Source organism: Paenibacillus sp. PAMC 26794 (genome assembly GCF_000316035.1).
In the GTDB taxonomy this organism is placed as follows: Bacteria; Bacillota; Bacilli; order Paenibacillales; family Paenibacillaceae; genus Paenibacillus.
Window position 1 is genome coordinate 115344 of sequence record NZ_ANHX01000092.1, and the last position, 47984, is coordinate 163327.

The 47984-nt window shown below is 47.4% G+C and carries 43 protein-coding genes and 2 other annotated features (1 of these 45 only partly in view); all 43 genes read left to right on the forward strand.

Annotation, left to right across the window (positions count from 1 at the left end; translation table 11 throughout):
- On the forward strand, window positions 1–349 hold the 3' portion of the coding sequence (gene clpP / locus D829_RS0129890; RefSeq protein WP_017692589.1) for an ATP-dependent Clp endopeptidase proteolytic subunit ClpP. Its footprint begins 242 nt before the window's first position; only the last 349 of its 591 coding nucleotides appear in the window; its start codon lies beyond the left edge, outside the window; the stop codon is at window positions 347–349.
- A gap of 12 nt (window positions 350–361) precedes the next feature.
- Window positions 362–1615, forward strand: coding sequence for an ATP-dependent protease ATP-binding subunit ClpX (gene clpX / locus D829_RS0129895; protein ID WP_017692590.1), 1254 nt, complete (start codon window positions 362–364; stop codon window positions 1613–1615).
- Window positions 1616–1735: 120 nt separating this feature from the next.
- Window positions 1736–2833 carry a flavodoxin-dependent (E)-4-hydroxy-3-methylbut-2-enyl-diphosphate synthase gene (ispG, locus tag D829_RS0129900; protein ID WP_017692591.1) on the forward strand — a complete coding sequence of 366 codons (1098 nt, stop codon included), beginning with the start codon at window positions 1736–1738 and terminating at the stop codon, window positions 2831–2833.
- 167 nt (window positions 2834–3000) lie between these two features.
- A complete protein-coding gene (gene lonB, locus D829_RS0129905) occupies window positions 3001–4755 on the forward strand; it encodes an ATP-dependent protease LonB (protein ID WP_017692592.1) in 1755 nt (584 codons plus the stop codon).
- A gap of 86 nt (window positions 4756–4841) precedes the next feature.
- Window positions 4842–7208, forward strand: coding sequence for an endopeptidase La (gene lon / locus D829_RS32215; RefSeq protein WP_017692593.1), 2367 nt, complete (start codon window positions 4842–4844; stop codon window positions 7206–7208).
- Window positions 7209–7338: 130 nt separating this feature from the next.
- On the forward strand, window positions 7339–7995 hold the full coding sequence (yihA, locus tag D829_RS0129915; protein ID WP_017692594.1) for a ribosome biogenesis GTP-binding protein YihA/YsxC: 657 nt from the start codon (window positions 7339–7341) through the stop codon (window positions 7993–7995).
- A gap of 267 nt (window positions 7996–8262) precedes the next feature.
- Entirely contained in the window at window positions 8263–8850 is a 588-nt protein-coding gene (locus D829_RS0129920; RefSeq protein WP_017692595.1) for a hypothetical protein, read from the forward strand.
- Window positions 8851–9519: 669 nt separating this feature from the next.
- Window positions 9520–10905: a glutamyl-tRNA reductase gene (gene hemA / locus D829_RS0129925; RefSeq protein WP_017692596.1), complete on the forward strand. Its 1386-nt coding sequence runs from the start codon at window positions 9520–9522 to the stop codon at window positions 10903–10905.
- A 53-nt stretch (window positions 10906–10958) separates the two neighbouring features.
- Window positions 10959–11747, forward strand: a complete 789-nt coding sequence (ccsA, locus tag D829_RS0129930) for a cytochrome c biogenesis protein CcsA (protein ID WP_051154121.1) — start codon at window positions 10959–10961, stop codon at window positions 11745–11747.
- 5 nt (window positions 11748–11752) lie between these two features.
- Window positions 11753–12403, forward strand: coding sequence for a bifunctional precorrin-2 dehydrogenase/sirohydrochlorin ferrochelatase (locus tag D829_RS0129935; RefSeq protein ID WP_017692598.1), 651 nt, complete (start codon window positions 11753–11755; stop codon window positions 12401–12403).
- 2 nt (window positions 12404–12405) lie between these two features.
- A complete protein-coding gene (hemC, locus tag D829_RS0129940) occupies window positions 12406–13362 on the forward strand; it encodes a hydroxymethylbilane synthase (RefSeq protein WP_017692599.1) in 957 nt (318 codons plus the stop codon).
- Window positions 13363–13366: 4 nt separating this feature from the next.
- Entirely contained in the window at window positions 13367–14929 is a 1563-nt protein-coding gene (gene cobA / locus D829_RS0129945; protein WP_017692600.1) for a uroporphyrinogen-III C-methyltransferase, read from the forward strand.
- 106 nt (window positions 14930–15035) lie between these two features.
- Complete coding sequence (gene hemB, locus D829_RS0129950) at window positions 15036–16037, forward strand: porphobilinogen synthase (RefSeq protein ID WP_017692601.1); 1002 nt, start codon at window positions 15036–15038, stop codon at window positions 16035–16037.
- A gap of 26 nt (window positions 16038–16063) precedes the next feature.
- The gene (gene hemL / locus D829_RS0129955) at window positions 16064–17368 is read left to right on the forward strand and encodes a glutamate-1-semialdehyde 2,1-aminomutase (RefSeq protein ID WP_017692602.1); all 1305 of its coding nucleotides are present in this window, start codon (window positions 16064–16066) and stop codon (window positions 17366–17368) included.
- Window positions 17365–18270, forward strand: a complete 906-nt coding sequence (locus D829_RS0129960) for an RluA family pseudouridine synthase (protein WP_017692603.1) — start codon at window positions 17365–17367, stop codon at window positions 18268–18270. The genes hemL and D829_RS0129960 overlap by 4 nt, the downstream gene beginning before the upstream one ends.
- A 138-nt stretch (window positions 18271–18408) precedes the next feature.
- The gene (locus tag D829_RS0129965) at window positions 18409–19950 is read left to right on the forward strand and encodes a LysM peptidoglycan-binding domain-containing protein (protein WP_017692604.1); all 1542 of its coding nucleotides are present in this window, start codon (window positions 18409–18411) and stop codon (window positions 19948–19950) included.
- Between the two features lie 155 nt (window positions 19951–20105).
- Window positions 20106–20387: a binding site (T-box leader), on the forward strand.
- A 60-nt stretch (window positions 20388–20447) separates the two neighbouring features.
- Window positions 20448–23114 (forward strand): valine--tRNA ligase, encoded by a 2667-nt coding sequence (locus D829_RS0129970; RefSeq protein WP_017692605.1) that lies wholly within the window; start codon window positions 20448–20450, stop codon window positions 23112–23114.
- A gap of 78 nt (window positions 23115–23192) precedes the next feature.
- The gene (locus D829_RS0129975) at window positions 23193–24569 is read left to right on the forward strand and encodes a folylpolyglutamate synthase/dihydrofolate synthase family protein (RefSeq protein WP_026081501.1); all 1377 of its coding nucleotides are present in this window, start codon (window positions 23193–23195) and stop codon (window positions 24567–24569) included.
- Window positions 24570–24574: 5 nt separating this feature from the next.
- Window positions 24575–25945 carry a UDP-N-acetylmuramate--L-alanine ligase gene (gene murC / locus D829_RS0129980; protein ID WP_026081502.1) on the forward strand — a complete coding sequence of 457 codons (1371 nt, stop codon included), beginning with the start codon at window positions 24575–24577 and terminating at the stop codon, window positions 25943–25945.
- Between the two features lie 117 nt (window positions 25946–26062).
- The gene (locus D829_RS32220) at window positions 26063–27286 is read left to right on the forward strand and encodes an SPOR domain-containing protein (protein ID WP_017692608.1); all 1224 of its coding nucleotides are present in this window, start codon (window positions 26063–26065) and stop codon (window positions 27284–27286) included.
- Window positions 27287–27431: 145 nt separating this feature from the next.
- On the forward strand, window positions 27432–27674 hold the full coding sequence (locus D829_RS0129990; protein WP_017692609.1) for a DUF4321 domain-containing protein: 243 nt from the start codon (window positions 27432–27434) through the stop codon (window positions 27672–27674).
- Between the two features lie 94 nt (window positions 27675–27768).
- Window positions 27769–28380, forward strand: a complete 612-nt coding sequence (locus tag D829_RS0129995) for a Maf family protein (RefSeq protein WP_017692610.1) — start codon at window positions 27769–27771, stop codon at window positions 28378–28380.
- 37 nt (window positions 28381–28417) lie between these two features.
- Window positions 28418–29107 (forward strand): DNA repair protein RadC, encoded by a 690-nt coding sequence (gene radC, locus D829_RS0130000; protein ID WP_017692611.1) that lies wholly within the window; start codon window positions 28418–28420, stop codon window positions 29105–29107.
- Between the two features lie 183 nt (window positions 29108–29290).
- A complete protein-coding gene (locus tag D829_RS0130005) occupies window positions 29291–30325 on the forward strand; it encodes a rod shape-determining protein (protein WP_017692612.1) in 1035 nt (344 codons plus the stop codon).
- Between the two features lie 185 nt (window positions 30326–30510).
- Window positions 30511–31383, forward strand: a complete 873-nt coding sequence (mreC, locus tag D829_RS0130010; protein WP_017692613.1) for a rod shape-determining protein MreC — start codon at window positions 30511–30513, stop codon at window positions 31381–31383.
- Window positions 31383–31916 carry a rod shape-determining protein MreD gene (mreD, locus tag D829_RS0130015; RefSeq protein ID WP_017692614.1) on the forward strand — a complete coding sequence of 178 codons (534 nt, stop codon included), beginning with the start codon at window positions 31383–31385 and terminating at the stop codon, window positions 31914–31916. The genes mreC and mreD overlap by 1 nt, the downstream gene beginning before the upstream one ends.
- 74 nt (window positions 31917–31990) lie before the next feature.
- A complete protein-coding gene (gene minC, locus D829_RS0130020; RefSeq protein WP_017692615.1) occupies window positions 31991–32653 on the forward strand; it encodes a septum site-determining protein MinC in 663 nt (220 codons plus the stop codon).
- 3 nt (window positions 32654–32656) lie between these two features.
- Window positions 32657–33451, forward strand: a complete 795-nt coding sequence (gene minD, locus D829_RS0130025) for a septum site-determining protein MinD (RefSeq protein WP_017692616.1) — start codon at window positions 32657–32659, stop codon at window positions 33449–33451.
- A 149-nt stretch (window positions 33452–33600) separates the two neighbouring features.
- The gene (locus D829_RS0130030) at window positions 33601–34449 is read left to right on the forward strand and encodes a M23 family metallopeptidase (protein WP_017692617.1); all 849 of its coding nucleotides are present in this window, start codon (window positions 33601–33603) and stop codon (window positions 34447–34449) included.
- Window positions 34442–35302, forward strand: a complete 861-nt coding sequence (locus D829_RS0130035) for a M50 family metallopeptidase (protein ID WP_017692618.1) — start codon at window positions 34442–34444, stop codon at window positions 35300–35302. Before D829_RS0130030 ends, D829_RS0130035 begins: the two co-directional genes overlap by 8 nt.
- Window positions 35303–35408: 106 nt before the next feature.
- Window positions 35409–36659, forward strand: coding sequence for an Rne/Rng family ribonuclease (locus D829_RS32225; RefSeq protein WP_017692619.1), 1251 nt, complete (start codon window positions 35409–35411; stop codon window positions 36657–36659).
- Between the two features lie 56 nt (window positions 36660–36715).
- Window positions 36716–36800: a sequence feature (ribosomal protein L21 leader region), on the forward strand.
- Window positions 36801–36814: 14 nt separating this feature from the next.
- A complete protein-coding gene (gene rplU, locus D829_RS0130045) occupies window positions 36815–37126 on the forward strand; it encodes a 50S ribosomal protein L21 (RefSeq protein ID WP_017692620.1) in 312 nt (103 codons plus the stop codon).
- A gap of 14 nt (window positions 37127–37140) precedes the next feature.
- Window positions 37141–37470, forward strand: coding sequence for a ribosomal-processing cysteine protease Prp (locus tag D829_RS0130050; protein ID WP_017692621.1), 330 nt, complete (start codon window positions 37141–37143; stop codon window positions 37468–37470).
- A 23-nt stretch (window positions 37471–37493) separates the two neighbouring features.
- Window positions 37494–37805, forward strand: coding sequence for a 50S ribosomal protein L27 (gene rpmA, locus D829_RS0130055; RefSeq protein ID WP_017692622.1), 312 nt, complete (start codon window positions 37494–37496; stop codon window positions 37803–37805).
- 90 nt (window positions 37806–37895) lie between these two features.
- Window positions 37896–38693 carry a Spo0B domain-containing protein gene (locus tag D829_RS0130060; protein ID WP_017692623.1) on the forward strand — a complete coding sequence of 266 codons (798 nt, stop codon included), beginning with the start codon at window positions 37896–37898 and terminating at the stop codon, window positions 38691–38693.
- Window positions 38694–38710: 17 nt separating this feature from the next.
- Complete coding sequence (gene obgE / locus D829_RS0130065) at window positions 38711–40021, forward strand: GTPase ObgE (RefSeq protein ID WP_017692624.1); 1311 nt, start codon at window positions 38711–38713, stop codon at window positions 40019–40021.
- 229 nt (window positions 40022–40250) lie between these two features.
- Window positions 40251–40688 (forward strand): ACT domain-containing protein, encoded by a 438-nt coding sequence (locus tag D829_RS0130070; RefSeq protein ID WP_017692625.1) that lies wholly within the window; start codon window positions 40251–40253, stop codon window positions 40686–40688.
- A gap of 58 nt (window positions 40689–40746) precedes the next feature.
- Window positions 40747–42033, forward strand: a complete 1287-nt coding sequence (locus D829_RS0130075; protein WP_017692626.1) for a homoserine dehydrogenase — start codon at window positions 40747–40749, stop codon at window positions 42031–42033.
- Between the two features lie 117 nt (window positions 42034–42150).
- Entirely contained in the window at window positions 42151–43221 is a 1071-nt protein-coding gene (gene thrC / locus D829_RS0130080) for a threonine synthase (RefSeq protein WP_017692627.1), read from the forward strand.
- On the forward strand, window positions 43218–44186 hold the full coding sequence (gene thrB, locus D829_RS0130085) for a homoserine kinase (RefSeq protein WP_017692628.1): 969 nt from the start codon (window positions 43218–43220) through the stop codon (window positions 44184–44186). Before thrC ends, thrB begins: the two co-directional genes overlap by 4 nt.
- On the forward strand, window positions 44183–45055 hold the full coding sequence (pheA, locus tag D829_RS0130090; RefSeq protein ID WP_017692629.1) for a prephenate dehydratase: 873 nt from the start codon (window positions 44183–44185) through the stop codon (window positions 45053–45055). The genes thrB and pheA overlap by 4 nt, the downstream gene beginning before the upstream one ends.
- A 148-nt stretch (window positions 45056–45203) precedes the next feature.
- Window positions 45204–46088 (forward strand): branched-chain-amino-acid transaminase, encoded by an 885-nt coding sequence (gene ilvE / locus D829_RS0130095; RefSeq protein WP_017692630.1) that lies wholly within the window; start codon window positions 45204–45206, stop codon window positions 46086–46088.
- Between the two features lie 195 nt (window positions 46089–46283).
- Window positions 46284–47912: a LysM domain-containing protein gene (locus D829_RS33580; RefSeq protein WP_017692631.1), complete on the forward strand. Its 1629-nt coding sequence runs from the start codon at window positions 46284–46286 to the stop codon at window positions 47910–47912.
- The last annotated feature ends 72 nt before the right edge of the window (window positions 47913–47984 follow it).

Consider the following 47984-nt stretch of genomic DNA (forward strand, 5'->3'; position numbering starts at 1 on the left):
GCAATTTATCAAGCCGGATGTATCTACCATTTGCGTAGGGATGGCAGCAAGCATGGGCTCGTTATTGCTGACAGCCGGTGCACCTGGCAAGAGATATGCGCTGACGAACAGCGAAGTCATGATTCATCAGCCGCTTGGCGGCATTCAAGGACAGGCTGCGGATATTAAGATACACGCAGAATGGATTATTAAAACACGTCAGAAATTGAATCAAATATACGTCGATCGTACGGGTCAGTCTCTTGAGAAAATTGAGCGGGATACTGACCGCGACTTCTTCATGAGCGCTGACGAAGCTAAGACGTACGGCATTATTGACCAGGTGCTCAGTAGACCGATCAATTCCTAAAGGGGTGGTTTCATGTTTAAATTTAACGATGAGAAAGGGCAACTGAAATGCTCTTTTTGCGGTAAATCTCAGGAACAGGTACGTAAGCTGGTCGCTGGACCAGGCGTGTACATTTGTGATGAATGTATCGAACTTTGCACCGAAATCGTTGAGGAAGAGCTCGGTCATGACGAAGAAGTAGACCTCAAGGATATTCCAAAACCGAAAGAAATTCGTAATATTCTGGATCAATATGTTATTGGACAGGATCAGGCGAAGAAGTCATTGTCTGTTGCAGTGTACAATCACTACAAACGGATCAACACACAAAGCAAGATTGAAGATGTTGAATTGTCAAAGAGTAACATTTTGCTGTTAGGACCTACGGGTTCCGGTAAAACGTTGCTTGCGCAAACGATGGCAAAAATTCTGAATGTACCTTTTGCTATTGCTGATGCTACGTCATTAACAGAAGCAGGTTATGTGGGTGAGGATGTAGAGAACATCCTGCTCAAGTTGATTCAAGCTGCTGATTATGATGTGGAAAAAGCAGAGCGTGGCATTATTTATATCGATGAGATTGATAAAGTAGCGCGTAAATCCGAAAACCCATCCATTACTCGTGATGTATCGGGCGAAGGTGTGCAACAGGCTCTATTGAAAATTCTTGAAGGAACTGTGGCTTCTGTACCACCACAAGGTGGTCGTAAACATCCTCATCAAGAATTCATTCAGATCGATACAACGAATATCCTGTTCATTTGCGGCGGTGCCTTTGATGGTCTGGAGCAAATGATCAAACGCCGGATCGGTAAAAAAGTCATTGGCTTTAATACCGTTTCTGAGCAAAAAGATCTGAAACCAGGTGAATACCTGGGTATGGTATTGCCGGAAGATTTGCTGAAATTCGGTCTGATTCCGGAATTTGTAGGCCGTCTGCCAGTCATCTCCACTTTGGAGCCACTGGATGAAGATACGCTGGTACGGATTCTTTCCGAACCAAAAAACGCGCTTACCAAACAGTACCAAAAACTGCTTGAGCTGGATAATGTGAATCTGGTATTTGAACCAGCTGCATTGCTCGCGATTGCAAAAGAAGCAATTAAACGTAACACAGGTGCACGTGGATTGCGTGCCATCATTGAAGGTATCATGCTTGAAATCATGTATGAAGTGCCTTCACGTGAAGATGTTACGGACTGTGTCATTACCGAAGAAGTTGTTGAGAAAAGAGTCGTGCCTGAACTAAGCCAATCGAAGGACGATAAGCAGGAAGAAAGCGCCTAATGAAGGCCTGAATCCCGTTGAACTCTGAAATATAGACTTGTCAGTTCTCCACTTTGGCAGAAGGCGAATTCATGTCTCTGTCAGGGTGGAGCTTTGACGTTGTGGGGAGAGAAATCACTCATGTATTTAAGACAGGATACACGTCCCGTGAAAGTGGGAAACGTAACGATCGGTGGCAGTAACGAAGTCATTATCCAAAGTATGTGTACAACCAAAACGGCAGACGTTGAAGCAACGGTTGCAGAGATTCTGCGACTGGAAGAAGCGGGTTGTCAAGTGGTACGTGTAACGGTGAATAATGAGGAAGCTGCCGCAGCCATCAAGGAAATCAAAAAACGCATTAATATACCGCTCGTAGCGGACATTCATTTCAACTATAAGCTGGCTTTACTTGCGATTGAGAACGGCATCGATAAAGTTCGGATTAATCCAGGTAACATCGGTAAACGTGCAAAAGTGGAAGAAGTGGTTAAGGCTTGTAAAGACCGCGGCATTCCGATTCGGATTGGAGTAAATGCAGGGTCTTTGGAAAACCATCTCCTTGAGAAGTATGGGTATCCTACGGCAGATGCTATGGTAGAAAGTGCATTGTATCACATTGGTATTTTGGAAGAGCTTGATTTCCATGATATCATCGTTTCCCTCAAAGCATCGGATGTGCCGATGGCAATTGAGGCGTATACCAAAGCAGCTCAAATCATTCCGTATCCGTTGCATCTTGGGATTACCGAAGCGGGTACATTGTTCTCTGGTACGATCAAAAGCTCCGCAGGTATGGGAGCCTTATTGTCCATGGGTATTGGTTCTACGATGCGGATCTCACTGAGTGCGGACCCGGTAGAAGAAATCAAGGTTGCTCGTGATCTGCTCAAAACATTTGGACTCATTACAAATGCAGCTACATTGATCTCCTGCCCAACGTGTGGACGTTTGGACATCGACCTGTTCTCCATTGCCAACGAAGTGGAAGAGTATATCTCCAAACTGAAGGTGCCGATTAAAGTATCGGTGTTGGGTTGTGCGGTTAATGGTCCAGGTGAGGCCAAAGAAGCGGATATCGGGATTGCCGGTGCTCGTGGAGAAGGTCTCTTGTTCCGCCACGGCAAGATGATCCGTAAAGTGCCTGAAGAAATCATGGTTGAGGAATTAAAAAAAGAGATCGATAAAATCGTCGAAGCCTACGAAGAGACAGGTGTTATTCCTGGTCGTTCGCACTGATTGATTCATATCTTGTTACAACAAAAGCTCGCCAGCGATGGCGGGCTTTTTATTTTCTCGCATACAAATTCCGCATCGCCCGTTTACGTCGCGTTGAAAAGGCTATACTACCAAGTATTAGCATGATCTCATATGAGAATAGCGACAAAATAGGAGGATGTGAAGACATGGAATTTGGTATGGTCATCATGTTGATTCAGTTATTTTTTGGAGTGGTGATTGGTTTGTATTTCTGGAACCTGCTGCGTGGCCAGAAAACGAACCGCAGTGCCGTTGAGCGTGAATCTCGCAAGGAACTGGAGAAGCTGCGCAAGTTGCGTTCGATCTCACTCACCAAGCCGCTGTCGGAGAAGACGCGTCCAGCTACCATTAACGATATTGTTGGGCAAAAAGATGGGCTCCGTGCCCTTAAGGCTGCATTATGCAGTGCGAATCCACAACATGTTATTATTTATGGTCCTCCCGGAGTCGGGAAGACAGCCGCCGCAAGGGTTGTAATGGAAGAGGCCAAGAAGAATCCATCTTCTCCCTTCAAGCCGGATGCTAAATTCACAGAGCTGGATGCAACGACAGCCCGTTTTGATGAACGTGGTATTGCGGACCCCTTAATTGGTTCGGTCCATGATCCGATATATCAAGGAGCAGGAGCCATGGGCGTTGCAGGTATTCCACAACCCAAACCGGGTGCCGTGACGAAAGCGCATGGGGGAATGCTTTTTATTGATGAAATTGGTGAATTGCATTCCATCCAGATGAATAAGCTGTTGAAAGTACTGGAGGATCGCAAGGTGTTTTTGGAGAGTGCGTACTATAACTCGGAAGACACGCATACTCCTGCTTATATCCACGATATTTTTCAAAACGGCCTGCCGGCCGATTTCCGCCTTGTCGGAGCGACGACCCGTTCGTCTCATGAGCTGCCACCAGCTTTGCGTTCACGGTGCATGGAAGTCTATTTCCGTCCTTTATTACCTGAGGAGATTGGACGAATTGCAGAAGACGCTGTACAAAAAATAGGGTTTAGCCCATGTCCGGATGCCGTTGATGTGGTCAAGCGATATGCAACCAATGGCCGCGAAGCGGTTAATATCATTCAGCTGGCAGCAGGACTTGCGCTGACAGAGAAACGTGAGACGCTCCAGGCGTCCGATGTGGAGTGGGTAGCTAGTAGCAGCCAGATTCAGCCAAGGCCAGATCGCAAGGTACCTTCGCAGCCACAGGTGGGGTTTGTGAATGGTTTGGCGGTATACGGCCCGAATATGGGAACTATTTTGGAGATCGAAGTGTCTGCTGTTCCGGCTCTCAAAAACCAAGGCCGAATCAACATTACAGGTGTTGTGGATGAAGAAGAGATTGGAGGCGGTTCGCGTACACTCCGGCGAAAAAGTATGGCCAAAGGCTCGGTTGAAAATGTGTTAACCGTATTAAAAGCCATGGGTATTCGTCCGAATGATTACGATTTACACGTGAATTTCCCAGGTGGGACGCCTATTGATGGTCCCTCCGCCGGGATTGCCATGGCGACTGCCATTACATCAGCCATTCAGGGGCGCCCTGTGGATCATGAGACAGCGATGACTGGCGAGATCAGTATTCATGGTCGGGTTAAGCCTATTGGTGGCGTGCTGGCCAAGGTGGAGGCTGCCTTTCAGGCAGGAGCGAAGACCGTTATTATTCCCGCGGAGAACTGGCAGTCCATTTTTGAGAATCTGGATGGCTTGCGCGTTATCCCGGTAGATACGGTACAGGACGTATTCCGTGAAGTGTTCGCCTGGGTTCCGGAATCACAACAGATGGAACAAACGAAGCTTGCAGAGGAGACCGTTGCACCTGCACCGGAGATTTTTCCGCCGGCGTCCGCTTCCTATTTGCGTGCGGACGTGCCTCGTCCAGGACAGGTTACAGATTCGGGAAGCTGCTAAGCGCTTCCCTTCATTGGTTTTTTATGTGAACATTTGATAGAATAATGAATGACTACAACCTGAGAGCCATTGGAGGTGTGAAAGCGATGGGACCGAGCAAAGCGAAAGGTCGTCGTTTTCCTTTACTGCCTTTAAGAGGACTTCTCGTCTACCCGAGTATGGTACTGCATCTCGATGTGGGCCGGGAGAAATCGGTCAAGGCTTTAGAAAAAGCGATGGTAGAAGAACATCTGATTCTCCTATGTTCCCAAGCCGAAGTAAATATTGAAGAACCAACACAAGAGGACATTTTCAAAATCGGAACCGTGGCCAAGGTCAGACAGATGCTGAAGCTTCCGAACGGTACGATTCGTGTACTCGTGGAAGGCTTGGAACGGGCTGAAATTATTGAATATACGGACAACGAGGAATATTATGAAGTACTGGCAAAAGAGCTGCCTGAAGAGGAGAATACCCATCCGGAGACGGATGCCTTGATGCGTACTGTTCTGAACCAGTTCGAGAATTATATTAATCTGTCCAAAAAAGTGACACCCGAGACACTTGCGGCTGTGTCTGATATTGAAGAACCGGGGCGATTGGCCGATGTCATCACGAGTCACCTGTCCCTGAAGATCAAGGATAAACAGGAAATTCTGGAGACCATCGACGTTCGGGCACGTCTGGAGAAATTGCTGGACATCCTGAATAACGAACGCGAAGTGCTGGAGCTTGAACGCAAAATCAGCCAACGTGTGAAGAAACAGATGGAAAAAACGCAGAAGGAATATTATTTGCGCGAGCAGATGAAAGCGATCCAGAAAGAACTGGGTGAAAAAGAAGGCCGTGCAGGTGAGGTCGAGGAACTTCGCACTCAGATGGAAGAACTCGGCTTGCCGGACAAGGTGAAAGAAAAGGTCGAGAAAGAAATTGATCGACTGGAGAAAATGCCTGCAAGTTCAGCTGAGGGCGGAGTCATTCGCAACTACGTGGATTGGCTGCTTGGCCTTCCTTGGAGTCAGATGACAGCAGATGATCTGGATATCCAAAAAGCCGAAGATGTGCTCAATGCAGATCATTACGGACTGGAAAAGCCCAAAGAGCGTGTGCTTGAATATCTGGCTGTCCAGAAGCTCGTCAAGAAGCTCAAAGGGCCAATTCTCTGTCTGGTTGGACCTCCAGGGGTCGGTAAAACATCACTTGCCCGTTCGATCGCCAGATCGCTGGGTCGGGAGTTTGTAAGAATCTCTCTTGGCGGCGTGCGGGATGAAGCAGAGATTCGTGGGCATCGACGTACCTATGTAGGAGCTATGCCTGGGCGTATCATCCAGGGGATGAAGACGGCAGGTTCACTGAATCCGGTATTCCTGCTGGACGAGATTGATAAGATGGCTTCAGATTTCCGCGGAGATCCTTCCGCAGCGTTACTTGAGGTACTTGATCCGGAACAGAATAATACGTTTAGTGATCATTTTGTAGAATTGCCGTTTGACTTATCCAACGTTATGTTTATAACAACTGCCAACACGGTACACAACATTCCGCGTCCACTACTGGATCGGATGGAAATGCTCAATATTCCTGGTTACACGGAGCTGGAGAAGCAACAAATTGCGAAAAACTATTTGCTGCCCAAACAGAAACAGGACCATGGTTTGCAAGAAGAACAACTGGAAATCCCGGATGACGCGCTGTTGCGTGTGATTCGCGAATATACACGGGAGTCGGGTGTGCGTAATCTGGAACAGCAGATGGCTTCGTTGTGCCGGAAAGCTGCCAAGAACATCGTATCTGGTGTGGAAGGTCAGATCAATATCACATCAGATGAGATCAAAGACTACCTTGGGCCTGGCAAGTTCCGTTATGGCATGGCCGAACTGGAAGATCAGATTGGTACCGTAACAGGTCTTGCTTGGACTGAAGTGGGTGGAGATACCCTTATCATTGAAGTGACGGTCGTGCCTGGAACAGGTAAATTGACTCTCACAGGTAAACTGGGTGATGTCATGAAGGAATCGGCTCAAGCCGCATTCAGTTACACCCGTTCCAAAGCTACACAGCTCGGGATTGCACCTGACTTCCATGAGAAGAACGATATCCACATTCACGTTCCTGAAGGAGCCATTCCGAAGGATGGTCCGTCTGCCGGAATTACGATGGCAACAGCATTAATCTCAGCTTTGACGAACAAACATGTGTCCAAAGATATCGCGATGACTGGTGAAATAACACTGCGTGGACGTGTGCTGCCGATTGGTGGTCTGAAAGAGAAATCACTGGCAGCCCATCGTGCCGGCTATAAAAAAATATTATTACCCAAAGATAACGAACGGGACCTGCGTGACATTCCAGACAGCATCAAGGAAGATGTGGAATTTGTTCCTGTAGCCCATATGGATCAGGTATTGCAGCATGCACTTGTTGAGCAGACAGGAATTTCACCTGTAATCCACGTATCTGAAAGGTTCGTATGAAGAGTAGACCGTTCTGCGGAGGCTTCGGCGTCCGCTGGAACGGTTTTTTTGGTATGATAGAACAATCCATGGCATAATACCATCAACAGGTTATGCTTAGCACAGGCGTGCAAGAGAGGAAAGATACAATATGAAAGTAAATCAATCTGAATTTATTATCAGTGCCGTTCGGCCTGAACAATACCCTGAGGACGGTCTGCCAGAGATTGCTTTGGCGGGACGCTCCAATGTGGGGAAATCTTCCCTGATCAACCGTTTGATCAATCGTAAAAATCTGGCTCGGACAAGTTCAACACCGGGTAAGACACAGCAACTGAACTACTATAAAATTAATCAGGATCTCTACTTCGTCGATTTCCCGGGGTATGGCTATGCCAAAGTTTCGAAAGAGCAGCGTTTTGCCTGGGGCAAAATGATGGAGAAATATTTGTTGGGACGCGAAGAATTGAAACTGGTCATGCAGATGGTGGATATGAGACATGAACCGTCCAAAGAGGACAAGATGATGAACGAATGGCTTCGTCATAATGGACTGCCTTTGGTTGTCGTAGCAACCAAGATGGACAAGATTCCAAAAACCCGCAGAGCCAAATATATCAAAGTCATTAAGGAATCACTGGGTCTACGTTCAGGGGATCTGTTTGTACCTTTTTCATCCGAAGAAGGATTGGGGAAGGAAGAGTTATGGGACATCATCACCCGCCATGCCCGCATCGATAAGTATGCACCAGTGCTGGAAGCAGAGGGTGCTTCTGATGAGGAAGAAACCAACGAAATTAACGGATAACCGAGGTAGTATACCGTTTTAGTGCAGGAAAGTGAGCATGCTAAGTGAATTTTTGATGAGATTCAGATTAATCCGGTTTTTTAAGGGATTTCGTGACAATTCATCATCTGGGTCTGGAGAAAAATAACGTTAGGGTAGTGTATAATGAGCATAGGTGCATATTGCCAACAGTACCAAAATTACCGGCCATGCCGGCCTGAAGAATTTTGAGATGACTGCTACATGTGCAGGAAGGCAAAACAATCGGGAAAGAATTGAGGGATTTGTATGGCTCAGCGGTTAGCCACAGAGTACGTTAAGGCCACTATGAAATTGTCAGAACCCCAGTTGCATCAGTTTTTGCGCATGACAGAAGACGGCAGGCTTCATCACCGGGTTAAGGTGTTGGACAATGGTTGTCAGGAGGTTGTGCTGGGGGATGTAAGTGGAGAAGAAGTGCATTTCCCTTTTGACCGCATAGAAGGATTTTATATCTGTGAGTTATCTTGCCGCCTGGTGAATCTGCATCTGACCAACGTTGTCCGGAAGCTCTTTGTGACTTTTAAGGGTGACGGGGTCGTTCATCGGATCTATAAAGGGTTCACCATGACGTATGTTTATGCTCAAGGCACTGTCCGCAAAATTGTGGAGAAGACCGGGGAGAACACCCGAGTGATCTATGAATACAAAAATACGTTGCTTGAATTGCAACATCTGTTCCAGGCCAGAGATGTAGAACGCGAAATCAACCGTGTGTATGCCGAGATCGATTCACTGCTGGACACTAGAAAAGATGCGACTGCTGATCAGCTCCATCAGATTGATGAGACCCTTGCTCGTCATCAAAAACGGTTGTTTGAGCTTGAAGCTTATTAGCTTAAAATTGTATGTTTATAAACGTATATGTATATAATGAATTCCCTTGTATCTTCCGAGCAGTGGCACTCGCCAATGTGGAGGTTTCAGGGGGATTTTTTGATGTGAGATCGAATATTCCGAATTGAAAATATTTATTTTACAATCTTCTGGAAAAGGGTTGATTTCACTTTGATTCAATGTTATTTTTAATCTCGTTGAAAACAATATAGGAACCAGGATTCACTCAGGACATTATATGTTGCGAGAGATTTTTCCCTCGGGAAGTGAATGACGTAGGTCCTAGTTGAAACACCAGAGATGAACAACCAGATTGAACGGGTTTAAATAAAAAGTATATTGCATACACAATGTTCACATATCGGGATGGACACATAACCTCCCAAACTCTAATAGTCATGGAATAATTCCATGGCTATTTGTTTTAATATGCGTATCGTTATGAATATTCATAATCGACACTTTTTAACGCATAACGGTGAACTTTGGTGAGACACTACAATAAATGACAGTGCATATGATGATGAACATGGTGATTTCATAAACATTTCATAAAAATGACCCGGTCACGGCTATGATGTGTGATATAATTAACCATGTCAATCATAAATGGATAGACATATGCAGTAAGCACTTTGATTGGAAATTTATTAGGCAGGTGAACTTGCAATGCACATCGTTGTCGTTGGTTTGAATTATCGCACGGCGCCTGTAGAGGTTAGGGAACGATTCACATTTGCAGAAAAGGACTTGTCTGAAGCGCTGCAGCAGCTCAAGCTGACCAAGAGTGTATTGGAAGGTGTAATCGTAGCCACATGTAACCGTACCGAGTTGTATGTTGTGGTGGACCGTCTTCACATGTGTGGTTATTTTATTCGAACATTCATGGAACAATGGTTTAATGTACCACGGGAAGAATTTACGCAACACTTATATATATATGAAGATGATCAAGCCATGCGCCATTTGTTCCGTGTCATCTGCGGACTAGATTCCATGGTCATTGGTGAGACTCAGATTCTTGGACAGGTGAAACAGGCTTTTCTTAAAGCACAGGAAGAGAAATCAACAGGTACCTGGTTTAATAAGTTATTTAAGCAGGCAGTTACATTGGGTAAACGGGCACATTCGGAGACTTCCATCGGGGAGAGCGCCGTATCTGTCAGTTATGCTGCTGTTGAACTCGGTAAGAGAATATTTGGCATGTTCACAGACAAGAAGGTGCTCATTTTGGGTGCCGGCAAGATGAGTGAACTAACCGTGAAACATCTCTATGCCAACGGGGCATCCGAGGTCATCGTGGCGAATCGCACGCTCGCAAGAGCTGAAGAATTGGCAGCCAAGTTCCGGGGTACACCTTGTACGATGGAACAGGCATTAGATCGACTTAATGAAGTTGATATTGTGATTAGTTCCACTGGAGCTGAACGTTATGTCATGGATGCAGCAGTGGTACGAGAGAGTATGAAGCGTCGTCAATCTCGTCCATTGTTCCTGATTGATATTGCGGTTCCACGCGATATTGATCCGGCGATTGGTGAATTATCCAATGTATTTCTCTATGACATTGATGATCTGGAAGGAATCGTGGAGAGCAACCTGGAGATGCGTAAGGTGGAAGCTGCCAAGATTGAGAGAATGATTGAGCTTGAGATGGAGGATTATTACCATTGGCTCAAAACGTTAGGTGTTCGTCCCGTTATTCGTGCTTTGCAGGAAAAAGGTGTCTCCATTCATGAAGAAACGATGGATAGCCTGTTTAATAAACTTCCTGAGCTGGATGAACATCAACGTAAAGTCATTCGTCGTTTGACCAAGAGTATTGTGAACCAAATGACGACAGATCCGATTAATCGGATTAAGGAAATGGCAGGCACGAAGCAAGGTGATGAAGCTCTACGCATGTTTACTCAGATTTTCGCTCTGGAAGATGCAGTAGAGATGGCCGCTGAAAAAGTGAGTCAGAGTGATGCCACAGCTCTGGCGAAACCAGCCGCTCACCTTAACGAAAACCGGCAAGACCCCGTGCCGGCTTATGCTCCGGCAGGCGTATAAGGCGGGTGGGCAGCTTGACCCTTGCTGAACAAGTTTATGAAGCTCTAATCTATATGTATGCCCTGAGCCTACTGTTCTATTTCTCGGACTGCATTCGACGCAATGCGGGGGCGAAGCGGACAGGCACAGGGTTTCTTGTCGTTGTTTGGGGATTGCAGGTAACGCATGTCATATTGCGCATGTGGACTGAAGGTCATTTCCCCATCTATACCACCTTTGATTTTTTGTTTATATTTTCATTCAGTATTGTGCTGATGTCTCTCGTCATGACTCGCATCCAGCGTTCCGAATTTGTGATTTTGTTGCTGAATGTTGTAGGTTTTTCCGTTACGGTATTAAACCGACTGTGGTTTACGGCCGGAGAGATATCACTGCATAACTGGCAAACGGTACATGGATTACTTATCATGCATATTACCTTGGCGAATCTTGGTTTTGCGGCGTTAACCGTTGCTACGGTATTTGCCTTGTTATATCTGTTCCTGCACCGTAAGTTGAAGAAAAAAAAGTGGAATGATACGATGCGACGGCTGCCAAGCCTGGAAGTGATCGGTAAGTATATGGATGGTGCTACGTTGATAGGAACACCACTCCTTGGTATTTCTGTGATGCTTGCCGTATTATCCATTGTGGCGGAAAGACGCTGGATTCTACTCTTGGATCTCAAAGTTATTTCGACAGGTCTTGCTATAGCCATCTATGTGGGTTACTTCGTATCCAAGAGAAGGAAACAGTTCTCTACAATTATCATGGCAAGATGGACACTGATCGGGTACGGATTTGTCATTATAAGTTTTTTATCCAATGCGTATTCAGCGTTTCATCGTTGGACGGGAGAGTGAAGGGGATGGACCGTTACACGCCGATATTTGTGAATACTTCAGGCAAGAAGTGCTGCGTGGTTGGCGGTGGACGTGTTGCCGAACGTAAAATTAAGGGATTACTGCATGCCGAGGCACAGATTACGGTCATTAGTCCGGAGCTTACCCCCGTATTAAAACAACTGCATCATGAATCCCGAATTCAATGGATAGACCGGTCCTACCGCAATGGAGATTTGCGGGGGGCCTTTCTCGTATATGCAGCGACTGACCGTTCAGAGGTCAATTCAACTGTGGTTCGGGATGCGGAGGCTGTGGACATATTGGTGAATGACGCGATGTCTTCGAAGCACAGCAGCTTTATTACGCCAAGTGTTGTCCGACGTGGGAGATTAACAATAGCGATATCCACAGCAGGAGCGGGACCGGCAGCAGCTGCTGAGATACGTGCCACACTCGAACGACAGTTCGGTGATGAGTATGAGACGTACCTTGAGTTTTTGCACCAGATGAGGACCGAGGTGAAGTCACGCGTATCTTCATCAAGTCTCAGAAGTACGTTGCTTCGGCAGTTAACTGAAATGAACATATTAGAAGATATTCGTACAGGCCATTTTCGGTGGTGGACCGAAGAAGAAATCGGGGACTGGATATCCCGTAATCAGGAGGAAGTGTAGATATGCGTACAATTAAAGTTGGAAGTAGACAGAGCGCGCTTGCGCTAACCCAGACAGGCCATGTCATTCAGGATTTACGCGATATTTGTGAGCGGGAAGGATTAGCTTTTGACTTTGAAGTACATAAGATTGTTACCAAGGGAGATCTCATTCTGGATGTAACGTTGTCAAAAGTGGGAGGCAAAGGTTTGTTTGTCAAAGAGATTGAACAAGCGATGCTTGATCGTACGATTGATATGGCTGTGCATAGCATGAAGGATATGCCCTCCGAATTACCCGAAGGATTAATCAATGGTGCTATTCCTCGTCGTGCAGATCCACGGGATGCGCTGATCTCCAATGGTGGACTTACTCTGGATCAACTGCCAGAAGGAGCTAGAGTCGGAACAAGCAGTCTGCGCCGGTCGAGTCAATTAAAGGCCTATCGTCCAGATTTGCAATTGGAATCGATTCGCGGCAATATTGATTCCCGTCTGCGGAAGCTGGAGACCGAAGGATTCGATGCGATTATTCTGGCAGCTGCAGGATTGTACCGTATGGGCTGGGAAGACCGGATTACCGAGTACTTGACGGAAACAGCTTGCCTTCCTGCTGTGGGCCAGGGTGCACTTGGTATCGAATGTCGTGAAGACGATGAGGAACTATTGCACTTGCTGCAGCTGTATAACGATCCCGAGACAGCATTTCCTGTACAGGCGGAACGCCGTTTTCTCAGTGTATTGAATGGGGGCTGTCAGGTTCCGATCGGTGCTCATGCGGTATGGGTGCCTCAGCAAGATGCAGATTCCCTGAATGGTAAAAACACGTTACAATTAACAGGTATGGTCGGCACGCCGGATGGTGGACTGATACTTAAGGAAGCTCTGATCGGCAAGGACCCGGTTCGTCTGGGTGAAGAAGTGGCTTGGAGATTGATCGAACGGGGAGCAGAGCAGATACTGGCAGAAGTTAGGGGATGAAGACATGGTGGGAAAGGTCTTTTTGGTAGGGGCAGGTCCTGGGGATGCAAAGCTGATTACGGTAAAAGGGTGGGAATCCATCGGGAAAGCCGATGCTGTAGTCTATGATCGTTTGGCAAGTCCGAGATTGTTGAAACAAATGAAACCCGGCGCAGTCAAGATTTACGTGGGCAAGCGCCCGGATCGGCATACGATGAAACAGGAAGAGATCAATCAACTGTTGGTCGATCTGGCTCTTGAAGGCAAGGTTGTGGTTCGGCTTAAAGGCGGCGATCCAACTATCTTTGGACGTGTGGGCGAAGAGGCGGGTTTGCTGCACAAAAACGGAATTCCGTTTGAGATTGTACCTGGGGTTACCGCTGCAATAAGTGTACCTGCGTATGCCGGAATTCCTGTGACTCACCGTGACTATGCATCTTCCATCTCTATTATTACGGGGCACGAGAGTCCGGACAAGCTTGATCGCAGTATCCATTGGGATAAAGTGACGAATGCAACGGGCACACTTGTATTTATGATGGGGGTTGCCAAAATTGGATATATCAGCGAACAATTGATTCGTCATGGTCGTCCAGCGCAAACACCGGTAGCTCTGATTCGTTGGGGAACACGAGCGGAACAGGATACCCTTACAGGTACCCTTGAAGATATAGAAGCGAAAGTGATCGCAGCCAATTTCCAACCACCAGCTGTTATTGTGGTGGGAGATGTCGTCAATCAGCGGGAACAGTTGAAATGGGCAGAAGCGCTGCCGCTGTTTGGCAAACGAATTCTGGTAACCCGTGCTCGCAGTCAGGCGAGTGAACTGGTGAATCGCATTGAGGAACTCGGCGGCGAACCGTATGAGTTTCCAGTTATTGAGACGGTCATGCCGTCCAGTGAATCTGCCAAGCAAAGTGTCAAAGACGCCTTCAGTGCTTTAAATACCTATGACTGGGTGTTTTTCACAAGTGTGAACGGCGTGGAGTTTTTCTTCCGCCATCTGGAACAGGAAGGCAAGGATATTCGCTCGATTCATCAAGCGAGAATTGCTGCCGTAGGACCTTCCACAGCAGATGCTTTGCGCAAACATGGCATCGTTGCAGAGGTTGTCAAAGGTCCTTTCCAGGCCGAAGGCATGCTTGAGGCTTTTGAAAGTGAGCTGAAGGAAGGCCAGAGAGTATTGCTTCCGCACGGTGATCTTGCACGTACATGGTTACGTGACCAGTTGAGAGAACGAGGAATTCAGGTCACCGAAGCCATCACCTACGATACGATCCTCGCTGGTGAGGATGATGACGAACTACTCAAGCTACTTGAAGAAGGTGGTATTCATGCGGTGACCTTTACAAGTTCATCGACGGTTACGAATTTCATGAGTATGTTGAAACGTATGGGGTTGCAAGATCCACTGCCTTTATTGAAAGATGTGGAGGTTGCGTGTATCGGACCTGTTACAGCCAAGACGGCAGAAGCCGCTGGACTAAAGGTTACACTGATGGCAGAGGAAGCAACGATGGATAGCTTGATCACCGTGCTATGCGACTGGAAACGGACAGGCACCAAAGAAGGCGCTCTTCGAAATTAATACACATGTAATCATGTTGACATATGAAGCGTGCTGAATTCGATAGGATACCAGCGCGCTTCCCTTTTTGCTCTATTTAACTTTTTTTCAAGGAGGTTTTACACGTATGAGTTTTCCAATTGTACGGCATCGCCGTTTACGCCAATCCACAGGTATTCGTAATATGGTCAGAGAGACCCATCTAACTGTAGATGATTTTATTCAACCAATCTATGTGACGTATGGAGAAAATGTAAAATCTGAAATTAAATCCATGCCTGGCGTATTCCGCTTCTCGCTGGATCGTCTTCAAGAGGAAGTAACGGAAATTGCCGAGCTGGGGATTCCAGCTGTGCTATTATTCGGTATTCCGGAGACTAAGGACAGTGTGGGTTCATCTGGCTTCGCTGAAGATGGCATTGTGCAGGAAGCGACGAGATTGATCAAATCCTGGTACCCGGAACTGTTGGTTGTTGCGGACACTTGTCTGTGTGAATTCACGGATCACGGTCACTGCGGTATGGTACACACCGTGGAGATTGACGGTCACATCTGCGGAGATGTATTAAATGATGAATCACTGGATCTACTCGTGCAAACGGCAGTGTCTCAAGCCAAAGCAGGAGCGGACATTATTGCACCATCCAACATGATGGATGGATTTGTACAAGCGATCCGTGCAGGGCTGGATGAGAATGGATTCAGTCACATTCCGATTATGTCTTACTCTGTTAAATATGCATCCGCATTTTATGGTCCATTCCGTGAAGCAGCGGATTCCACACCACAATTCGGAGATCGCAAGTCGTATCAGATGGACCCGGCCAATGCACGTGAAGCTTTGCGTGAAGCCGAAACGGATGTGCTGGAAGGAGCGGACATGCTGATGGTAAAACCATCCCTTTCCTATCTGGATGTTATGCGCACCATCAAGGATCAATTTGATCTTCCGCTTGTTGCCTATAATGTAAGTGGCGAGTATGCCATGGTTAAGGCGGCAGCGATTCAAGGCTGGATCGATGAGAAAAAAGTTGCCATGGAAATCCTGCTCAGCATGAAACGCGCAGGTGCAGATATGATCATTACCTACTACGGAAAAGACGCTTCACGCTGGTTGGCTGAGAAATAAAATAAATTATATTAAGGAGGATATTCATGACTGCACAACAAGGTAATCGTCGTAATGATGAGCGCTCTCGCAGCGCGTTTGAGGAAGCGAAGCAGTACATACCCGGGGGGGTGAACAGCCCTGTGCGCGCATTCAAATCGGTGGGACTTACTCCGATCTATGCAGAGCGCGGCGAAGGGTCCAAAATCTACGATATTGATGGCAATGTTTTTATTGACTATGTGGGATCGTGGGGTCCGCTCATCATGGGACATGCACACCCTGACGTTGTAGAAGCTTTGCGTGAGACAGCCCTTAAAGGAACAAGCTTTGGTGCACCTACTTTGCTGGAGACCGAGATGGCAAAGCTGGTCTGTGAGCGTGTACCTTCCATCGATATCGTGCGGATGGTTAATTCCGGTACGGAAGCCACGATGAGTGCCATTCGACTGGCACGCGGGGTAACCGGACGCAGTAAAATTCTGAAGTTTGAAGGTTCATATCACGGACACTCAGACAGCCTGCTGATCAAGGCTGGATCGGGTGTAGCAACGCTGGGACTACCGGATAGCCCAGGTGTACCTGAAGGTGTAGCGGTTAACACGATCACAGTTCCTTATAATGATCTGGAGTCTGTGAAGCTTGCTTTTGAACGTTATAGTGAAGAACTGGCCGCTGTTATTGTGGAACCCGTGGCGGGTAACATGGGGGTTGTACCTCCGGCTTCCGGTTTCCTTGAAGGCTTGCGCAGTTTGACGACCCAATATGGCAGCCTGCTTATTTTTGACGAAGTCATGACCGGTTTCCGCGTAGGGTTGAACTGTGCTCAGGGACGGTATGGGGTTACACCTGACCTGACTTGTCTGGGGAAAGTTATCGGTGGCGGACTCCCCGTTGGTGCTTATGGTGGTCGCCGGGATCTGATGGAACAGATTGCGCCTACGGGACCGATCTATCAGGCAGGTACATTAAGCGGGAATCCGCTGGCTATGGCAGCAGGGTATACAACGCTCAAATTGTTAACACCAGAGGTCTATGACCGTCTGGAGACATTGTCTGCACGTCTGCAAGCCGGATTCGAGAAAAATGCAGCGGAGACGGGTGTTGCGATAACTATTAACCGTGTGGGTTCCATGGTTTGTCCATTCTTCAGTGCCGTTCCAGTAACCAATTATGATCTTGCCAAAGAAAGCAATCTGGATCAATTCCGTCGTTATTTTGCGGCCATGATTGATCAAGGTGTGAGTGTTGCGCCTTCGCAATACGAAGGCATGTTTGTCTCTGGTGTGCACACGGAGCAGGATATTGACGATACGATCGAGGCAAATCGTAAGGCTCTTCAATCGCTATGACTATCAAAAGTTGGAAACGCCGCGGGGAATGGCTTGAACTGATGCCAGGGAAAGCCGTAACAGGCAGTTCGGACAAACAGATGGCCGCAGAGCAGTGGCTATTGTCTGAGCTTCAGTTTCCGGACAAACTGCTCCGTCAGCTGAAAGCAAACCAAGGAATACAACTTGCAGGGGACCGGCTTCGGCTGGCCCTTTTTGCGTCCCAGCCAATCGATGTTGAGCCACGCTGGGCTGATGTGGATGTATTGTATGAGGATGATTTCTGTCTGGTTATGCACAAACCGGCAGGCATGAAACTGCATCCAGATGGAAGCCGCGCTCATCAGGCCATCACGCTGGATCATGTGGTTGCCTCTTATTATGAAATGAACGGTATACAGGCGAGCGTACGCCATGTTCATCGACTGGATGAGGATACAACCGGACCAGTCCTGTATGCCAAAAATGCTTTTGCCCTCGCCAAACTGGATGAAGCGATGCGTCGCAAAGAGATTGGCCGCCATTATGTAGCCATTGCAGGTGGACAAATCCCCCTTGAACTCCATAAAATTGATGCTCCGATTGGCAAGGACAGACATCACAAACAGCGCAGACGTGTCTCGGAAGGTGGACAGGAAGCTGTTACTCATGTGGAGATCGTCGAAGTATGGGAACGAGCAACCCTTGTACGATTGAAGCTGGATACAGGACGAACACACCAAATTCGTGTACACCTGAGTTACGCGGGACACCCGCTTATTGGTGATGCGTTGTATGGAGGTAGAGCGGATGCCATTGGTAGGCAGGCGCTTCACGGAGAAGTGCTGAAGTTTAGCCACCCGTTAACTGGAGCGATAATTGAAGTGAACGACCCTTGGCCATCCGATTTCATACAATTGGCAGAACGTGAAAAGGTGAATTAATAAACTAGCAAGGTTTTTCAAAAGGTGGCATGCTCATCTCATTCAAGGCATATAGATGGGGTAACGAAGGATTTGGACCATGGATCAGTCCCATGAGAAGGATCATGGTGAACATATGCCGAAAGGAGGACGCCACCTTTGTTGAATCAACCTTATGGTTTGCGGTTCGATATTTATGAGCGCGTTCATTTGTCTGAGGGAGTCCCTGCGATTGAGGAATTGGAGGAGATTGAACTATACCCGCGCATTCAAGTCATAGGGCAGGATGATCATGCCACGTTAAGAGGACATCTTTTACTTACAGGTGTGTACAGAGGAGAAAATGAGGCTTCAGAGGAGCTCAAACATTTCATTCCCGTGGAGATCACAGTGCCGCTGAACCGGGTCAGATCGATTGAGGATATTTCCATTGAGATCGAAAATTTTGACGTGGATCTGTTATCCAATCGCAGTCTGAACATTACAGGCGTGTTGTCGCTGCGAGGCATCGAGGGCTTTCCTGTTGAAGAGCCACAAGTATGGTCAGCAGATGAGTTTACAGTTGTTCATTCACCTGATGCTCAGCAATCCAACCGTTCCGATGAAGAAGCTTACACAGGCAGCGACCCCAACATATTTGCACAAGAGTACCTGCTCCAGCGGAGTGAGGAAGAGAGAATTGCGAATGCAGCAGAACTTGCATATGGTGCTCCGGAATTCGCTGACCTGCAGGATTATGCGAATGCGTCATCGGCCGAGCCACTTCAATCTGAGGAGCAAAGTGCGGAGTATGCTCACGAAAACAGACAACCTGATGCAAACGAAGATCCCGCATCTCTGACAGCGAATGGAGATGAATTGGGATCTCATGAGCAATACAGCGAACCTTCTCCGATCTCGTCATTTATGGCTGAGACCGCAGATCGGTTAGCTTCTTACCCTGAGTCGGAACCATTGCTGCCTCTGGAAGATGAGTCTTCGGGTTGGTCCGAGCCTTCCATGGATGCATTGCCTGCGAACTCGAGAAGTGCAGATCAAGCAGTCTCAGAGCCTACTGCTCAATCATCTAATGAGTTGGCAGCACCGATTGTACCGGACGCACCAGAGGTATGGCACTTCGAATCAGCGAGATCTGTACCTCAGCAGGAGAATCAGGCAGTTGCCGATGTCCCGGGCGAATCACAGGCGGAGAACTGGCAAGGTGTATTTGCTTCGTCCGAACCAGGCAACGCTGAGGAAGACCGGCCGTCTTTTGAAGCAACTGGGGTAGACGAGTTCGTACAGAACGAAGCATTTGTTCCTGAACCTGTGGCTGAGACGGAAGACAAGCCGGAGCTGAAGGTTGCTTTTGGCAGCAAAAAAGAATCCGCACCACGGCAAGAAGAGGGCGTAGGTATCTCTTCCTTGTTATCCTCGGGCAGAGCGGCACGCGATGCTGAAGTGGAGCGAGGCGATGAGGTTCCTGCAGGTGTGGTACAGGAAGAAACGTATCCAGCTGATGATGTGGAATGGAAGAACCTGTTCCTGGGAACGATCGTGGACCAGACCCCATTCCGCAAGGTGAAACTGTGCATCGTTCAGCGAGAAGATACACTGGATGCCATTGCAGATCGATATCAATTGAGCACGAGGGAACTTCAGTTGTATAACCGATTATCTGAGCAGGTTGTGGAAGAAGGTCAGATATTGTACATCCCTTAATCGGTAGTTAAAGCCTTCGTTACGACCCGTGATCCTCTTTAGGATTGCGGGTTTTTGCATGATTTGTCCTAAACCTGCATTCCAGCGCTCTTTATCCGCTGTTGTCAGGTTGACTATCGCGCACGAGCAAGGTATGATGTGTGTAGGTTTTTTGAAGAACAACGTGGAACGGGAGTAGTAGACAGTATGACCTTTCAGAGAGTGGAATTGCAGCGCTGTGAGATTCCGCAGGAACCAACTGATCGAAGTCGCCCGGGAGTTGCCTGTTTGAATACAAGGGATGAATGAGATCTATCGTCATTTATTTCTGAGGTAGGATGGGCCGGTAGCAGCCGTTATCTGCTTGAAGTGTCACGTCATGTACAGAGGATGAAGTCTATCTTGCTGTAGGCGTGAAACAAAGGTGGTACCGCGAAAGCTAACCTTTCGTCCTTTGATGGATGAAAGGTTTTTTTGTTTTTTTTGGCGAAGATGATGAAGTAACGGAGGAATGACACATGTCTGAGGAAAAAAAATCAGCTGCAACAGAAATGCCGACCACTTACGATCCTAAGGCGGCAGAGGATAAATGGTACTCCACTTGGATGGAGCGTGGATATTTCAAAGCCGGTCAACGTAAAGATGCCGAGCCGTATACAATTGTAATTCCACCCCCAAATGTGACCGGGATGCTGCACATTGGGCATGCGCTTGATTTTACACTGCAGGATATTCTGATCCGCACCAAACGGATGCAAGGTTATGACGCACTGTGGCTTCCTGGTTCCGACCATGCAGGTATTGCTACCCAAACCAAAGTGGAGCAGAAGCTGCGTGAAGAAGGTCTGACTCGTTATGATCTGGGACGTGAGAAGTTTCTGGAGAAGGTATGGGACTGGAAAGATCAATATGCCACTACCATTCGTCAACAATGGGGCAAAATGGGATTGTCGCTTGATTACTCACGTGAACGTTTTACGCTGGATGAAGGTCTGTCCCAAGCTGTTCGTAAAGTATTTGTTCAACTGTATGAAAAAGGCCTTATTTACCGAGGCAAACGCATCATTAACTGGGACCCGGTGAACCGGACAGCTCTGTCCGACATTGAGGTTGAATATAAAGAGGTTCAGGGTCACTTGTACCATCTGCGTTACCCGCTCAAAGACGGAAGTGGCTACGTTACAGTGGCAACAACGCGTCCTGAAACGATGCTGGGTGATACAGCGGTTGCTGTTCATCCGAAGGATGAGCGTTATGCAGATATGATTGGTAAAGTACTTGTACTGCCTATCATTGGACGCGAAATTCCAATTATCGCTGATGATTATGTGGATAAAGAGTTCGGAAGTGGTGCAGTTAAAATCACGCCTGCGCATGATCCGAATGACTTTGAAGTAGGTCTTCGTCATGATCTGCCTCAAATTACGGTAATGGATGAGAGCGGCACAATGAATGCTGAGGCAGGCAAGTATCAGGGACTGGATCGCAGTGACTGCCGCAAGCAGATTGTTGCTGACTTGAAAGAGCAGGGCGTATTGATCAATATCGAGGATCACACGCATCAGGTTGGACACAGTGAACGTACCGGAGCTGTTGTTGAGCCGTATCTGTCTACACAGTGGTTCGTTGAGATGAAGCCACTTGCAGAAAGAGCGATTAAAAAACAACAGAGCGGCGAAGGGGTTAATTTTGTTCCAGATCGTTTTGAGAAAACCTATCTGAACTGGATCGAGAACATTCGTGACTGGTGTATTTCCCGTCAACTGTGGTGGGGACATCGTATTCCTGCTTGGTATGATGAGGAAACGGGTGAAATCATCGTATCTGCTGAAGATCCAACAACGCTGCCAGAGAATGCTGGACGCAAGCTCAGACAGGACGAAGACGTACTCGATACTTGGTTTAGCTCCGGCTTATGGCCATTCTCCACACTAGGCTGGCCGGAAGATACGGAAGACCTGCAACGTTATTATCCGACAAGTGTACTTGTGACAGGGTATGACATCATATATTTCTGGGTTGCACGTATGATTTTCACTGCATTGGAATTCACCGATGAGATTCCGTTCAAGGATGTACTGATGCATGGTCTTGTCCGTGATGCAGATGGACGTAAAATGTCCAAATCACTGGGCAACGGTGTAGATCCGCTGGATGTGATTGAGAAATACGGCGCAGATGCAATGCGTTATATGATCTCAACCAGCAGCACGCCAGGTCAGGATCTGCGTTTCCGTTGGGAACGGGTGGAGCAGGCTCGTAATTTCGCCAACAAGATCTGGAATGCTTCGCGCTTTGCATTGATGAATCTGGAAGGATTCACCTATGAGGAACGTGACATTAGCGGAGAGCTTGGCACAGCGGATTATTGGATTTTGCACCGTCTGAACGAAACTTCCCGCGATATTACGCGTCTAATCGAAGCGTATGAATTTGGGGAAACGGGTCGTGTGCTGTATAACTTTATCTGGGATGACCTGTGTGACTGGTACATTGAATTTGCTAAGCTGTCCTTCTATGGGGAAGATCCGGTTGCCAAGAAGAAAACACAATCCGTGCTTGCTTATGTGCTGGATCAGACCATGCGCCTGATTCATCCGTTTATGCCATACATCTCTGAAGAGATCTGGCAGCATCTGCCTCATGAAGGTGAGACGATTACGCTAGCATCATGGCCGGTATATGATCCTGCTCTTGAGAACCCAGAGGCTGTTGCCGAGATGAACCTGCTCATGGATACCATTCGTGCAGTTCGAAACATTCGTGCAGAAGTGAACGTGCCGATGAGCAAAAAGATCGAGTTGATGGTCAAAGCAAATAGTGCTGAGACATCCAGCATCATTGAGCGTAACAGTCACTACATCAAACGTTTCTGTAATACGTCCGAGTTCGATAGTGGGCTGGATTTAAACTCACCGGATAAGGCAATGACTGCGATCATTACGGGGGCAGAACTATACTTGCCGCTCGCTGGTCTTATTGATATCGAGCAGGAAGTGGCTCGTTTGGAGAAAGAGTTGGAGAACCTTGAGGGCGAAGTTCTCCGTGTAGAGAAAAAGCTGGCGAACGAAGGCTTTGTTGCCAAAGCTCCTGCCAAAGTTATTGAGGAAGAGCGCGCCAAGCAAGCAGATTATTCCGATAAACGGGATAAAGTGATTGCACGAATCAAGGAACTTAAAGGTTAATATATTTGGGTCGGATGGAGAGCCATTATGCCATCCGGCCGCTTTTTTCACTCAAACTCGGGACCGAAGGTGAATCAGATGACGGAATTAGACGGTACAGATGCAGCAGCTCCTTTACTTACGTATAACGAGGCCGTGGACTGGATCAATGGCCTTATTCCTTTTGGCATCCGACCTGGATTGGAACGAATCGAGAGTCTGATGTCCATGTTAGGCAACCCACACCAACGTCTCAAATTTATTCATGTCGCGGGAACGAACGGCAAAGGTTCGACTTGCGCTTTTTTGACGTCAGTGCTTCTTCAGGCTGGATATGATGTGGGTACCTTTACGTCGCCTTATATCACCAAGTTTACAAACCGTTTTCAATACAACGGTGAGGATATTCCTGAAGAAATCCTGCTTAAGCTCTCGAACCGATTACATCCACTAGTCATGGAAATGGCCTCCACTCCGCTTGGATCACCCACGATGTTTGAGGTGTCCACGGCTCTCGCGCTTCTGTACTATGCAGAGGAGTGCTACCCTGACGTTGTGGTATGGGAGACGGGGCTAGGGGGAAGGATGGACGTAACGAATATTGTCGCACCTGTTGTGTCCGTCATCACCAACATTGGTATGGATCATACGGATGTGCTTGGAGATACGATTGAGCAGATTGCTGGAGAAAAGGCAGGTATTATCAAGCCGGGAGTACCCGTTGTGACTTGCGCGACTCAACCCGAAGCTGTGAAGGTGATTCAGGAGAAAGCACAGCAGCTTCAATCAAGCGTGTATTTGGCTGGAGATCAATTCTCTTATCATAGACTGGACAGCAATGAGAACGGACAATCTTTTCATTTTACAGGCCCGTTTCGTGATCTGGACGTTCGCATACGCATGCAGGGCTCATATCAATGTGACAATGCAGCAGCCGCACTTATGGTGCTAGAATTGCTTAGACAATACATGGCATTTATGCTGGATGATAACGATATTGCACTTGGACTGGAGAATGCTTTCTGGGCAGGAAGATTCGAAAAAGTCGTCGATGAACCCCGAATTGTGCTCGATGGAGCACATAATCCGGAAGGGGCAGAGTCACTGGCCAAGAGCATTATAGATGTCTATCCGCACAACAAGTTAATTTTGATGATGGGTATGTTGGCAAATAAGCATCACGAAGCGTATTTGCAGCATATACTGCCACTAGTGGATACGCTGATCCTGACCGAGCCAGATTTCCGACGCAAAATGGATGCAGCCGAATTGCTGCAGATTGTCGAACGGGTACGTCCCGCCATTGCGAAGCAGGAACTGGAAATCATCGTCGAGCCCGAATGGGCAAAGGCACTTGATCTATTGAAGTCACGGACGGAAGCGGAAGATCTGGGGGTGGTCTCCGGCACACTGTACCTGATTGCGGATGTGCGGGCAGCCCTTTTGCATCAAACCGATTCTGAAAAAGGTTGGTGAAAGTTTTGTTAAATACATCGGAACACGTTCATTTTATAGGGATTGGCGGATATGGCATGAGTGCCATCGCAAGAGTTATGCTGGAAATGGGATACACCGTTACCGGATCGGATGTCGCTTCACAGGAGTTGACCGAGAAGTTGGCAGCCAAGGGAGCGAAAATATATATCGGACATACGGCAGAGCACGTCACTGGAGCAGATCTGGTTGTCTACTCTACGGCAGCGCCTGCTGATAATGTGGAACGGGTAGCAGCTGCAGAGCTGAACATTCCGATTCTGCATCGTTCCCAGATGCTTGCACGTTTGTTGAACGAACGTAAAGGTGTGGCTGTTGCTGGAGCTCACGGTAAAACAACCACCTCATCCATGATTGCACTTGTTATGGATAAATGTGATACGGACCCGACATATATCATTGGCGGAGAAATCATGAATGTGGGCACCAACGCGAAGGCAGGTCAGGGAGACTGGGTTGTCGCTGAGGCGGACGAGAGCGATGGTTCATTTTTGCAGTACCATCCATGGCTCGGTATTGTAACCAATATTGAGGCAGATCATCTGGAGAATTACAACAGTGATTTTGAAGAACTCAAAAGGGCTTATGTGCAGTTCCTGAGCCAGATTCGCCCGGAAGGAACAGCCATTGTGTGTTCTGACGACGAGAATGTTCAAGCGATTCTGCCAGAACTCAAGTCACGGATTACAACCTATGGTATTGATCGTGCTGCGGATTATACGGCAACGGATATTGTACTCGGTGATCGCCGTATCTCATTTACGATGAATCATCAGGGTGCTGCTATGGGCACGGTGGAATTATCGGTTCCGGGTAAGCATAACGTTTATAACGCGATGGCTACCGTGATTACCTGTCTGGAAGCAGGCATTTCATTTGAGAAGATTGTGGCAGCCATCATCCAGTTCCACGGAGCCAAACGTAGATTCCAGGTATTGGGCGAGGCGAATGATATGCTCATCATCGATGATTATGCTCATCACCCGACTGAGATTGAAGCTACCATTAGTGCAGCCAAAGCAACGGGCAAACGTATTATTGCGGTATTCCAGCCACAGCGTTATACACGGACGTTCTTCCTGCTGGATGCGTTCAGCCGTGCTTTCGCGGAAGCGGATGAGGTACTTATTACCGATATCTATTCCCCTGCGGGCGAAAAACAGATCGAAGGGGTAACCTCAGCCAGACTGGTTGAACTGATCGTTCAAAACAGTAATGCTTCTGCACGTTACCTCCCTACGAAAGAGGAAGTTGTGGCTGATCTACAGCATCGTCTGCAGCCAGGAGATCTTGTGATTACCATGGGTGCAGGTGATATTTGGAAAGTCGGCGATACACTTGCCAAAGGTTTGAAATAAATCAATTCAGAAACCGCCTGTCTTCGATATGAAGCAGGCGGTTTTTGCGTTTATATGGAATATCTTCTTCTGTCTCCGCATATAGCTGATATAAATGAGACAAAGGAGAGGGTACGGGTGAGCAATGCTAGAATGACGTTTCGCTTCGGGGATCATGAGTCGGACAAGCCTGAAAATAAGGGGATATCCGCGTCCAGTCCATTGGTAACATTGAGTGAAGAATTATCACACAATCAAACATTAACGCCTAAGCGTACGGATACAACTCCAGCCTGGACGCCAGAGGATATCTCCGGAGACTGGGGAGAAACGGTGCTGACAAGCTCTACTGTACCTGAACCTGACCAACGGGTGAGCCAAGATTCGAGCCTCGATGAGGTCCATTATCTTGGGAGCCGGTCCGGTTACGGTTATCATAATCACACAGATGATCCGGAGGAAGAGCGTCGCGATCTGTCCAATACACATGATGATCAAGGCCACGACTGGCTTGCAGATTCGGAGAACTATTCCTATAAACGCAATCGCCCTCCAAGGGGATGGAAAATGATTGGTTCTGTCACTGGGGCACTTGTTACTGGAGCGCTTTTCGGCATGGTTATTCTTTCATTTTTTAATAAAGAAGGAGCCGTCAAGCCAAGCGATCTTCTTCCCGCCAATCAGGCAGTTTCAACTGTGACGGGTCAGGAGGGGGCTGCAGGTACAGAACAGCAGGTTCAGACAGTGGCGACTGGCAGCACGTATTATGCACTTCAATACGGCGTGTTCAGTTCTCCTGAACGAGCTGAGCAGGCGAAGCTTGAGCTGGCTCAGGCAGGTATAGCCGCAGGTTCTGATCCTGAAGATGGCAATCGAGTATATGCAGGCATTTCGGCTGATCGTGAAGAGGCCAAGCTGCTTAGCTCCAGGCTAAAAGCCCAGGGAGTTGAACTGTACGTCAAGGAGATCGTGAACCCTGAGATCAATCCGGCTATATTCGGTGGCAAGCAAGAGGATGTGCAGCTTTTCTTCACAAACAGTTCTGCACTGGTTGAACAATTATCTACCTTGTCCATTCAGCAGCTGGGACAGTCTGCTCCGGCAGCAGTCTCTACAGAAACGATGACCGCGATTCAAAATAAGCACCAGTCATGGCTGACGGGATTGAATAGTCTTACACCTGGCCTGACCGCAGATGTACAACCTATTATTGGTGGAATGGAGAAATCAATGAACAATGCAATTACGGCTATCGCGGAGTACAACAAAAACCCGGATGATGTGCACATGTGGTCCGTGCAGTCCGATCTGATGGAATATGTACTGCAGCAGAAAAAATGGCTCGAAGCGATTAAGCAGTAACATGCTCTTTCCCATAACAACGCTTGGAAATACCCATCCGGCAAGGAACTGGAAATAGTTCCCCTTGCCGGATTTGTGTTTGTATTGACGTACAAAACCCCGTATAATAATGTGGGTGTCAAAAAATGGCGAGGGAAGATTACCGATGAAAAAAAACTTCGGCATGTTATTGCTGTTTCTGCTGCTCGGCTGGATGGCCGGAGCGTGGATCGCCAAGGCACTGCAGCCTGTAAAGGCAGTAGCCTTTCTTACGAAAGCCACGACCATACGTTGGTCGCCGCAGGCTGATCTGAATATTATCAGTTATGATATTTCACTTCAATTTCAAATGAGCCTTCTGAGTCTGATCGGTATGATTGCCGCTGTGTGGCTGTATCGCAGACTGTAGGAGAATGACGAGTTATGACGAAAAAAATTAAACCAGTGACATCTATTATCGTGATCCGGACAGGATGTTGCCGTGGCATAAGGAGCCGTTCATTTTGGATAACACACAACAGCGCCCTATTATTCTGGCCTCCACATCGCCTCGGCGCAAAGAACTGATCGCATCACTCCACCTAGCGTTTGATGTAATACCAAGTCATGCCAATGAAGATACACCACTAGAGTGGACACCTGAACAGACGGTACAGGAGCTTGCTTTGCGCAAGGCGCTTGCCGTGTATTGCGGGCTTGAAGGCCGCGAGCAGGAAGCCATTATTGTTGGTAGTGACACCGTTGTTGTTCTGGATGGTGAGATTCTAGGCAAACCCTTAGACGAAGCGGATGCTGAACGTATGTTATCCCGGCTGCAGGGCCGCGTACATCGGGTGTTTACGGGCGTCGCTTGTATTGATGCGGGCAATGGACAGTCGTTAGTTCATTACCGCCAGACCGATGTAACGATGAAAGAACTTTCGGATGCGACCATCCGTGCTTATGTGCAGACAGGTGAGCCTTCAGACAAGGCAGGATCATATGCCATTCAGGGCATTGGTGCTTCACTGATCGACCGCATTGAAGGATGTTATTTTAATGTGGTTGGCTTGCCGCTATCTTTGCTAAGTGATATGTTGGACGGGTTCGGCGTACATGTGTTGCCACGAACATGAATGAAGCCAAATGTTGTGAAATGAAAAGAGGGAACATATGGAGTCGCCTCAATACATGATGCGCGACATCCCCCAGGAAGAACGCCCGAGAGAACGCATGATGGAATACGGGGCGGGCGCCTTAAGCCATGCTGAATTGCTGGCAATTTTACTTCGAACAGGTACAAGACAGGAGTCCGCGGTGCATATGGCACAGCGGATTCTGGCCGAAACGGGTGGCATTCGCTCGTTGATGGATTTGAGTCTGGAAGAACTGACCGCGATGAAAGGGATCGGCAATGCCAAGGCTGTGCAATTGAAAGCTGGCATTGAGCTGGGTCATCGGATTGCCAAGAGCAGACTCACACAGTCGACTTCAATTCGTACACCGCGTGATGCTGCTGATATCCTGACCGAACAATTGCGTTACTTGCAGAAAGAGCATTTTGTGTGTCTCTTTCTTAATAGCAAAAATCATATTATTGCCCAGGAAACACTCTCCATGGGCAGCCTTAACGCTTCGATTGTACATCCACGTGAAGTGTTCCGGGCTGCCATCAAATGTAGCAGCGCATCGATTGTGTGCGCACACAACCATCCGAGTGGTGATCCTACGCCCAGTCCGGAGGATATCCAAATAACCAAGAGACTGATTGAAGCAGGCGCTATTGTTGGCATTGACGTGCTTGATCATATTATTATCGGAGATGGAACGTACGTAAGTTTGAAGGAGAAGGGCTTAGTATAATATAATGGTTGGCGTTGATGTTTTCCTATGAATGTTAACGGCGTTGTCCGTAAAAGATAGGTTCACTTTACAAATGCAAAAAAACAAATGCGAATATTAGCTCCACGTATTGCGTGGGAATAAAATTATTACGCTCTGGATCAGAATGGAGCGGCTATATGAGGCAGAAAAGGAGATTATGTTATGTTTGGTGGTTTTACGAAAGATTTGGGTATTGACTTGGGGACAGCAAATACGTTGGTATATGTACGAGGAAAAGGAATTGTGGTGCGAGAACCTTCGGTTGTCGCTATACGGACAGATACAAATAGCATCGAGGCAGTAGGTGAAGCCGCCAAAAAAATGATTGGACGTACACCAGGTAACATTCGTGCCATCCGTCCAATGAAAGATGGCGTTATTGCCGATTTCGATACAACGGCAACGATGATCAAATATTTCATCCGTGAGGCGCAGAAACAACGCTCTATGTTCCAGCGTCATCCAAACGTGATGGTATGTGTACCATCCGGGATCACGGCAGTAGAACAACGTGCGGTTGAAGATGCAACCAAACAGGCTGGAGCACGTGAAGCCTATACAATTGAAGAGCCTTTTGCTGCTGCAATCGGTGCAGATCTGCCTGTATGGGAACCAACGGGTAGTATGGTTGTCGATATTGGTGGCGGTACAACGGAAGTGGCTGTTATCTCTCTTGGTGGTATTGTAACGAGCCGTTCGGTTCGTGTAGCAGGTGACGAGATGGATGAATCCGTTATCCAGTATATCAAACGCCAATACAATCTCATGATCGGTGAGCGTACATCGGAGCAATTGAAGATGGACATCGGATCAGCTATGCCATTGGAACAAGTAGAAACGATGGAAATTCGTGGACGTGACCTTGTAACAGGTCTGCCGAAGACAATTACGATTACTTCGGACGAGATCAGTGAAGCGCTGGCTGATACCGTGAATGCAATTGTTGAAGCGGTAAAAGTAACACTGGAAAAATGCCCGCCTGAACTTGCTGCCGATATCATGGATCGGGGTATTGTTCTTACAGGTGGTGGGGCGTTGCTTCGCAACCTGGACAAGCTTCTCGCTGGTGAAACAGGAATGCCTGTCATTGTGGCTGAGAACCCGCTGGATTGTGTAGCAATCGGAACAGGTAAAGCGCTAGAGAATATTCATTTGTTCAAAAGCAGAAGCAGTTCGGCAGTTCGTTCCAAACGTTAATTGGTATTTGCCTAACTTGGCATAGCGACCAAGTGGCAAGATATCTTTATAGAGGACCCGGTTAACCCCGGGGATGAGCTATTACCCGCTTAACAGGGGAGGATCAGCTGATATTCTCGCAGGGACTACAGGTCTGACAGTCTCCCCGCCGGGCATGGCTCGGAAGAGAATATGGATGTTAGAGGGTGTTCGAACTGTTTAAACTGCTAGGCAACAAAAGACTTTTTGTTTTGCTGGTGGGCCTTGTTACATTTATCGCGTTAATGGGCTTTACGCTCAGTCCGCGAACCACTCTATCCTGGCCGGAGAAATTCCTGAAGGATTCAGTTGGATTTGTACAATACGTATTTTACAAGCCCGCTTCCTATGTAGCGGGCTTTTTCAAAGATGTAGCGAACATGCGTACGGTATATGAAGAGAATGAAGAGCTCCGCATCGCGATGGGTCACTATACCCGAGATCGGCTGAAGTACAATGATATGGAGCAAGTGAATGAGCAACTTCAGAAAGCGCTCAATTTCACAGAAGAACAGAAGAATCGCTATAATTACGGTTCACGAATTGCTCAGGTTATCAGTGCCAATTCGGATCCAAATAGCAGAACCATTAACATTGATATCGGTGAAAATGCGGGAATCAAGCCGGGGATGGCCGTTACCTCCCAGGAAGGGCTGGTCGGTGTGATCAGTCATGTCAGCTCATATACATCAACGGTTAATCTGTTAACGTCCATGGACGCCAATGATCCGACATCCAATGCAATTGCAGCAACGGCAGTAGGTAAAGATAAAGTGTTTGGTATGATTGAGAGTTATGATCCGAAGACGGGCATGCTCAAGATGACCAAAATCTCAGAGGATTCAAACATCCAAAAGGGTGATGAGATCATTTCCTCCGGAATCATCAATAACTTTCCGAAGTACATGCGGATTGGTGAAGTGAAAAGTGTCGAGAAAAGTGAGTATGGTTTAACAAAAACAGCTACAATTGATCCATATGCAAGCTTCCTTGACTGGAAAGAGCTGATTGTCATTATCCCGCCTGAGGTAAAAGAATAATGGTTACACGCAAGCAAGTCTTGTTCCTGTTGCTATTCTTTGTTTTCATTGCGGAAGGCACAATTTTGCCGCTGCTCATCCCTTCTGGCTGGCACATGCGTATTTCTGCCAATCTGGTCTATATCGTAATTTTGTTTATCGCTGTATATCATCATCGTCACACGGCATTAGTGCTTGGTATATTTTTTGGACTATTGCATGACGTTGTATTCTACGGCGAGATGATTGGACCTTATGGATTCTCGATGGGATTATCGGCATATATGATGGGACTCATTTTTCAAGCACCACGTGCACCACTGCCGGTTATGGTATCGGTTGTCATTTTGGGAAGTCTGCTTAATGACACCATGCTATTTTTCCTGTACAAGCTCTTCCAACTTAACCACGTGACCTTTGACTGGGCGTTGATTGAATACATGATTCCTAATTTGTTCATTCATTTTGTGTTTGCCTTGATCATTTATGTCCCCCTTCGGAAACAACTGGAGCGGATCGGAAAGAGACGGAGCAAGACAGAAGAAGCTTCCTAAATACATTTATGGAGCGCAAAGCAGGAACTTGGGGCCCCGGGCACGAAATGTAATGAGATGGGAGGGACAGGCTTATGACGGTAAAATCGAATCACGTAACGATTAAAGGCATCCGAGACGGCCTGGTTTTCCTGTTGGACGATCAATGTGAATTCGAGGAATTGCTCTATGAGCTCCGCTATAAGCTGGAACACAGCCATCAAAATATTTTGACCGGACCGATTGTTCATGTGGATATCAAGTTGGGTGCCCGCGAAGTGACAGAGGACCAGAAAGAAGCAATCCTCGATATATTGAAGCAAAAAGGGAATTTGCTTATTCGATCCATCGACTCACCTGCACTCCAACCGGAGGTTAAAGGACCACCGCCGATTGTAACCATGTGTGGTATGGTGCGTTCAGGTCAGGTGCTTCATCATGAAGGAAATCTCCTGTTTCTTGGGGATATCAATCCGGGGGGCACGGTGACGTGTACCGGAGATATATATGTGTTGGGTTCACTCAGAGGTATGGCTCATGCCGGAATTGGCGGGGACGAGGAAGCAATCATTGCCGCTTCGGTATTTGCACCGACGCAGCTACGGATTGCGGATATCATCAGTCGTCCTCCCGATGAATGGGAGAGCCGAGAGACCGGAATGGAATTTGCTTACTTACAGGACAATCAGATGCAGATAGACAAAATGAGCAATATCGTTCGGTTACGCCGAGATTTTAATGTGTTTAAAGGAGTGTAGCTCATGGGAGAGGCGATCGTGATCACTTCGGGTAAAGGCGGCGTGGGTAAAACAACCACCTCGGCAAACATCGGGACAGCGCTGGCGCTGCTTGGCAAAAAGGTTTGTCTGGTAGATACCGATATCGGCCTTCGTAATTTGGATGTCGTGATGGGACTCGAAAACCGTATTATTTACGATCTGTGCGACGTTGCGGACGGACGCTGCCGTCTGAATCAGGCTTTGGTCAAAGACAAGCGTTTCGAAGAATTATATATGCTGCCTGCGGCGCAGACGAGAGACAAAAACTCAGTGTCGCCAGAACAGGTCAAGGATATTATCCTTGAATTGAAAAAAGATTTTGAGTACGTCATTATTGATTGCCCAGCCGGTATAGAGCAGGGTTTCAAAAATGCGGTAGCAGGAGCAGATCAGGCCATCGTGGTCACTACACCGGAAAATGCTGCAGTACGTGATGCGGATCGTGTCATCGGCCTGCTGGAGAGTTCGCACATTCAATCACCAAAGCTGGTGGTGAATCGAATTCGCAATAATATGGTTAAATCGGGTGACATGTTAGATATCGATGGTATTTTACAAGTACTTAATATTGACCTGATTGGCATCGTGCCTGATGATGAACTGGTCATCAAAGCGGCCAATTCAGGAGAACCTACGGTCATGAATCCGGATTCACTTGCGGCGATTGCGTATCGCAACATTGCACGACGCATTCTGGGAGATACGGTCCCATTAATGCAGTTGGAGCAGAAAAAGGGCGCTTTCACTCGTTTCAAAAAGTTCCTCGGAATGGGTTAATTCATTTAAATGGACTTATTCATTATCTGATTACATGACAGCCGTGGCTTATAGCCCGGCTTTTTTTGTTACCTGCGGGCAGGCTTGTTCATATTATCAAGCACCTCTTCATAGGATGTAGTAAACAAGCCTCGGCGGGAGGACATTCCATGAACACGAAACTCAGAATCAAGCAGAGACGAGAAGAACGCATCCGGCGACTGATGGATGGTGCCACTGTGGAGGTCTTACAGGAGCAAAAAGTAGGTTCACTGTTGGACAAGAATGAGATCATACACCCGAAACCATTTACGCCTAGTGAGGGGATACAGGAAAGAGATCCGGAATGGTTGTGGAAAAAAGAGAATGGTCATTTCGTTCCAGGGGGGCATTCGAGATTCAACCTGTTCAAGTCACTTCTCAAACGGACGGTTATTAGCGCTTTGATATTTGGCGGAGTATGGGGTCTATTTCAGTTGGATACATCGTGGACGACATCACCCAAAACAGTAATTGCGGATGCACTCCATCGAGATATGGATTTTGCCTTAGCAGCGGCTTGGTATGAACGGCATTTTGGAGGAACGCCTTCGTTTCTTCCGGTCCTCGGACATACGACGGATGCCGTGAACGGATTGAAAGTAAGGCAGTTACTGGGCAAACCGATCTCAGGCACAGTGGTTCAGCCATTCGCGCTGAGCATGAAGGGAATTGAGATCGTTCCGGATGCCGCAGGTGCAGAACTTATACAGGTCGCCAGTTCTGATGCTGGGCGTGTCATGGAGGTTATCGGAGATGCAGCAAGCGGATTCACAGTTGTTATCCAGCATACAGGCAATGTGACGGCAATATACGGTCGGCTGAACGAAAGTGAAGTGAACGTGAATGATTGGGTGGAAGCGGGGAATCCAGTGGGGAGTCTCAAGGCTACGGGTGGTGAACAACCGGTCACGCTCTATTTTGCAGTCAAAGAGGGGGAGGAGTACGTAGACCCGGCGGAAGTTGTTGCCCTTGATTAGGGTGTGGGGAGTCCGTATTACGTTTCATCCGTTTTTTGTAATTATTATGATGGCCTCCCTTCTGACTGGACATTTTATTGAGCTTATTACGTTGTTTGCCATCGTATTCATTCATGAATGTGGACATGCTGCGGCGGCGGCCCTTTTGGGCTATCGTGTCTTGTCGATCCAGATGCTCCCTTTTGGAGGAGTAGCGGTTATCGAAGATGGAGGTACGATCACGGCCTACCGGGAAATCATGATTGCTCTGGCAGGTCCATTACAAAACATGCTGATGGTTGGTGTGGTTTTGCTGTTGCAGTATGGCAATCTTGGCGATCCGGTATTTCTCAACTATATCATTCAGGGGAACCTGCTCATTGCCCTATTTAATCTGCTGCCTGTACTTCCTCTGGACGGAGGTAAAATTGTTCAGGCACTTGTCAGTCTGTGGGCACCCTACTACACAACATTAATGTGGACTTACAGAATTAGCATTCTGTGTAGCGTAGGGGTTATTTTATATGCTATCAGCCGATGGTTTACTGGAGACTACGGCCTACCGCTCAACATTCTGTTAATCGGCCTTTTTTTGTTCTATTCCAACGTAACGGATTACCGAAATGTGCCCTATCGCTTTATTCGTTTTCTGATGAATCGAGAGGGTGCGTTCGCTCGTCACGCAGCTACTGGCAGTTTGGCTCAGCCAATAATCTCATTTCCGGCGAAACCTTTGGACACTATTTTGCGTCTATTAAAGAGAGAAAGATACCATATGGTATACGTGATGAACAGACAGGGTCGAATTATGGCCGTATTGCCTGAGCAACGGATTATCGGATCCTATTTTCAACAAAATGGTGATAAATTGTAGTGTTCTGGTGGACCTGTTCTGAAATGGGTTAATACATGTACAATGAGAATTGAAAAGATACTGAAATGGATGTGGATGATTTGAATTGTCTTCTAGAGGTGAAGCCATGAAACAAATGATAGTACATAATGAACATAACCTCATGCAAATGGCGCTTCTGGAAGAAGGCAAAGCTGTGGAATTTACGGCAGAGCGTACACGCGAGCGTGGACTGCTGGGTTCCTTTTTCAAGGGACGGGTCGTGAATGTGTTACCAGGTATGCAGGCTGCTTTTGTGGATATTGGTCAGAAAAAGAATGCGTTTCTCTATGTGGACGATGTGTTGCATCCCCATCTGGAGAAACAGCCCAAGGTGAAGCCTTCCATCTCGGAGTTGCTTCGTCCGGGTCAGGAAGTCATTGTTCAGGTTCTGAAAGAACCGGTAGGAGGCAAGGGAGCCCGGGTGACGACTCATTATTCACTTCCGGGCCGTTGGCTTGTCTACATGCCTGTTGCTGACTACGTAGCGGTATCCAAGAAAATTGCCCGTGAAGGGGATCGTTCCCGTCTTAAGGCACTTGGGGAGCAACTGAGGCGGGATGAAGAAGGACTTATTATTCGAACCGTATCTGGAGAAGAGCAGCATGAAGCCATTAAGTCGGACTTGGAAACATTACGCGCGCAGTGGTACCTGATTCGTGAAAAAGCGGACAGTTTGCCTTCACCAAGCCTCTTGCATCGGGATCATAGCATGGTACAGCGAATCATCAGAGATGTGTATACGCCAGGGAGTGACGAAGTCATCACTGATAGTGAAGGACAAGCCCGTGAGGTAAAAGCATTGCTGGAAGAGATTAGTCCTGGTCATCAACCCAAAGTTCAGGTGTATCGGGGAACAGAATCCATCTTTGCTGCCTATGGTGTGCAGGAACAGTTGAATAAGGATTTTGCCCGGAAAGTGTGGTTGCCCGGAGGCGGATACATTGTCATTGATCATACCGAAGCTCTGACTGTAGTGGATGTGAACACAGGTAAATATACGGGAGCTGGCGGTGACAGTCTGGAAGAGACTGTGACTGAGACCAACATGCAGGCTGCAGTAGAGATTGCCCGTCTGATGCGCTTGCGGGATATCGGTGGCATGATTATTGTCGACTTCATTGATATGGAGGAAGCTTCAAATCGGCATGAAGTGGCAGCGACCTTGGAGGGCGAGCTCAAGAAGGATCGGACCAAAGCGTTTGTGATGGGCTGGACCAAGCTGGGCTTGCTTGAACTGACACGCAAAAAAGTGCGGGAAGAGAGTACGTTGCCCTATGTGGAGCCGTGTTCTTCCTGTCATGGTACGGGAAAAAGATATATTTCACCTTTACATTGATTTTTGAAATATTGCGTGATATAATATTCAAGTATGTGTTTAGCCTAATGGTCTTGCACATGCTGTAACCGCACTGGCCGGGTATAAGAACAGTTCCGCAAGGACACTGTCACCTGAGAACGGGCGAGTCTGAGACATGAGGAGGTGCAAGGCAAATGTACGCAATTATTGAAACAGGCGGCAAACAGTACAAAGTCCAAGAGGGCGATGTTCTGTTCATCGAGAAATTGACTGCGAACGATGGCGAAAGCGTAACGTTCGACCGTGTCCTGGCTGTATCTAACGATCAAGGTTTGACAGCAGGTACACCATTGATTTCCGGAGCTACTGTAACGGCTAAAGTGGAGAAACATGGCAAAGGACAAAAGGTTATCGTATACAAATACAAACCTAAAAAGAACTACCATGTGAAGCAAGGTCACCGTCAACCGTACACTAAAGTAACTATCGAAACAATCAAAGCGTAAAGAAGGTGCGATAAGTGATTATCGTTCAAATCTTTCGTGATGAGGACGGGAACATCGAACGTTTTTCCATCGAAGGGCATGCTAATTTTGCCAAGCGGGGAGAAGACATCGTATGTGCCGGGGTATCCGCTGTTACAGTGGGTGCGGTGAACTCGATTGAAACATTGACCGGTGTCGAAATGGATACCAAGATGAAGAATGGCTTTTTAAGTGGTTCTTTACCTTTGTTAGAGAGAGGGGAAACTTGGTCCCAGGTACAATTGTTACTCGAATCCATGGTGGTTATGCTCTCTAATATTGCAGAGTCATACGGGAAGTATATTAAAATACAGCAATACAAATAAGCAAAGAAGGAGGACAACCAATCATGTTGAAATTAAATCTTCAGTTATTCGCATCGAAAAAAGGTGTAGGTTCCACGAAGAACGGACGTGACAGTAATGCTCAACGTCTGGGTGTTAAACGTGCTGATGGTCAAACTGTAACTGGTGGTAGCATTCTCGTTCGCCAACGCGGAACGAAAATTCACCCAGGAACTAACGTTGGCATCGGTAAAGATGACACTTTGTTCGCGAAAATCGACGGCGTTGTAAAATTCGAACGTTGGGGACGCGATCGCAAAAAAGTAAGCATCTACCCTGTTAATGTTGCTCCTGTAGCAGCAGCAGTAGAAGCGTAATATCGGCATTCCGCCTAAGGAGCCTTCGGCATTTTTGCCGAAGGTTTTTTGTATTCTACGGTTATTCGATAATGAACTGGCAGAAAAGACATGTTATACTTGGTTACGGTGGGTGTAGACCAACCGAGTTTTGTAGAACGGGGAGAAGCCATGAAATCCTGGAAAAGAGTGCCGTGGATTGCGGCATGTTCACTTCTGATTCCTTTGGTTTTCGTTATGTTGTATCCGGCGATGATCTCAAGCGTCGTGTGCGCATTGTGGTCCGTCGCAGTATTGCTCATTTCTGTGAATGCGATGAAGAAACAGGCGGAGGCGGAACGCAGAGCCATCATACAATCCATGGAAAAGACAGCAATTGCTTCATTAAATCATCATCGACACGACTGGATGAACGACCTTCAGGTGTTATATGGATATCTTCGGCTGGGCAAACTTGATAAATCCTTGCAATGTGTGGAAAGAATAAAAGAGCGGGTTACAGAAGAAAGCCGAATCTCCAGATTAGGTATTCCTTCCCTCGTATTTTATCTTCAGTCTTTTCGCGCCAGTGGAATCGCGCTGGAATTGCATGTGGAAATAGAAGATGAGTTGCAGCTTAGTGCTCTGGTCTCTCCCGAGGATGGCGAGTCACTTACCGGGGCGATTGCGGATGCAATCAGGGCCTATCAATATGGCGGCGGCCGGTCTTCTTGGGGAGAGGTTCGCAAACTGACCTTGAACTTCGGACAGGATCATGGAGATGTGGTTGTCCGACTGGATGGGGATCAAACACCCGATCCGGAAACACTGCGGCAGCTTACTGCCGTACTCAAAGGAAAAAAAGTCAGAACGGAGCAGTTTCCGTCTGAGGATACGTTTATACAATTCAGAATGCCGTGTGGAATATAGGAAGAAGGGGTTAACCAATGTTTGTAGATAAAGCGAAGATTTATGTGAAAGCCGGAGACGGAGGGGACGGAATTATTTCGTACCGTCGTGAGAAGTATGTACCAAACGGCGGACCTGCCGGGGGCGATGGAGGCAGAGGAGCGGACATCATTTTCCGCGTGGATGAAGGTTTGCGTACGTTGATGGATTTCCGTTACCAGCGTCACTTCAAAGCCCCACGTGGTGAGAAGGGACGTAATAAAAGTCAGCATGGTGCAAACGCGGAGAACATGATTGTACGCATTCCACCAGGAACTATCATTTTGGATGAAGACAGTGGAGAAGTACTGGCGGATATGACACGTCACGGTCAACAGGTTGTTATTGCACGTGGTGGTCGGGGCGGACGGGGGAACATCCGATTTGCCACGCCGAACAACCCAGCCCCTGAACTTGCTGAGAACGGTGAAGAGGGACAAGAGCGTTACATTGTACTCGAACTGAAAGTTATGGCAGATGTTGGTTTGGTTGGTTTCCCGAGTGTCGGTAAATCCACATTGCTTTCTGTCGTTTCGTCAGCCAAGCCAAAGATCGGTGCATACCATTTCACAACCATTACACCGAATCTGGGTGTAGTCGGTGTAGGAGAAGGCCGAAGTTTCGTCATGGCCGATTTGCCTGGACTGATTGAAGGTGCGCATGAAGGAGTCGGACTGGGACATGAGTTCCTGCGTCATGTCGAGCGTACTCGCATTATTGTTCACGTTGTAGATATGTCGGGTTCGGAAGGGCGCGATCCTTTTGAAGACTGGCAGAAAATCAATGACGAATTGAAGTTGTACAATCCGCTTCTCGCCGAGAGAACGCAAGTTGTAGCAGCTAACAAGATGGATATGCCAGACTCTGAAGCGAACCTGGAGCAATTTTTACAGCAAGTACGTGAAGTTCAACCTGATATTGAAGTGATGCCAATTTCATCCTTGACCCGGAAAGGGATTCAGGAACTTCTGTATCGTGCCGCTGATCTGTTGGATCAGGTTCCAGACGAGCGAGTGGTTGAAGAGGTAGCAGATGTATCTGAACGTAAAGTATACAGTCTGGACAAAAAAGAAGACGATGGTTTCAAAATTGTGCGTGAGAATGAAATGTTCGTTGTCGAAAGTGCCAAGATTGACCGCATGATGAAACGGATGCAACTGAACTCGCATGAAGCTATACTGAAACTCGCACGGACATTGCGTTATATGGGTGTGGACGCTGAGTTGCGTAAGCGCGGAGCTGTAGAAGGCACCATCGTGCGTATTGGAGACTTTGAATTCGAATTCGTGGAAGGCAGCAGTTACTATTAAGTAGCCGTCTTCCGTGGAGAGACAGATCGATATAGGAACGCAGAGAAGTGGGAAGTTGACCCGCAACTCTGCGTTTTTTTTGTTTTTTCCTGACATGGGAGAGGGATAAACTCGTATACTGTGAGGAACGTATTTCAAAAAATAGGCGTGTCATGTATTGCCCTTTTGTCATATATCCTATATAATGTCCACTATATGAATACATGAGTCTTTGAGGAGAGGACGTTCTGTGAACGAACGCTATTACTTAGTACGGGAAGATATTTTACCAGAGGCAGTGGTGAAGACTATGCAGGTGAAAGAACTACTGGCTTCTGGTGATGTTAAAACAGTGCATGAGGCAGTTGAACAGGTCGGATTAAGCCGGAGTGCCTTTTACAAGTACAAGGATGGAATTCATCTGATCAACCAGCTTGAGCGCGAGAGAATTGTAACGATCTCCATTGATCTGGAGCATCAGTCGGGTATCTTGTCTCGTGTGCTTGGACATGTAGCTGGTTATGGAGCTAATGTACTCACAATTAATCAGAGTATCCCGCTTCAGGGAAGAGCCAATGTTGTCATTTCGGTGGAAACAACACATCTTCATGGCGAAATCGGTGAAATGCTGGATCGAATGCAAGATATGCCTGGAGTAAGACGCACGCGTATTGTAGGCCAAGGGTAATTAGGCTTTAACATACAGGACTGACAGACAAGAATAGACATTAGGGGGTAGATCGTTAGTGAAACCAGTAAAAGTCGGATTGTTGGGTCTGGGAACTGTCGGAACGGGAGTCGTTCGCATTGTGGAAGGGAATCAGGAGGATCTGAGCAGTCAGGTTGGATCGCCGATTGTCATCGAGAAGATCGCAGTGAAAAATACAGAGAAAGAACGTGTTATTGCTGTAGACCGTGCCAAGCTTACGGAAGATCCTTGGGAAGTCATTCGTCATCCGGATATTGATGTCATCGTTGAAGTCATGGGCGGCATTGATCAGACGAAGGAGTATATTCTTGAAGCGTTGGAACGTGGGAAGCATATCGTAACAGCAAACAAAGATCTCATGGCACTGCATGGTACAGAGATATTGGCGAAGGCGCAGGAAAAACAATGTGACGTGTTCTATGAGGCGAGTGTTGCTGGAGGGATTCCGATCATTCGTACGCTGATTGAAGGTTTCTCTTCTGATCGGATTACCCGCATTATGGGGATTGTGAACGGAACAACGAACTTTATTCTGACCAAAATGAGTCAGGAAGGTGCATCCTATGAAGAAGTACTGGCTGAAGCACAGGCTCTGGGATACGCCGAATCCGATCCAACTTCCGATGTGGAGGGACTTGACGCAGCTCGCAAAATGGCGATCTTGAGTACACTCGGTTTCCGCACCAATGTGGAGCTGAAGGATGTAACCGTTAAAGGAATATCCTCCGTAACTCGTGAAGACATTATGTATGCCAAAAGACTGGGCTATGAGATGAAGTTACTTGGTATTGCGGACCGTATTGGCGATGAGATCACGATCAGCGTTCAGCCGACAATGGTTAGACAGAATCACCCGATTGCTTCAGTCAACGGTGTGTTCAACGCAGTATATGTACACGGTGAAGCTGTAGGTGAGACGATGTTCTACGGTGCGGGTGCGGGAGAACTCCCAACGGCAACTTCGGTTGTAGCTGACATTGTGGCGGTTACCAAAAACCTTAAACTTGGCGTGAACGGTCTCAAAGCCATTGTGCCTTATAAGATTAAGCGACTACAAAGCGACGAGCAGATCGTGTCGAAAAACTTTATTTTACTACATGTTGACGACAAAGCCGGTGTACTGGCACAAATCACACAAATTTTCGCAGAATATGATGTCAGTCTGGCGTCGGTTGTTCAACAGCCGAATGAGCACAACCCGGATGCCGAGATCATTATCGTTACACATAATGCAAGTAAGGCAAGCATGGATAAAGTGTTAAAACATTTTGAATCACTCAGCGTCATTCGCCGCATTAAGAGTGTCTACCGGGTCGAAGGATAATTATCCGTATCCCATACGGCATCTCAAAATTATTTCAGTTATAACGTGCAAGTTAATCATATCCGGTTCAACAGGTCATCATTTCTGATTATTAAAACATAAAGGAGTTTACCCACAATGAGATATCAAGGACTTTTGCAAACGTACAGAGAGCACCTTCCAGTTAATGAAAATACACCCCTGCTTACGCTTCAGGAAGGAAACACACCGTTGATTCATGCAGAGAATCTGTCTGAGGAACTTGGTTTGAACCTCTATTTCAAATACGAAGGCTTGAACCCTACGGGTTCTTTCAAAGACCGGGGTATGGTCATGGCTGTTGCCAAAGCACTGGAAGAGGGCAGCCGTACGATCATGTGTGCATCTACAGGTAATACGTCAGCAGCCGCAGCGGCTTATGCCGCACGTGGTGGCCTCAATTGTATCGTACTGATCCCGAATAACAACATTGCACTGGGTAAACTGGCCCAAGCCATGATCTATGGAGCTAAGGTAATCGCGATTAATGGTAACTTTGACCGTGCACTGGAGATTGTGCGTGAGATCACAGCCAAACATCCGATCACGCTTGTGAACTCCGTCAACCCTTACCGGATTGAAGGACAGAAGACAGCAGCGTTTGAAGTGATCGAACAACTTGGGGAAGCACCTGACGTTCTGGCTATTCCAGTCGGTAACGCGGGTAATATCTCGGCTTATTGGAAAGGTTTCAAGGAATATAAAGAGGCGGGTAAATCCAACACGCTTCCACGTATGGTTGGTTTCGAAGCAGAAGGTGCGATGGCCATTGTCAAAGGTGAGCCGATCCTTGAACCTGAAACAGTAGCAACAGCAATTCGAATCGGTAATCCGGCGAGCTGGAAAACGGCAGTAGCTGCAGCTGAGGAATCTGGTGGACAGATTAACTATGTAACGGATGAACAAATCCTGGCAGCGTATCGTACACTTGCTTCTCGGGAAGGAATTTTTGCTGAACCTGCTTCTGCGGCTTCCCTTGCCGGTGTATACAAACTGAAGAGTGAAGGGTACTTTAAAGGCGGAGAGACTGTAGTTTGTGTACTGACAGGTAATGGCCTGAAAGATCCTAACATTGCGATCAAAACAGTAGCGACTGAGCCACTTGTTGTTGAAGATACGGAAGAGGCAGTAATGGCGGCCATTGCACAACTGGAGCAGCAATCTGTATGAGTTTGCGTGAAAAGGTAACCGTAAAAATACCTGCAAGTACAGCCAATCTCGGTCCGGGGTTTGATACCCTGGGCATGGCATTGTCTTTGTATGCCTGGTTGGAAATGAAACCTGCCGAGCAGACAACATTTCATCTTCACGGCAATCATTTGACAGGCCTGCCTACAGACAAATCGAATTTGATTTACGAAGTGGCACAGATGGTATTCAATGAAGCTGGGGTGTCCGTACCTGAATTGGAGATTTCCATGTATTCCGATATTCCGCTCACGCGGGGGCTCGGGAGTAGTGCATCAGCCATCGTTGGGGCATTGGCAGCAGCGAATGCATTAATTGGTGCTCCTTTATCCGATGCGAAGCTTCTGGATATGGCCACATCCCTCGAGAAGCATCCTGATAATGTGGGAGCATCTCTGTATGGCGGTATTATTACGGCTGCATGGAATGGTCAACAGGTAGATCATATACGTATTGAACCACACCAGGATCTGCAGGCTTTGGTTATTGTACCTGAATTTCAGCTGTCTACTTCAAAAGCAAGGAATGTAATTCCAGAGCAATTTGGCATGTCTGATGTGGTGCATAACATTAGCCGATCCTCACTGCTCGTTGCCGCTTTGGCGAGTGGACGACTGGATATGATTCAGAAGGCGATGTCAGATCGAATTCACCAACCATATCGGGCATCATTGGTGCCAGGCATGGCTGAGATATTGGAACATGCCGTCGACCATGGAGCGTTGGGAGCTGCCCTGAGCGGAGCTGGACCGACCGTATTGACTTTGGTAGATCGTCATGACACCCGGAAATCGGGATTAGAACAATATTTGCTGGACACTATGGAGCGGGAGGGCATATCTGCTTCTGCACTGTGGCTCGATCCGGATTTGGACGGTGTAACCGTGCTGCCTGATCAAGACGAACGTCCTTTTCTGGACAGAATCAAAGGGGAAGTTAATGCATGAAACGAATTGCAGTATTACCTGAAGGCTCAGTCTCTCATGAGGCAATTGATTTCCTTTTCAACGGAGAACCATTAGATTTGCTTCACTCGAAGCTCATTTCGGATGTTTTTCGAGCAACGGATAGCGGGATTGCACAATACAGTGTCATTCCGATTGAAAATACAATTGAGGGTTCCGTTAGTCTTCATATGGACTGGCTTGTAAATGAAGTAGACATTCCGATGCAAGCAGAGTGGGTATACCCATCCATCCAGAATGTCATTGGACATGGCTCGGAATTTATGACGGAGAGCGGCGAGTATGATTTCGGTAGAATTACCAAGATCATGTCTCATCCTGTGGCTATTCCGCAGTGTCAGAATTTTATTCGGCTACATTCACCTGGGGCAGAACTTGAAGGTGTGAACAGTACAGCCGAAGCTGTAGAAATTGTGAAAAAAAATCCGGGTAAGGGCTGGGTGGCGATTGGTACCAAGCTTGCTGCTCAGAAGCATGGCTTGGACATTATGGCTGAACGGGTCACAGATCATGACAACAACTACACCCGTTTTGTACTCATTGGCCATGAACCTGTGAACATTCCACGTGAGCCGGATCATGTAAAAACCAGCTTGCTGGTGACGTTGCCAGAAGATGCACCGGGAGCGTTGCATCAGGTATTGTCGGCTTTTGCATGGCGGAAGCTGAACTTGACCCGTCTCGAATCTCGTCCAACGAAAAAACGATTGGGCAGTTACTATTTCTACATTGATGTTGTGGAAACGGTCGATTCGGTATTGCTTACCGCAGCCATGGCAGAGATTGAAGCATTGAATTGTCAGGTCCGCGTTCTGGGTAGCTATCCTTGTTATACATATCCTTCGAGATAATTGACCTGATGGTGTTGGGAAATGTTAGAAGGTTGTCATAAGTCGGGGTAGAATGAGCGAGTAATGGCTTGTCATTTGGTGTACAATGGACGGGTTAATAACGTTTCGGAGTACAGGGAATGGATATTTTATGGAGGTGCAGTCATCGGTGGCAGAACAATGGATCTATTTGGATGGTCAGTATGTGACCAAGGAGAACGCAACCGTTTCGGTATATGATCATGGATTTTTGTATGGAGACGGGATTTTCGAAGGTATTCGGATCTATAACGGAAACATTTTCAGATGTAAGGCCCACTTGGATCGTTTGTATGATTCGGCGAAATCCATCAGTTTGAACATCCCGCTGTCCATTGATGAGATGCTGGAAGTCATGGCTGAAACGGTGCGCCGCAATGATATGCGTAATGGTTATATTCGTCTTATTGTATCGCGCGGCCCTGGTAATCTGGGGTTGGACCCATTACGTTGCCCTAAGGCATCCGTAATCATCATCGTGGAGCAATTGGCGATCTATCCGGAGGAAGCTTATCTTACTGGATTGAAAGCCGTGTCTGTATCCCAACGCCGGAACATTCCGGACGCATTGAATCCAAAAATTAAATCGTTGAACTATCTGAATAACATCCTGGTTAAAATCCAGTCTAACTATTCAGGTGCTGGTGAAGCAATAATGCTGAACTCCCAAGGTTACGTAACTGAGGGTTCAAGTGATAACATCTTCATCATCAAAAATGGTGTAGTGTACACGCCGCCTTGTTATCTCGGAGCACTTGAAGGCATTACACGTCAAGCGATTATCGATCTATGTGGCGAACTGGAGCTTGAATTAAAAGAAGTGCCATTCACCCTGCATGATGTGTATATCGCAGACGAAGTCTTTTTCACCGGGACAGCTGCAGAAGTTATCGCTGCATATGAAGTCGATGGAAGAACAATTGGCACGGGAGTAGCAGGTCCGGTAACGCTGAGACTGCTGGAAGCATTCCGTCAGATTGTTGACAAAGATGGATATAAAGTGTGGGAATCTTAAGTTAGAATTGCATAGCATAGGGAACAGGAATCCTCCTTGTCCGATAAAATTCTGCATACCTGGTGTATGGGGATTTTAGAGACAGGAGGATTTTTTTTGTTTAGTTGATGTCATTAGCCCGGTTTCTGCATAGGATGTAGTAACGGTATGGGCGAATGTACTGCCCAAGTATGACGTCTAGGAGGTTAGTTCCCTGTGAAAATACACATGGTGAAAAAAGGCGACACATTATATCTGCTGTCCCAAAAATACAATGTAGCGCTGGACAAATTGATCGCGGCTAATCCGCAAATCACAAATCCCGACAAGCTGGATATTGGCATGAAGGTCAAAATCCCTGCAGAGCCAGTAACACCGAAGCCGGAAGGCGTGCTGCACAGTCACAAGGTGCAGCAAGGAGATTCGTTATGGAAGTTGGCACAAGCCTGGGGAGTTCCTTTAAAAGATATGATCAATGCCAATCCACAGTTGAAAAATCCGAATGCTCTGCTGGTGGGGGAGATAGTTTATATTCCATCTATGCACGCACAAGGAAACAGCACATCTAATTCGGGTGCCGGCAACATTGCTGCTCATGAAAAGTTGTCACCTGAAGGTAAGGAATACACGGGAGTCAAAGAACCGGAACCACCGGCTCCAGTTACGCCAACTCCCCCTGCTCCGGTAGCAGAGGTTCCTGTTCCGGTCCCGGTGCCTGCTCCACCACCAGCCAATCCGGTAAAGCCGAATGTGAAGCCTGAACTGGAGGTACTGCCGCAGTTGCCTGAGCTTCCTGAAGTGAAGCCCGAAAAGGAAACGCACAAAAAAGAAGAGGTTAAACCCGAAGTTTATGTAAAACCGGTAGCAGAATCCAAGAAATACACAATGCCTAATCTTTCGCCTGAAATTATGCCTTTGCCTGTAATGCCTAATACAAAGTCTCCAACTGAGGTTGCACCAGCAACGAAAAAGCCTTGTGGTTGTGGTAACAAGTTGCATCATGCGCCAGCGGAACATCCTTATGTTCAAATCCCGGTTCCTGTCCAAGAGGTGTATGGTGTTCAGCAAGACATGTACACGGCAGGAATGAGTAACAATGCGCCGTTTCCAGGGATTTCGGAAGTTAGTCCTTACAGTGGCAGTGAAATGACTAACAGCCCGTGGATTGGTGCGGAGCAGAGCTATAACCACAATAACGTCATGCCAAATCTGTCCGCAGAAATGCAAAATAACTCATTTCCGATTGCGCCAGTTGGCGAAGTGAATAGTCCATTCCCAACGTATGCAGCACCTAGTCATATGAATCATCAGCCGCCTTTCATATCTCCATACTCAATGCTTCCGTACCCTCCATGCGGATGTGGCTCACATACACATATGCCTCAGTATACTTATCCTTCTCATGGTTATCAGGATCCGGCTTGGAATATGTACGGTCCTTCGTACGGTATGCCGCCTGAAATGTCCACATCAACGATGCCAAACCAGCCTATTGAGTATGCTTATCAGAATCCGTACCCTACTCAGAACATGGTTCCCCCGTCCCCTCTTGGAGCATTTGGTGAAATGTATCCTCCTCAAGGGCAAGGCAAGGGTGGTAAAAAAGGGGGGCGTGAAGACGCTAACTTAAGTCAGGTGGGAATTGAAGAGGTTGGATCAGATTCGGAAGGGAAGTCCAAGCAAGCAGGGAATAAGCCGGCAGCTGGAAAACGCAGAACAACCAAGGCTCCTCTGAAGAATAAATCCAAGGTATCCGTGTCCGGGAAAACATCCAGAGAGGGTGCAGCTACTTCCAACCAACGGAAATCCGATAAAAAGCGTCGTAATCCATGGATACAAAACTAACCTGGAGATTGCGATTGATGAATAAGTGAGGTACCTGTTATATAAGCGGGAAGCCAGCTCTGTAATAGAGAG

Excerpts from the sequence above, each read along its gene's own strand:
- D829_RS0129935 (WP_017692598.1), top strand. The coding sequence starts at position 11,753 with ATGGACCGTTACACGCCGATATTTGTGAATACTTCAGGCAAGAAGTGC.
- lon (WP_017692593.1), top strand. The coding sequence starts at position 4,842 with ATGGGACCGAGCAAAGCGAAAGGTCGTCGTTTTCCTTTACTGCCTTTA.
- D829_RS0129990 (WP_017692609.1), top strand. The coding sequence starts at position 27,432 with ATGAAAAAAAACTTCGGCATGTTATTGCTGTTTCTGCTGCTCGGCTGG.
- D829_RS0129960 (WP_017692603.1), top strand. The coding sequence starts at position 17,365 with ATGACTATCAAAAGTTGGAAACGCCGCGGGGAATGGCTTGAACTGATG.
- yihA (WP_017692594.1), top strand. The coding sequence starts at position 7,339 with ATGAAAGTAAATCAATCTGAATTTATTATCAGTGCCGTTCGGCCTGAA.
- thrB (WP_017692628.1), top strand. The coding sequence starts at position 43,218 with ATGAGTTTGCGTGAAAAGGTAACCGTAAAAATACCTGCAAGTACAGCC.
- rpmA (WP_017692622.1), top strand. The coding sequence starts at position 37,494 with ATGTTGAAATTAAATCTTCAGTTATTCGCATCGAAAAAAGGTGTAGGT.
- D829_RS0130060 (WP_017692623.1), top strand. The coding sequence starts at position 37,896 with ATGTTATACTTGGTTACGGTGGGTGTAGACCAACCGAGTTTTGTAGAA.
- hemA (WP_017692596.1), top strand. The coding sequence starts at position 9,520 with ATGCACATCGTTGTCGTTGGTTTGAATTATCGCACGGCGCCTGTAGAG.
- D829_RS0129975 (WP_026081501.1), top strand. The coding sequence starts at position 23,193 with ATGACGGAATTAGACGGTACAGATGCAGCAGCTCCTTTACTTACGTAT.
- minD (WP_017692616.1), top strand. The coding sequence starts at position 32,657 with ATGGGAGAGGCGATCGTGATCACTTCGGGTAAAGGCGGCGTGGGTAAA.
- rplU (WP_017692620.1), top strand. The coding sequence starts at position 36,815 with ATGTACGCAATTATTGAAACAGGCGGCAAACAGTACAAAGTCCAAGAG.
- D829_RS0130005 (WP_017692612.1), top strand. The coding sequence starts at position 29,291 with ATGTTTGGTGGTTTTACGAAAGATTTGGGTATTGACTTGGGGACAGCA.
- obgE (WP_017692624.1), top strand. The coding sequence starts at position 38,711 with ATGTTTGTAGATAAAGCGAAGATTTATGTGAAAGCCGGAGACGGAGGG.
- hemC (WP_017692599.1), top strand. The coding sequence starts at position 12,406 with ATGCGTACAATTAAAGTTGGAAGTAGACAGAGCGCGCTTGCGCTAACC.
- hemL (WP_017692602.1), top strand. The coding sequence starts at position 16,064 with ATGACTGCACAACAAGGTAATCGTCGTAATGATGAGCGCTCTCGCAGC.
- D829_RS0130030 (WP_017692617.1), top strand. The coding sequence starts at position 33,601 with ATGAACACGAAACTCAGAATCAAGCAGAGACGAGAAGAACGCATCCGG.
- pheA (WP_017692629.1), top strand. The coding sequence starts at position 44,183 with ATGAAACGAATTGCAGTATTACCTGAAGGCTCAGTCTCTCATGAGGCA.
- ccsA (WP_051154121.1), top strand. The coding sequence starts at position 10,959 with ATGTATGCCCTGAGCCTACTGTTCTATTTCTCGGACTGCATTCGACGC.
- cobA (WP_017692600.1), top strand. The coding sequence starts at position 13,367 with ATGGTGGGAAAGGTCTTTTTGGTAGGGGCAGGTCCTGGGGATGCAAAG.
- minC (WP_017692615.1), top strand. The coding sequence starts at position 31,991 with ATGACGGTAAAATCGAATCACGTAACGATTAAAGGCATCCGAGACGGC.
- hemB (WP_017692601.1), top strand. The coding sequence starts at position 15,036 with ATGAGTTTTCCAATTGTACGGCATCGCCGTTTACGCCAATCCACAGGT.
- ispG (WP_017692591.1), top strand. The coding sequence starts at position 1,736 with ATGTATTTAAGACAGGATACACGTCCCGTGAAAGTGGGAAACGTAACG.
- thrC (WP_017692627.1), top strand. The coding sequence starts at position 42,151 with ATGAGATATCAAGGACTTTTGCAAACGTACAGAGAGCACCTTCCAGTT.
- mreD (WP_017692614.1), top strand. The coding sequence starts at position 31,383 with ATGGTTACACGCAAGCAAGTCTTGTTCCTGTTGCTATTCTTTGTTTTC.
- D829_RS0129970 (WP_017692605.1), top strand. The coding sequence starts at position 20,448 with ATGTCTGAGGAAAAAAAATCAGCTGCAACAGAAATGCCGACCACTTAC.
- lonB (WP_017692592.1), top strand. The coding sequence starts at position 3,001 with ATGGAATTTGGTATGGTCATCATGTTGATTCAGTTATTTTTTGGAGTG.
- D829_RS32225 (WP_017692619.1), top strand. The coding sequence starts at position 35,409 with ATGAAACAAATGATAGTACATAATGAACATAACCTCATGCAAATGGCG.
- clpX (WP_017692590.1), top strand. The coding sequence starts at position 362 with ATGTTTAAATTTAACGATGAGAAAGGGCAACTGAAATGCTCTTTTTGC.
- radC (WP_017692611.1), top strand. The coding sequence starts at position 28,418 with ATGGAGTCGCCTCAATACATGATGCGCGACATCCCCCAGGAAGAACGC.
- D829_RS0129920 (WP_017692595.1), top strand. The coding sequence starts at position 8,263 with ATGGCTCAGCGGTTAGCCACAGAGTACGTTAAGGCCACTATGAAATTG.